Source organism: Escherichia sp. WS33, assembly GCF_046486385.1.
Taxonomy (GTDB): Bacteria; Pseudomonadota; Gammaproteobacteria; order Enterobacterales; family Enterobacteriaceae; genus ECMA0423.
On sequence record NZ_JBJQLJ010000007.1, the window covers coordinates 114,095 to 169,999 of the forward strand.

Here is a 55,905-nt window from a genome sequence, read left to right on the forward strand (position 1 = left end):
GAAACGAATTGTTTTTCGGTGACGCGTCGCACCGCCTGAATTTGGTCGCGAATACGTGCAGCTTCTTCAAACTCCAGATTCTGGCTGGCAGTTTCCATACGACTAATGAGTTGCGTAAGCACCTGATCATCTTTGCCAGACAAAAACAGGCGCACATACTCGACCTGCTGAGCGTATTCTTCTTCACTCACCAGTCCTTCAACGCACGGTCCCAGACAGCGCCCTATCTGGTATTGCAGACACGGACGCGAGCGATTGCGATAAACACTATTTTCGCACTGGCGAATGGGGAAAATCTTTTGCAGTAGCGCCAGTGTTTCACGTACGGCATAGCCATTCGGGAACGGGCCGAAATATTCACCTTTGGCATGCTTCGCACCACGATGCATCGCCAGACGCGGGTGGGTATCACCACTCAGGAAGATAAAAGGATATGATTTATCATCGCGTAGCAAAACGTTGTAACGCGGCTGATAGAGTTTGATGTAGTTGTGTTCCAGCAACAGCGCTTCGGTTTCTGTGTGAGTAACCGTTACATCAATTTGCTGGATCTGGGCGACCAGCGCTTCGGTTTTGCGCGAAGCGAGGTTGCTACGGAAATAGCTGGAAAGCCGTTTTTTCAGGTCTTTCGCTTTGCCGACATAGATAACCGTACCACCAGCATCGTACATGCGATAAACGCCTGGCTGGCTGGTTACGGTTTTTAAAAACGCTTTTGCGTCAAACTGATCACTCACTGACTTGATAATGTCTCCGCATTACACAGACCATGGCGAATTGCCAGGTGAGTCAGCTCAACATCGCCATGAATGTTTAGTTTACTGAACATACGATAGCGGTAGCTGTTCACCGTTTTCGGACTGAGATTGAGCTGTTCTGAGATCTCATTGACCTTCTGGCCCTTGGTGATCATCAGCATAATCTGCAATTCACGTTCAGACAAACTGGCAAATGGGCTTTCTGTTTTTTCTGGTTCGATCTGGCTTAACGCCATTTGTTGAGCGATGTCAGAAGCAATGTAACGCTGCCCTGAATAGACAGAACGAATCGCACTCACGACTTCCTGCGGAGCCGCGCCTTTGCTGAGGTAGCCCGCAGCACCGGCCTGCATGACTTTCGCTGGTAAAGGGTTTTCTGTATGGACGGTAAGCATGATGATTTTGACATCAGCTGTGGAACGCGCGATTTTACGCGTCGCCTCAAGACCGCCAATGCCCGGCATACTCATGTCCATTAGCACCACGTCAACGGCATTTGTCCGGCACCACTTAACGGCGTCTTCACCGCACGATGCCTCACCGACGACTTTTATACCCTTTATATCTTCCAGAATGCGTCGTATCCCTGCGCGCACCAGTTCGTGGTCATCAACAAGTAGAACGTTGATCAAAGGAATATCTCCAGAAATAGGGATAACGCTACTGATAGTTAGTCATTCGTATATTAGCGGTTTTTATTGCAACTTTGAAACGTTAAAAATGGTGGGTATTCGATTTTTCTCTCGTTTTTGTCAATTCGATTGTCCACAGTTATGGTCACGCCCGTCACCAACGGCTTACCGGATCGTTTCACAGTAAGCCCTGCGACGAAATGTGACAAAAATTACCTTTATTCAGCAAAAATGAAAATCAGCCCGCTGAATATGTAACATTAATTAACCCGAACAATACGGGCAAAAAACATTCATGATAAAAATATTTATTGGTCATTATATTAACGCATTTAATAGCACCGTTGACGATACGCTCAAAAAACAACCACTGCTATTTTTAGCAAAGCTTATGGTATACTCCGCCGCCTTAACATTTTTCACCGCAAATTTTCATTGCAACATGACGAGGAAAATAAATGAGTACGCCTGATTTTTCTACTGCCGAGAATAATCAAGAACTGGCAAATGAAGTCTCCTGCCTGAAAGCGATGCTGACGCTGATGCTGCAGGCGATGGGACAAGCTGACGCGGGCCGCGTGATGTTAAAGATGGAAAAACAGCTTGCGCTGATCGAAGACGAAACCCAGGCTGCAGTATTTTCCAAAACGGTTAAGCAAATTAAACAAGCCTACCGTCAGTAATATAAAACCGGCTGATAGCGTGCCTTTCAGCCGGTTTTTGCATCTGGCACGCAGGACAGAAAAGAGATCAAATTAAGCCAGTAGCGGCCGCGTAACAGGCAACCTGGGTCTTATTCGGTGCATTGATTTTTTTCTGCATGTTTTTCTGATGGAAATTGACCGTATTCTCAGAGATTGACAAAATCATCGCTATCTCTGCTGATGTCTTCCCTTCCGCCGTCCATTTCAAAATTTCTTTTTCGCGCTTGCTGAAATTCATCTCTGGCGTCATCACTATTTCATCATTTAAACGCATCAGAGCCATCAGACTTTCGCGCACCAGTAACTGCATTTTTAATTGCAGTTCATCACTAAGAATGGGTATTTCGCGCGCGCTGCTACGGGAAAAGGACAAAAAGCCCAGCGCCCGGTTTGGCAGCATTAAATACTGAGTGACACCGCGGCGTAAACCATGTGCGCGCGCGGCTTCCCATAACGGCTGTGCTTCGCTGAATAAGTCATCATTCCACATTAAATGGCCCTGACTAAAGTTTTCAGGGTTCAGCACCGGATCAATTGCGAGAAAGTTTTTTGCCTGATAATAACTAACCCACGCCTCAGGGTAATTGGTGTAGAAAGCCACTTTAGGTCGCGTGAATGGTACCGGGTGGCGAACACATAACGAATAGTAATCGTACTCTAGCTGCTGAGCCTGAAGCTCTATTTCATGGTAGACCTCTTCTGCGGCCTCCATCCTCTGAAAACGCAACAGCATCGTGCGACGCCAGCTGAAAAAATCCGTATCCTGCATAGTAAACCGCAACGCCCCTGAGAGTGAGTATCATTTATAATGATAATTCAAACTATCACATAAATAAGATTTATATATAATTTATATTATTCAGGCAATGAATTACTTTTGCAAGCCATCGCATTCTCTTATGTTATTAATGAGTTATGCTGATTTGTTAAGCTGTTTTATCACGCTTGAAATGGCGTCCCGCCCCGACAGGTGAATCGTCGGGGCTGATTTTTTCTTATTATTGCAGCAGAAACTTCTCGAGGAACTGGCGGGTGCGAGGCTGCTGGGGATCGGCAAATAACGCTTTTGCTGCCCCCTGCTCGACTATCCGCCCCTGGTCCATAAAAATCGCCCGGTCCGCAACATCCCGGGCAAAGCTCATTTCGTGCGTCACAATCACCATCGTGCGCTTTTCCTGCGCCAGCTGACGGATGGTGTTCAGGACTTCGCCCACCAGCTCTGGATCCAGCGCCGACGTTGGCTCGTCAAACAAAATCACCTCAGGACGCATTGCCAGCGCACGTGCAATCGCAACACGTTGCTGTTGACCGCCAGACAAACGACGTGGATAGCTGGTTTCTTTACCGGCCAGCCCAACTTTCGCCAACAGCTCGCGAGCGCGCGCCGTGGCCTCTTCTTTCGGTTCGCCTTTGACGATCACCGGCCCTTCAATAATGTTTTCCAGCACCGTACGATGCGGAAACAAATTAAAGTTCTGGAAGACAAACCCGACGTGCTGACGCAACTGGCGAATCAGCGATTTTTGCTGACTTAATGAACGTGCAGTATCAATAGTGATATCGCCAACGGTGATAGTTCCCGCTTCCGGTTGTTCCAGCAGATTTATGCTGCGTAGCAACGTGGTTTTGCCGGAACCACTCGGACCGATAATTGCCACCACTTCGCCAGGCTTTACCTCAAGGTCGATACCGTGCAGCACCGTCTGACCGTGAAATTTTTTCACCAGGTTCTTAACTTCAATGGCACTCATTTTGGTTCTCTCTCCTGGCGATTAAGTTGATTCTCAAAATGGTTCTGCAACGTCGATAATACTGTCGCCATGATCCAGTAGATGAGCGAAGCCGCCAGGTACATGGTGAACACCTCCAGCGTGCGCGAGGTAATCAACTGCGCCTGACGGAACAGCTCCGGCACCTGAATTGTCGCGGCCAGCGACGTATCTTTTACCAGGCTGATAAAGCTGTTCGACAGCGGCGGCAACGCCACCCGCGCCGCCTGTGGCAAAATCGCGCGACGCATAGTCTGCCATGGCGTCATACCAATACTGGCAGCTGCTTCCCACTGACCTTTATCAATAGAAGAAATGGCGGCGCGCAGCGTTTCGGCAGCATAGGCGGCAGTGTTGAGCGACAGACCAATCATTGCTGACGGAATGGGATCTAATTCGATACCAAACTGCGGCAGGCCGTAATAGATCATAAACAGTTGTGCGATGAGCGGTGTACCACGAAAAATAGAGATATAAAAACGCGCCAGCCAGCGCACGGGCCAGATTGGCGACAGGCGCATCAGCGCGAGAATAAACCCGAGCAGTAAGCCAAAAAACATGCCGCCGATACTGAGTTGCAGCGTATACCCAGCCCCTTTCAGCAGGAACGGCAAGGAATCAATAACCAGTTGTATACTTTCTTGCATGAGCGTTTCCGGAGCTAAACGTGGGGATGATAGGCGAACAGCGCAGGCGCGCCGCCGGTATGAATAAACAGAATCGGCCCTTCATCTTTGAAGCGTTTCTGACTGATACCGTCAATCAGCCCCGCCATCGCTTTTCCGGTATACACAGGATCAAGCAGAATGCCTTCCAGCCGCGCCAGCAATTTCACTGCTTCCATGCCTTCGTCGTTCGGCACACCGTAGCCAGGTGCAAAATAGTCATCCCAGAGTAAAATTTCCGCTGATGCGGTCAGCTCCAGTTCTTTCGCAATCGCCTGTTGGAGGTTAACCACTTTCGGCAATTGATCGGCAACGGAACGCGACACGGTCACGCCAATCAGTTCGCTTTCAGGCATCAGGTGTTCCAGCCCAACAGCCAGTCCGGCGTGAGTTCCGGCACTGCCCGACGCGACCACCACCGACGAAATATTAACCGCCCCTTCACACTGTTGCGCGATTTCCAGCGCACTCTCCACATAACCCAGCGCACCCAGAGCATTAGAACCGCCAACCGGAATGACATACGGGCGAAAGCCTTGTGCTTCGACTCGCGTCGCCAGCTCCTCCAGTTGGGCATTGGGATCGGTCAGTGCGTCGCACATTTCAATCTGGGTATTGAACAGCTCCAGCAACAAACGATTGCCGTTGGTTAAATAGTTTTCTGCGGTTGTGCCAATAGGATTTTCCAGCAGCGCCACGCAGTGCAGACCGAGTTTCGCAGCGACTGCGGCAGTCTGGCGCACATGGTTAGACTGGATCGCCCCGGCAGTAATCAGCGTATCGGCACCTTCGCGCAGAGCATCTGCCGCAAGAAATTCCAGCTTACGTAATTTATTACCGCCCATTGCCATGGGGGTGACGTCATCCCGTTTGATGAAAATTTCCCGTCCAAGATAATCAGAAAAGCGTGGCAGATATTCGAGCGGCGTTGGCGCGCCGATAAATTCCAGCCGTGGAAAACGGGTTAAATTATGCAGTGGCATAACAGCCTCCGATGTGTGTTGTTGTGATTTTCTTATTATGCACGCTGAAAACGCGTAAATAAAAAAGGCGCCAGTGAAAGCGCCCTTTTTTGTCATTATGCTGATTATTTGGTCACATCAGCACCAAACCATTTTTCAGAAAGGGCTTGCAGAGTGCCATCTTTTTGCATTTCCGCAATTGCATCATTCACCGCTTTCAGCAGGTCTTCATTTCCTTTACGCAGCGCTACGCCAGACTCCTGACGGGAGAATGCTTCACCGGTTACTGCCAGCGTATCGTTGGTTTTCTTCACCAGATCCAGCGCAGCCAGACGGTCAACGAGGATCGCATCAATACGGCCTACGCGCAGATCCTGATATTTGGTCGGGTCATCATCATAGGTACGCACATCGACGCCCTGAACATTTTGGCGCAGCCACTCTTCATAGTTAGTGCCCAGACCGACACCCACTTTTTTGCCTTTCAGATCATCAGCCGTTTTAATGCTGCCTTCGTTACCTTTTTTCACCAGCGCCTGAATACCGGAAATGGTGTACGGGGTAGAGAAATCGTATTTTTTCTTGCGCTCGTCAGAAATAGTGACCTGGTTAATCACCACATCAATGCGTTTAGAGTCCAGCGACGCCAGCATACCGTCCCATTTGGTCGGTTTTAGTGACGCCTCAACACCAAGATGTTTTGCCAGCTGTTGGGCGAATTCCACTTCAAAACCGGTTAATTTGCCGTCATCCCCCTGAAAACTGAACGGCGGATAAGTTCCTTCCAGCCCTACGAGCAGCGTACCGCGCTCTTTAACTTTATTAAGCAGACCTTCATCTGCAAAACTTTTAACGCTCATGCCCGCAACCAGCGCCACGGCCATCACACCCATCAATGCCTGACGTCCCAGATGTGCTAATTTCATATTCACCCCGAATGTTGTTATGTCTGTTTGCAGTGTAGAGCCATTGTTTGTAAACACAAAAACAACTCTGCTACATCTTATTCTTATTTAATATATATCAGAAGCAGGCAGGCTGGTGGATTTCTGCACAAGTCCGGTACACGTTTGACGCTGATAGTGTTGATACTTCCGTAACGCGATGCGGTAATTGTTGGTGCTGGTAGTGGGCAGCCACGGGGCGAGGATTTCATCAAGGAAACCGTCCTGCAGCTGATCGAGGGAAATATTTTGCTCGTGGAGATGATTACCCAAACGGCGCAGACGAACGACATATTCACGCACCGTACCTGGGCTCATTTCAGTTTGCTCAAAAAGAAACTGCTTAAAGCCGATAATATCGAAAAAATCACTCTGCGTTTTGCAGTGTAAATCACCGCAAAATCGGCACAATGCCGCCCATGATTTTTGTTCCACTTGCCAGCCATTTTCATCAAACAGCATGTCCAGGCGGGAAATCTCGATTTTATTCACTATTTTGCCGTCGCGAACGAGGGTAATGCGGTCGAGTAATTTACGGCAATGCGCGCAATGGGTCTGGCTGTGTTTAAAGTCTTTAAGATAGCGGCTTAATGGCCGTCTTTTCAGGTGCTGCACCATCATTAAGAACTCCTGGTAGTCAAAGTTAAAGTGCGGCATTTACTGACGTTATAACTTACCCAGTTTAGTGCGTAACCGTTTAATGGCCTGGCTGTGTAACTGACTGACCCGCGATTCCCCGACCTCCAGCACCGCGCCAATCTCTTTAAGATTCAGCTCTTCCTGATAATAGAGGGTTAATACCAGTTTTTCGCGCTCCGGCAACGTTTCGATAGCTTCCATCACCCGCTGGCGCAGATTACTGTCCAGCAGTTGTTGTAGCGGGTTTTCTCGCTGATGATCATCAGTAACCAGTTCAATGCTATCGCCGTGCTCTTCGCGCCACTCATCGTAGGAGAAGAGCTGGCTGTTATTGGTGTCGAGCAACATTTGGCGATAGTCGGCAATATCGATCCCTAAACGTTCCGCTACCTCAGTTTCCGTGGCGTTGCGGCCAAGTTCCTGCTCCAGTTGCCCTATTGCCTGTGCCACTTCACGCGCGTTGCGTCGCACGCTGCGCGGCACCCAGTCACGGCTGCGAAGTTCATCCAGCATAGCGCCACGGATACGCTGCACTGCGTAAGTTGTAAATGCCGTTCCTTGTAGGGCGTCATAGCGTTCGACGGCATTAAGTAACCCAATGCCGCCCGCCTGTAGCAGATCGTCAAGTTCCACGCTCGCGGGCAGTCGAACCTGCAGGCGCAATGCTTCGTGACGCACCAGCGGGACATAACGCTGCCACAGCGAGTGTTTATCCATTACACCTTCAGCGGTATAGAGTGAATTCACGATAAACAGCCCTGCGTTATATGAGTTATCGGCATGATTATCCGTTTCTGCAGGGTTTTTAATCGGACGATTAGTGGGTGAAATGAGGGGTTATTTGGGGGTTACCGGTAAATTCCAGGCAGAAAAAACCCCGCCGGTGGCGGGGAAGCACGTTGCTGACAAATTACCATTCATGTTGCCGGATGCGGCGTAAACGCCTTATCCGGCCTACAAAAATGTGCGAATTCAATAAATTGCAATTCAACTTGTAGGCCTGATAAGCGCAACGCATCAGGCAATTTGGCGTTGCCGTCAGTCTCAGTTAATCAGGTTACAACGATTAACCCTGCAGCAGAGACAGAACCTGCTGCGGTACCTGGTTAGCTTTTGCCAACACAGAGTTACCGGCCTGCTGGATGATCTGCGCTTTCGACATATTGGACACTTCGGTCGCATAGTCGGCGTCCTGAATACGGGACTGCGCTTCAGACAGGTTAGTAGTGGTGTTGTTCAGGTTGGTGACTGCGGAATCCAGACGGTTCTGGATAGCACCCAGGGAGGAACGGAATTTGTCGATGGAGCTGATAGCAGCATCCAGGGCAGCCAAAGGATCTTTGGTTGCAGTGCCTGCACTGGTGGTTTCTGTCGTTAATTTGCCATCTTTGCTTACATAAGCATCCGCACCAGCAACAGCTTCAAATTTACCAGTACCAGTACCTGATACCACTTTTACTGCGCCTGTATCTGCGTTGACAGAGTAAGTCGTATCGTAAGATGCAGTGGAAGTCAGTTCATTGTTGCCATCAACATATACAGCTTTAGCACCTGTAGCTACGACTGGAGTTGTACCAGAAGTCATACCATCGGCAGTACCTTTACCATTGGTAAAGGTAGCGGAACCGATCATGACACCAGATTTATAGTTGATCGTTGCGACAGTATCACCGTCGGTAGCGGTTGCTGCTGCCTGACTTGCAGATTGCAGTTGTGCCAGAATGACATCTTTAGAAACAGTGGCTGTATAAGTTACACCAGCAGCAGCGATGACACCAGCACCATCAGTAACGTTCGCAGCAGCTTTGAAATTATACGTAGTATTATCCAGAGTAACGGTAGCAGTACCGCCGTTCCCCAGAGATTTACCATCGCCAGCAAGAGTAAACAGCTCTTTAAGAGTTGCAGTAGCCGCACCACCGGAGTTGTTTGTTGTAAGGTTACCATCAGTAGTCAGGTAGGCTTGCTGTCCGCCAATTGTCAGATTACCAGTTGCGTCAACATTAAAGTTAACATCACCAGTAGCAGCCTTGTAAGTACCGGTTTTAGTCTGGCCAGCTGCCGGGAGAAGAGTATCTGCCAGAGTTCCAGCCGCAGCACTTGTTTTGTTTGCAGTATTGTTATAACTGAAGTTACCTGCATCTGCGTCGTATTTATAACTAACTGTTGAACTTGTACCACCAGCATAGGTTGCAATATCTACAGTATCGCCATCACTCAGCTTACTTAATGCCTGAGATGCAGTAAGTGCAGCGTTGCTAGTTGTAACTTTATAAGTACCATTACCGTTGTCAACGGCTTTCTGAGCAGTCAAGTCACTGATTGTGGCCGCTTTGTTTGCAATGGTACCAGAACCATTAACGTTGAAACCATTCAAACCCAGAGTATCAGAGTCAATTTTCTTCAGGTCGATAGAGATAGTCTGACCATCATTTGCGCCAACCTGAATTTTCAGGGAGCCATCTTTAGACAATACGTTCACGCCGTTGAACTGGGTCTGCCCGGATACGCGGTCAATTTCAGACAAACGGGATTTGATTTCGTCCTGAATAGAAGCCAGGTCAGAATCAGAGTTAGTACCGGTGGTCGCCTGTACAGTCAACTCACGCACACGTTGTAAGTTGTTGTTAATCTCAGACAGTGCGCCTTCAGTGGTCTGCGCCAGAGAGATACCATCGTTAGCGTTACGTGCAGCCTGAGTCAGGCCTTTAATGTTAGAGGTGAAACGGTTAGCAATCGCCTGACCCGCTGCGTCATCCTTCGCGCTGTTAATACGCAAGCCAGAAGACAGACGCTCGATAGAACTCGACAGCGCAGACTGGTTCTTGTTGATATTATTTTGAGTGATCAGCGAGAGGCTGTTGGTATTAATGACTTGTGCCATGATTCGTTATCCTATATTGCAAGTCGTTGATTACGTATTGGGTTTCCACCCGTCGGCTCAATCGCCGTCAACCCTGTTATCGTCTGTCGTAAAACAACCTTTAGAATTTTTTTCACAAACAGCCATTTTTTGTTAGTCGCCGAAATACTCTTTTCTCTGCCCCTTATTCCCGCTATTAAAAAAAACAATTAAACGTAAACTTTGCGCAATTCAGGCCGATAACCCCGGTATTCGTTTTACGTGTCGAAAGATAAAAGGAAATCGCATGGCAAGTATTTCATCGCTGGGAGTCGGGTCAGGTCTGGATTTAAGTTCAATCCTCGATAGCCTCACCGCCGCGCAAAAAGCGACGCTAACCCCTATATCAAATCAGCAATCGTCGTTTACCGCTAAACTTAGCGCCTACGGTACGCTGAAAAGCGCGCTGACGACTTTCCAGACCGCCAATACTGCATTGTCTAAAGCCGATCTTTTTTCCGCCACCAGCACCACCAGCAGCACCACCGCGTTCAGTGCCACCACTGCGGGAAACGCTATCGCCGGAAAATACACCATCAGCGTCACCCATCTGGCGCAGGCGCAAACCCTGACCACGCGCACCACCAGAGACGAGACGAAAACGGCGATCGCCACCAGCGACAGTAAACTCACCATTCAACAAGGCGGCGACAAAGATCCGATTACCATTGATATCAGCGCGGCTAACTCGTCGTTAAGCGGGATCCGTGATGCCATCAACAACGCAAAAGCGGGCGTAAGTGCGAGCATCATTAACGTGGGTAACGGTGAATATCGTCTGTCAGTCACATCAAATGACACCGGCCTTGACAATGCGATGACACTCTCGGTCAGCGGTGATGATGCGCTACAAAGTTTTATGGGCTATGACGCCAGTGCCAGCAGCAACGGCATGGAAGTCTCGGTCGCCGCCCAGAATGCGCAGCTGACGGTCAACAACGTCGCCATTGAGAACAGCAGCAACACCATCAGCGACGCGCTGGAAAACATCACCCTGAACCTGAACGATGTCACCACGGGCAACCAGACGCTAACCATCACTCAGGACACCTCCAAAGCGCAAACGGCGATTAAAGACTGGGTGAATGCCTATAACTCGCTAATAGATACCTTCAGCAGCCTGACCAAATACACCGCCGTAGATGCGGGAGCTGATAGCCAGAGTTCTAGCAATGGCGCACTGCTCGGCGACTCCACGTTGCGGACGATTCAGACGCAGTTGAAATCGATGCTGAGTAATACCGTTAGTTCTTCCAACTATAAAACGTTGGCGCAGATTGGTATCACGACCGATCCCAGCGATGGCAAACTGGAACTGGATGCCGACAAACTCACCGCTGCACTGAAAAAAGATGCCAGCGGCGTAGGTGCATTGATTGTTGGCGATGGTAAAAAAACCGGCATCACGACCACCATCGGCAGCAACCTGACCAGTTGGCTTTCGACAACGGGCATTATTAAAGCCGCTACCGATGGCGTTAGTAAGACCCTGAATAAATTAACTAAAGACTACAACGCCGCCAGCGATCGCATTGATGCGCAGGTCGCGCGCTACAAAGAACAATTTACCCAACTGGACGTTTTAATGACCTCGTTAAATAGCACCAGCAGCTACTTAACGCAGCAGTTCGAAAACAACAGTAATTCCAAGTAATCATTATTTATCGGGAGACAGGTCATGTACGCGGCAAAAGGCACCCAGGCCTATGCACAAATTGGCGTCGAAAGCGCCGTAATGAGCGCCAGCCAGCAACAGCTGGTCACCATGCTATTTGATGGAGTGCTGAGCGCACTGGTTAGAGCGCGCCTGTTTATGCAGGACAACAATCAGCAAGGCAAAGGCGTCTCTTTGTCAAAAGCGATCAACATCATTGAGAACGGGCTGCGGGTGAGTCTTGATGAAGAGAGCAAAGACGAACTAACCCAAAACTTGATTGCTCTTTATAGCTATATGGTCAGGCGCTTGCTGCAAGCCAATTTACGCAACGATGTCTCCGCAGTCGAAGAAGTGGAAGCATTAATGCGCAATATTGCCGATGCCTGGAAAGAGTCTTTACTCTCCCCTTCTTTGATTCAGGACCCAGTCTGATGAACAATGCACCGCATTTGTATTTCGCCTGGCAACAACTCGTCGAAAAAAGCCAGCTCATGTTACGCCTGGCAACAGAAGAACAATGGGATGAACTCATCGCCAGCGAAATGGCGTATGTGAATGCGGTGCAGGAGATTGCACATCTGACTGAAGAGATTGATCCGTCCACCACGATGCAGGAGCAACTCCGCCCGATGCTGCGCCTGATTCTCGATAACGAAAGCAAGGTGAAGCAGTTATTACAGATTCGGATGGATGAACTGGCGAAACTGGTCGGTCAGTCATCGGTACAAAAATCGGTGTTAAGTGCCTATGGCGATCAGGGCGGCTTTGTGCTGGCTCCGCAGGATAACCTCTTTTGAATCTTAACGAGCTGATGGCTCGCGAATAATCCGATTACGGCTACGCTTCTAATGTTCCCCTTGAATGGAGTCGAAGAATGCGTAATCCCACGCTGTTACAATGTTTTCACTGGTATTACCCGGAAGGCGGTAAGCTCTGGCCTGAACTGGCCGAGCGCGCCGACGGTTTTAATGATATTGGTATCAATATGGTCTGGTTACCGCCAGCCTATAAAGGCGCATCGGGCGGGTACTCGGTCGGCTACGACTCCTATGATTTATTTGATTTAGGCGAGTTTGATCAGAAAGGCAGCATCCCTACTAAATATGGCGATAAAGCACAACTGCTGGCCGCCATTGACGCCCTGAAACGTAATGACATTGCGGTGCTGCTGGACGTGGTAGTCAATCACAAAATGGGCGCGGATGAAAAAGAAGCTATTCGCGTGCAGCGCGTTAATGCTGACGACCGTACGCAAATTGATGAAGAAATCATTGAATGCGAAGGCTGGACGCGTTACACCTTCCCCGCCCGTGCCGGGCAATACTCACAGTTTATCTGGGATTTCAAATGTTTTAGCGGTATCGACCATATCGAAAACCCTGATGAAGATGGCATTTTTAAAATTGTTAACGACTACACCGGCGAAGGCTGGAACGATCAGGTTGATGATGAACTCGGTAATTTCGATTACCTGATGGGCGAGAATATCGATTTTCGCAATCATGCCGTGACGGAAGAGATTAAATACTGGGCACGCTGGGTGATGGAACAAACACAATGCGACGGTTTTCGTCTTGATGCGGTCAAACATATTCCGGCGTGGTTTTATAAAGAGTGGATCGAACACGTACAAGAAGTTGCGCCAAAGCCGCTGTTTATTGTGGCGGAGTACTGGTCGCATGAAGTTGATAAGCTGCAAACGTATATTGATCAGGTGGAAGGCAAAACCATGCTGTTCGATGCGCCGCTGCAGATGAAATTCCATGAAGCATCGCGCATGGGACGCGACTACGACATGACGCAGATTTTCACTGGGACGCTGGTGGAAGCCGATCCTTTTCACGCCGTAACCCTCGTTGCCAATCACGACACCCAACCGTTGCAAGCCCTCGAAGCGCCGGTCGAACCATGGTTTAAACCGCTGGCGTATGCCTTAATTTTGTTGCGGGAAAATGGCGTTCCTTCGGTGTTCTATCCTGACCTCTACGGTGCGCATTACGAAGATGTCGGCGGTGACGGGCAAACCTATCCGATAGATATGCCAATAATCGAACAACTTGATGAGTTAATTCTCGCCCGTCAGCGTTTCGCCCACGGTGTACAGACGTTATTTTTCGACCATCCGAACTGCATTGCCTTTAGCCGCAGTGGCACCGACGAATATCCCGGCTGCGTGGTGGTCATGTCGAACGGAGATGATGGCGAAAAAACCATTCATTTAGGAGAGAATTACGGCAATAAAACCTGGCGTGATTTTCTGGGGAACCGGCAAGAAAGTGTAGTAACCGACGAAAACGGCGAAGCGACCTTCTTTTGCAACGGCGGCAGCGTCAGCGTGTGGGTTATCGAAGAGGTGATTTAAATTCATCCCCGGCGGCAAGCCGGGGAGATTTCATTACGGCAATGGCGTCGGTAACGGCGCTTTATCCAGCGCAGCGGCACACTCTGCCGTCGGGCGATCCACACGCTCCATCGTCATTCCATCGTACTCAATGGTGTTACCTTCACGCTCAACCTCGTACAGCTCACGTTTTACGGTAACGTTAGTGAGATCATCAGACATCAATGTCAACTTACCCGGCACAGCAATCACCCGCTGCCACTGACGGCAATCCAGGGTATCGCCCTCTTTAGTGACAATCAGGCTGCCTATCGCTTCCGGACTGACCAGCGCACTTTGCGGCCCTTTGGTCTGCCAGTAGCCCGCCAGCCAGTCCGGCGCGGGGGTTTTAACGACATTGTTATAGTTTTCGACTTCGGCACAGCCCGCCAGCAACATGAGCGCGCCTGCAATTGCGAGTTTTTTCATCATTCGTCCTGCATGAGAAGAAAAGAGGATTGTGGCATTAAAGCCCTGATGTCGCCAGCCTTTCCAGGTTCAGAGAGAAATTTGATCTAACTATTATTTTTGTGAATTATTACCCCGAAAATAAATTTTCTTGATGTATGATTCGCGACTCTTGTTTCAAACCTTCTGAGTTCAGAGGCTACATACATGTCATGGCAGCAATTCAAACACGCCTGGTTGATTAAATTCTGGGCACCCATCCCTGCGGTCATCGCGGCGGGTATTCTCTCCACTTACTACTTTGGCATCACTGGCACCTTTTGGGCTGTCACGGGTGAATTTACCCGTTGGGGCGGTCAGCTCCTGCAGCTGTTCGGCGTCCATGCTGAAGAGTGGGGTTATTTTAAAATTATCCATCTGGAAGGATCGCCATTAACCCGCATCGACGGCATGATGATCCTCGGTATGTTTGGCGGCTGTTTTGCCGCAGCGCTGTGGGCCAACAATGTCAAACTGCGCATGCCGCGCAGCCGTATCCGCATTATGCAGGCCATCATTGGCGGTATTATCGCTGGTTTTGGCGCACGTCTGGCAATGGGCTGTAATCTGGCGGCGTTCTTTACCGGCATTCCACAGTTCTCGCTGCACGCCTGGTTCTTTGCCATCGCCACTGCCATTGGTTCATGGTTTGGCGCGCGCTTTACCCTGCTGCCCATCTTCCGTATTCCCGTGAAAATGCAGAAAGTTTCTGCTGCCTCACCGTTGACGCAAAAACCGGATCAGGCGCGGCGTCGTTTTCGTCTCGGGATGCTGGTCTTTTTCGGCATGCTGGGCTGGGCGCTGCTGACGGCGATGAACCAACCAAAACTGGGGCTGGCAATGCTGTTTGGCGTCGGCTTTGGTTTACTGATTGAACGTGCACAAATCTGCTTTACTTCGGCGTTCCGCGATATGTGGATCACCGGACGTACCCACATGGCGAAAGCAATCATTATCGGTATGGCGGTGAGTGCCATCGGGATCTTCAGTTACGTCCAGTTAGGCGTTGAACCCAAAATCATGTGGGCGGGGCCGAACGCGGTAATCGGTGGTTTACTGTTTGGTTTTGGCATCGTGCTGGCAGGCGGTTGCGAAACCGGCTGGATGTACCGCGCGGTAGAAGGCCAGGTGCACTACTGGTGGGTCGGTCTGGGCAACGTGATCGGCTCAACGATTCTGGCGTATTACTGGGATGATTTCGCTCCGGCGCTGGCCACCGACTGGGACAAAATCAACCTCCTGAAAACCTTTGGCCCGATGGGTGGCCTGCTGGTGACATATTTGCTGCTGTTTGCTGCGCTGATGTTGATTATCGGCTGGGAAAAACGCTTCTTCCGCCGTGCGGCACCGCAGACAGCTAAGGAGATCGCATGAAAAATATCGTTCCTGATTACCGCCTTGATATGGTGGGTGAACCCTGCCCTTATCCGGCAGTCGCAACCCTTGAGGCGATGCCGCAATTAAAAAAAGGTGAGATCCTGGAAGTGGTGAGCGACTGTCCGCAGTCGATCAATAATATTCCACTGGATGCGCGTAATCACGGCTATACGGTGCTGGATATTCAGCAAGACGGGCCGACCATTCGTTATTTAATTCAGAAATAATCCCTCCTTCCCGCTGTGTCCCACAGCGGGAACATCGTTACCTCTGTATCACATAGATTTTACCCGCCCCCTCTCCTATTCTTTTCAGTATGATCTCAGGAGGTTGCTATGTGTGGACGCTTTGCCCAATCCCAAACGCGTGAAGATTACCTTGCGCTTCTCGCGGAAGATATTGAACGCGATATTCCCTACGATCCCGAACCCATTGGCAGATACAACGTCGCGCCGGGAACCAAAGTTCTTCTGCTCAGTGAACGTGATGAACACCTTCATCTGGATCCGGTTTTCTGGGGATATGCTCCCGGATGGTGGGATAAATCGCCGCTGATTAACGCCCGCGTAGAAACTGCGGCAACCAGTCGTATGTTTAAACCGCTCTGGCAACATGGTCGGGCAATCTGTTTTGCCGATGGCTGGTTTGAGTGGAAAAAAGAAGGCGACAAAAAACAGCCTTATTTTATCTATCGCGCTGATGGACAACCTGTTTTTATGGCCGCGATAGGTAGCACACCGTTTGAGCGTGGTGACGAAGCCGAAGGATTTTTAATTGTCACTGCAGCAGCAGACCAGGGTCTGGTAGATATTCATGACCGCCGCCCGCTGGTACTGTCGCCAGAAGCTGCGCGGGAATGGATGCGGCAAGACATTGGTGGTAAAGAAGCCTCAGAAATCGCTGCCAGTGGCTGTGTGCCAGCAAACCAGTTCACCTGGCACCCGGTATCGCGCGCGGTAGGTAATGTCAAAAACCAGGGCGCGGAGTTAATTCAACCTGTTTGTTGACATCCTCCACGCCCTGAAGGACGTGGATCCCTGCTACGTTCAGGCTGTCGCCTGAATCATTTCGGTGGGTTCCTGCTTCAACGAGCGGCCTGACTGCACCATCTCTCCACAGGCAAGAACGGCGTGCCCCGCCGCTAAAATGTTACGAGCGCCGTTTACATCGGCGTTCGCTGTATATCCACATACCTGGCATCTGAATTGACTTTGTGACAGGCGATTTTCTTTCGCTGTATGACCACAGCACGCGCAACGCTGGCTTGTGTACGCTGGCGGAACAGCAAGCACCTGACCGCCACGCCAGAGCTGCTTGTACTCAAGCTGACGGCGCATTTCATACCAGCCCTGATCCAGTATCGAACGGTTTAAACCTGATTTTGCCCGGACATTGCGCCCCGGCTGGCTGACAGTGACATTTTTCACAACACCCGTGACCTGACGGTTATTCCGGTAGCGCATCCAGCCAAGTTTCGGCAGAAAAATACGGCTGTTTTCCTGATCGAGCTTAACGCCCTGCGGGTAGCGGAATGCATCATTCTGTCCCCGCGTTTTGAATCGGGGAAAAGCAGCCCGCTTCTGGAAGAAGTTTTTGTAAGCCCGCTCAAGGTCTTTCAGTGACTGTTGCAATGGCTGTGAGGGCGAATCTTTAAGCCATTGCGTTTCAGTGGCGTTTTTCCACTCAACCAACCAGGAAGCCATTTTCCCGTAAGGGATGTATTTATTACCGGCCTCATGATTCTCATTCTGAAGCGCCAGAGCACGATTGAAAACGAAACGACATGCGCCTGCGAAGCGCCTCATTTCACGCTCCTGTTGACCACCGGGTCTTAACTGGAATTTAAATGCTTGTAGTCGTTTCACAGGCCAAATGATACTTTGGTCTGTGAAAAAAGAAACCGATATCCGGCGTGGAAGGCACTGTGTTTTCCTGATGCATGTTCACCTGGTCTTTGTCACCAAATACCGACGTCAGATTTTTGACCATGACGCGACAGAAAAACTACGCACTTACTTTTCAAATGTATGTGCTGATTTTGAAGCTGAACTGGTTGAAATGGATGGCGAACCAGATCACGTCCATTTGTTAATTAACTATCCTCCCAAACTGGCGATATCCAGTCTGGTAAACAGCCTCAAAGGCGTATCGGGTAGATTACTGCGACGAGATCGACCAGATATTGCAGTCAGGTATTACTACAAAGGCGTTTTGTGGAGTCCCGGCTATTTTGCCAGTAGCTGCGGAGGTGCGCCAATATCCGTCATCCGCCAATACATTGAACAACAGCAAACACCTGGTTAGGTGAAAAACCGAGCCTTATATCCCCGCCCTGAAGGACGGGGTTTTACGGCGCACTGGATAAGCCTGGAGATTATCTACACCTGCATGGACATCATTGTACTATGCCCCGTACATGCCCCATCACATCCTCAACATCAAAGTATTAGAGCCTTGCAAACCATTATGCGTCTCAGTTTGTCTCATCTATCTTACGCAAAAAAATAGAACTAATATCAAGCGGCGCTATATTGCGTATTAAATAAAATCACCTCAATTACATTAACAAATCTAAACAAATATCATGCAAATAATCTCCATGGTTATTTTTAGGCTATTTAAATTAAAAAAAATAAATTATGAGTCAATCATAAATAACAACCTTTAATATAATTTGATTACCAAATTTATATTCGTTCACAAAATAGTCATGCATTGTGTGCAATAGAAACAGTTCAGATAAAAGGAGGGATCTACTTCACAATTTAAATGAGAAACTAAAACTTAAATCTTGAAATAATCTCATTGATTAGATGAGTATTTGTAGTGCAGTGACATCATTTTTAAATAATAGTACAAATAAAAGGGCTCACGATGAAAAAATTAACAGTGGCAATTTCTGCTGTAGCTGCATCTTAACGTATAAACTAGATTTAATAACAACGATATCCGTACCTATCCGGATATCTAATGTCATAAGCATCCCTTTAATTATCCCCTCAACCTCTTGTAACTTTCCCACTCTTGAACTCCACATAGTCCAAACGCCGGATGCAAAAAAATCACACGTGCATTTCTGAAATTGTGATGGAGGAAGATAGTATCAATTATATGTGCTTATAAACGTCCCCGATTAGCGCAGAAGTCACCGGATTGTTCAGGCTCCAATAGGTTGAGTATGCCGTATTTATTTTCCAAAATAAAAATCGATGCTGTTGCTCCTTCATAAAATACTTTTACTCTCTGGACGCTTTTCTTAGCTCTCTTGGTGTTATCTTAAAACGATTATGGAACCTTTCAGTAAAACGAGAAGGACACTTGTAACCATTTTCCCTGGCAATCTCGCTGATGGGTTTTACTGTCGTTTGTATAGCAGACAACGCATTATTTAACCTCACGTCGTCCAATATACTTTGAAAACTTACTCCCTCGCTTGCCAGACGGCGATGCAATGTGGAAACAGAAATGTAGAGATATCTCGCTACTTTGTTTGCTGTCCATTTTGTTCCAGGTTCGGATAGCATTAGGTTATAACAACGACTTATTAATGATTGTTTACTATCTGATAAAAGCAAATAATTAACATGATGTGCTCCTAATGAAAGTAGAACGCCCATTGCTAAGTGTTCCTGAATTTGCGTTGAGAAGCCTCGGGAAATAGATGTTTTTAGTTGCTCCCAACAATATATTAACTCGGGATTCTGAGGTAAGCAGAAACCTGTCGTGTTACGAATTTGATCAGTTATCGCATAAAGCTTTTGGAACCTTTCAATTAGATCAATGGGATAATAAAGCATTTCTGCAAGATAAAGACCTGCTTCTGGGTAATTCGCAATATAAAATTCATATCCACAGGGAAATAAAATTATCTGATTATTATCAACAGTTAGACTATGCGTTTCCCAATTGATAACTTTTTTTCCCTGACGGATACGACATAAAGCTGGCATAAGAGGCTTAACCCTGTGAATCTCATGATGTTTATGCATCCGTATTTCTTCAATCTTTAGGTTAGTCCTATCTTTTGCCAGCATACTCTTACCCTACTTTACCTCATAAACTGGTGTTATCTCAGCGGTTGCAATTTTATTGGCATTAAGCATATAACCAACTAACGCTCCGCTGGAATTAGAATCTACAGGAATCTTATCAGTTTTTAGAGCCCATACTTTAAACTGGTAATGATGGGGTTTATCTCCTTTGGGAGGACATGCTCCACCAAATCCTGCATAGCCAAAATCATTTCGGCCTTGGACAGCACCAGTCGGAAGTTTTGTACCATCACGTCTTCCTGCATCAGCGGGCAAATATGTTACCGTTGCTGGAATATTAGCAACAGTCCAGTGCCACCATCCACTGCCTGTAGGCGCATCTGGATCATACACAGTTACGGCAAAGCTTTTGGTGCCTTCTGGAGCACCAGACCAGGTTAATGAGGGCGATGTATTACCCCCCTCACACCCAAATCCAGAAAATACATGAGACGTTGTAAGTTGCTCTCCTGTTTTTATTTCATTACTAGTGACCTGAAATGCTGCGGCCTGCGCAGAAAATGTTATGAATGCCAATACACTTGAAACGATAAGCTTTTTCATAAAAACCTCTTTGTTGTGACCTATCGTTATTTTATTTGATGTGCCTTGCTCTCATTATGCATAAAGGCGCAATGATCGTGCAAATGCAATCATAATTATAAAGTTGCCCTCAGCATTAGCCATAATATGCACAAATTACATTCCTGTTGTCTCAAGGATAATTATTTTTTAATGCGGTGCACTTCGTGACAACAAGTTAATGACTAACACACCGGCACAAATTAACATCATGCCTATGATGGCTGGCAGGTCCAGTCGTTGGCCAAAAAATCCCCAGGAAAGCAAACCAATCAGAACGATACCGACTCCTGACCAGATAGCATAAGCAATCCCTGTAGGTATATAAGCCAGCGTCTGAGCTAATAACCAGAATGATGCACAATAACAAATAATTGTGCCAACAGAGGGCCATAACCGTGTAAACCCCTCTGAAAACTTCATTAAGGTTGTACCAATGACCTCTGCAAGTATTGCGCCACCAAGATAAATATAAGGGTTCATAGCATATTCTTTCCTGTTCATACTGGAGAGAATTGTACTACAGTTTGAACACAACTCACCGTTTTCATCCTGGTGTATGTGTATCCAGGGGGCTCTGGCGTGGCAAGAGATAAAGGCAGGAACAATAATGATCAGAAGGAACCCAGGGCTAACGAAAGAGTTCACTCTTCCTATGAGCAAAGCGAAGACAAAACATGTTATCGCGTTTACAGATCGTGGATGGCAGAAAACTTTCAGAATCAGGTTTCCATTTTAAACCAGAAATTGAGTGTGTTTGCCCCATCCATGCCCCACGCGGTGAGATCGGATGTAATCAACAACAGGTTACACAACTTACACCTGCATGCTCATCACTTCCTGATACGCCGCCACCAGCTTATTACGCACCTGAATCCCCATTTGCATTGAAACTGAGGCTTTTTGCATATCGGTCATCACATCGTTTAACGCCACGCCGGGTTCGCCGAGGGTGAATTTTTCTGCCTGCGTGCGGGCGGCGGTTTGTGTATCGCTTATGCGATCGAGCGCGGCATGCAGCTGCCCGGCAAAACTAATGGTCGGTTGCGGTAGTGATTCCTGCGCACGCGCACTCATCGCCGTAGCCTGTAACTGGCTGATAACCCCTTCAATCCCCTGTATCGCTGACATTTTCATCTCCCGGATAATTTCTGGTAGCAAAGCCTACCAGTAAGTCAATAAGACAAAGGCGCTAAATAGCAACAAAAAAACGGGTTTATTGGCGGATAGAAAAAAAAGAAAGCACAAATAATGGGAGCGTCAATTTTTCGAGTTTGCTGACCCGGGAGTGAGTCTTGTTCCACTTTGCCAATAACGCCGTCCATAATCAGCCACGAGGTGCGCGATGAATGCGACTGCAGCCCAGACAAAATCTCTTGAGTGGCTTAATCGCCTGCGTGCGAATCCGAAAATTCCATTGATTGTTGCCGGTTCCGCGGCAGTGGCGGTCATGGTCGCACTGATCCTGTGGGCGAAAGCCCCCGACTACCGCACATTATTCAGCAATCTGTCCGATCAGGATGGTGGCGCAATCGTCAGCCAACTGACGCAAATGAATATTCCTTACCGCTTTAGCGAAGCCAGCGGCGCGATTGAAGTTCCGGCAGATAAAGTTCACGAACTGCGTCTGCGCCTGGCGCAACAAGGTTTGCCCAAAGGCGGCGCGGTCGGTTTCGAACTGCTCGATCAGGAAAAGTTTGGCATTAGCCAGTTCAGCGAACAGGTGAATTATCAGCGGGCGCTGGAAGGCGAGCTTTCTCGTACCATCGAAACTATCGGCCCGGTAAAAGGGGCGCGTGTCCATTTGGCATTGCCGAAACCCTCTTTATTTGTCCGTGAGCAAAAATCCCCTTCTGCATCGGTGACGGTAAATCTGTTACCCGGCCGCGCACTCGATGAAGGGCAAATTAGCGCCATTGTGCATCTGGTTTCCAGCGCAGTTGCTGGTCTGCCGCCGGGGAACGTCACGTTGGTGGATCAGGGCGGACATCTGTTAACCCAATCCAACACCAGCGGGCGCGATCTTAATGATGCTCAGTTGAAATATGCCAGTGATGTCGAAGGCCGAATTCAGCGGCGTATTGAAGCGATCCTGTCGCCTATTGTCGGCAACGGCAATATTCACGCCCAGGTTACGGCGCAACTGGACTTCGCCAGTAAGGAGCAAACCGAAGAGCAGTATCGCCCTAACGGTGATAAATCTCAGGCGGCGCTCCGCTCACGCCAGCTTAATGAGAGCGAGCAAAGCGGTTCCGGTTATCCAGGCGGCGTACCGGGTGCGTTGTCGAATCAACCAGCACCCGCAAATAACGCACCGATCAGCACGCCTCCGGCAAATCAAAATAATCGCCAGCAGCAGGCAAGCACCACCAGCAATAGTGGGCCGCGTAGCACACAGCGTAATGAAACCAGTAACTACGAGGTCGATCGCACCATTCGTCATACCAAAATGAACGTGGGCGATGTGCAACGTCTGTCAGTCGCGGTAGTGGTGAATTACAAAACCTTGCCAGATGGCAAACCGTTGCCTCTCAGCAACGAACAGATGAAGCAAATTGAAGATCTGACTCGCGAGGCGATGGGCTTTTCTGAAAAACGCGGTGACTCGCTCAATGTCGTTAACTCGCCGTTCAATAGCAGCGACGAAAGCGGTGGAGAACTGCCGTTCTGGCAACAACAGGTATTTATCGATCAGTTGCTGAGCGCCGGACGCTGGTTGCTGGTACTGCTGGTGGCGTGGCTACTGTGGCGTAAAGCGGTACGTCCACAGCTAACTCGTCGCGCTGAGGCGATGAAAGCTGTGCAGCAACAGGCGCAGGCCCGCGAGGAAGTGGAAGATGCGGTGGAAGTCCGCCTGAGCAAAGATGAACAACTCCAACAACGACGCGCGAACCAGCGTCTGGGGGCAGAGGTCATGAGCCAGCGTATCCGTGAAATGTCTGATAACGATCCGCGCGTGGTGGCGCTGGTCATTCGCCAGTGGATAAATAACGATCATGAGTAACCTGACAGGCACCGATAAAAGCGTCATCCTGCTGATGACCATTGGCGAAGACCGGGCGGCAGAGGTGTTCAAGCACCTCTCCCAGCGCGAAGTGCAAACCCTGAGTGCAGCAATGGCGAACGTCACGCAGATCTCCAACAAGCAGCTAACCGATGTGCTGGCGGAGTTTGAGCAAGAAGCTGAACAGTTTGCCGCACTGAATATCAACGCCAACGATTATCTGCGTTCGGTGCTGGTTAAAGCCCTCGGTGAAGAACGTGCCGCCAGCCTGCTGGAAGATATTCTCGAAACCCGCGATACCGCCAGCGGTATTGAAACGCTCAACTTTATGGAGCCGCAGAGTGCGGCCGATCTGATTCGTGACGAACATCCGCAGATTATCGCCACCATTCTGGTGCATCTGAAGCGTGCGCAAGCCGCCGATATTCTGGCGTTGTTCGATGAACGTCTGCGCCACGACGTGATGTTGCGTATCGCCACCTTTGGCGGCGTGCAGCCAGCCGCGCTGGCGGAACTGACCGAAGTACTGAATGGCTTGCTCGACGGTCAGAATCTCAAGCGCAGCAAAATGGGCGGCGTGAGAACGGCAGCCGAAATTATCAACCTGATGAAAACGCAGCAGGAAGAAGCCGTTATTACCGCCGTGCGTGAATTCGACGGCGAGCTGGCACAAAAAATTATCGACGAGATGTTCCTATTCGAAAATCTGGTGGATGTCGACGATCGCAGCATCCAGCGTCTGTTGCAGGAAGTGGATTCCGAATCGCTGTTGATCGCGCTGAAAGGGGCCGAGCAACCACTGCGCGAGAAGTTCCTGCGCAATATGTCGCAGCGTGCCGCCGATATTCTGCGCGACGATCTCGCCAACCGCGGTCCGGTGCGTCTGTCGCAGGTGGAAAACGAACAGAAAGCGATTCTGCTGATTGTGCGCCGCCTTGCCGAAACTGGCGAGATGGTGATTGGTAGCGGCGAGGATACCTATGTCTGATAATTTGCCGTGGAAAACCTGGACGCCAGACGATCTCGCGCCACCACAGGCAGAGTTTGTGCCAATGGCCGAGCCAGAAGAAACCATCATTGAAGAGACTGAACCCAGCCTTGAGCAGCAACTGGCACAACTGCAAATGCAGGCCCATGAGCAAGGTTATCAGGCGGGGATTACTGAAGGCCGTCAGCAAGGTCACGAACAGGGCTATCAGGAAGGTCTGGCCCAGGGGCTGGAACAAGGGCTGGCACAGGCAAAATCCCAGCAAGCGCCAATTCATGCCCGGATGCAGCAACTGGTCAGCGAATTTCAAACTACCCTTGATGCACTTGATAGTGTGATTGCTTCGCGCCTGATGCAGATGGCGCTGGAGGCGGCGCGCCAGGTCATCGGTCAAACGCCAACGGTGGACAACTCGGCGCTGATCAAACAGATCCAACAGTTATTGCAGCAAGAACCGTTATTCAGTGGCAAACCGCAACTGCGCGTGCACCCGGATGATCTGCAACGTGTTGATGATATGCTGGGCGCAACCTTAAGTTTGCATGGCTGGCGCTTACGGGGCGATCCCACGCTCCATCCAGGCGGCTGCAAAGTCTCCGCCGATGAAGGCGATCTCGATGCCAGTGTCGCCACTCGCTGGCAAGAGCTCTGCCGTCTGGCAGCGCCAGGAGTGGTGTAATGACCACGCGCCTGACTCACTGGCTAACCACGCTGGATAACTTCGAAGCCAAAATGGCGCAGTTGCCTGCGGTACGTCGCTACGGGCGATTAACTCGCGCTACCGGGCTGGTGCTGGAGGCTACCGGATTACAATTGCCGCTCGGCGCAACCTGTGTGATTGAGCGCCAGAACGGGTCGGAAACGCATGAAGTAGAAAGCGAAGTGGTTGGATTTAACGGTCAACGGCTGTTTTTAATGCCGCTGGAAGAAGTGGAAGGTGTCCTGCCCGGCGCGCGCGTTTATGCCAAACACATTTCGGCTGAAGGGCTGCAAAGCGGCAAGCAGTTGCCACTCGGTCCGGCGTTATTAGGTCGCGTTCTGGATGGCAGCGGTAAACCGCTTGATGGCCTTCCCTCCCCCGATACGACCGAAACAGGTGCGCTGATCACCCCGCCTTTTAACCCTTTGCAACGTACACCGATTGAACATGTGCTGGACACGGGCGTGCGCCCAATCAATGCCCTGCTTACCGTTGGGCGCGGGCAGCGTATGGGGCTATTTGCTGGTTCTGGTGTCGGTAAAAGTGTGCTGCTGGGGATGATGGCACGTTACACCCGCGCCGATGTCATTGTCGTGGGTTTGATTGGTGAACGTGGGCGCGAAGTAAAAGATTTTATTGAGAATATCCTCGGTGCCGAAGGGCGTGCACGCTCCGTGGTGATTGCCGCTCCAGCGGATGTTTCTCCGCTCCTGCGAATGCAAGGTGCCGCCTATGCCACGCGCATTGCCGAAGATTTTCGCGATCGTGGTCAGCATGTGTTGCTGATTATGGACTCCCTCACCCGCTACGCGATGGCCCAGCGTGAGATTGCGCTGGCAATTGGTGAACCGCCTGCCACCAAAGGTTATCCACCGTCGGTATTCGCCAAATTACCGGCGCTGGTCGAGCGTGCCGGTAACGGTATCAGCGGCGGCGGCTCAATTACGGCGTTTTATACCGTGCTCACCGAAGGCGATGACCAGCAGGACCCGATTGCCGACTCCGCACGGGCGATCCTCGACGGTCACATTGTACTTTCTCGTCGTCTGGCGGAAGCCGGACACTATCCGGCGATTGATATTGAAGCGTCGATCAGCCGTGCAATGACGGCGTTGATCAGCGAGCAACATTACGCGCGAGTGCGCACCTTCAAACAGCTGTTGTCGAGTTTTCAGCGTAACCGCGATCTGGTTAGCGTCGGCGCGTATGCCAAAGGCAGCGATCCAATGCTCGATAAAGCCATCGCTCTGTGGCCGCAGCTGGAGGGCTATTTGCAACAAGGCATTTTTGAACGCGCGGACTGGGAAGAGTCTCTCCAGGGGCTGGAGCGCATATTCCCGACAGTGTGAAAACGCAGGAGATAACGGCAGATGGCAGAACATGGCGCGCTGGCGACCCTGAAAGATCTGGCAGAAAAAGAGGTAGAAGATGCCGCGCGCCTGCTGGGTGAAATGCGTCGCGGATGCCAGCAGGCAGAGGAACAACTCAAAATGCTGATCGATTATCAGAATGAATATCGCAATAACCTCAACAGCGATATGAGTGCCGGGATGACCAGTAACCGCTGGATCAACTATCAGCAGTTTATCCAGGCGCTGGAAAAAGCCATTACTCAGCATCGCCAGCAACTTAATCAGTGGACGCAGAAAGTTGACATTGCCCTGAACAGCTGGCGAGAAAAGAAACAACGTTTGCAAGCCTGGCAGACACTGCAGGAACGGCAATCCACGGCGGCACTGCTTGCAGAAAACCGTCTCGATCAGAAAAAGATGGATGAGTTCGCCCAACGTGCCACCATGAGGAAACCCGAATGATTCGCTTAGCGCCCGTGATTACCGCTGACGTTGACACCGCCATATTGCCCGGCGGTAAAGCCAGCGATGCTGCACAAGATTTTCTCGCATTGTTGAGTGGAGCAATAGCAGGTGAAACAACAACCGACAAAGCGGCCCCTCAGTTGCTGGTGGCAACAGATAAACCCACAACAAAAGGTGAGCCGCTGGTTAGCGATATTCTTTCCGATGTGCAACAAGCGGATTTACTGATCCCTGAGGATGAAATACCGCCTGTCATCAACGACGAACAATCCACATCAACACCGTTAACCACCGCTCAGACGATGACGTTGGCTGCGGTGGCTGACAAAAATACGACAAAAGACGAAAAAGCAGATGAGCTTAATGAAGACGTCACCGCAAGCCTGAGCGCCCTTTTTGCGATGTTGCCGGGTTTTGACAATACGCCCAAAGTGGCTGATGCGCCGTCAACCGTGTTACCGACAGAGAAACCAACTCTCTACACAAAACTGACTACGGCGCAATTCACAACCGCACCGCCTGATGACGCCCCTGACGCGCAAGCTCAGCCAGTAACACCGCTGGTAGCAGAGGCCCAGAGTAAAGCGGAAGTCATCAGCACACCTTCGCCGGTGACCGCTGCCGTCAGCCCGCTCATCACTCCGCACCAGACACAGCCGCTGCCCACCGTCGCAGCACCTGTTTTGAGTGCGCCGCTGGGTTCTCACGAATGGCAACAATCATTAAGCCAGCATATTTCGCTGTTTACCCGCCAGGGGCAACAAAGCGCAGAGTTGCGTCTGCACCCGCAGGATTTAGGTGAAGTACAAATCTCCCTCAAAGTGGATGATAGCCAGGCGCAAATCCAGATGGTGTCACCGCATCAGCACGTACGCGCCGCGCTGGAAGCTGCGCTACCGGTACTGCGTACGCAGCTGGCAGAAAGTGGCATTCAGTTAGGGCAAAGCAACATCAGTGGCGAAAGCTTTAGTGGTCAGCAACAGGCCGCTTCACAGCAACAGCAAAGCCAGAGCACAGCAAATCATGAACCTCTGGCGGGTGAAGACGACGATGCGCTTCCGGTTCCCGTCTCTTTACAAGGGCGCGTAACAGGCAACAGTGGCGTTGATATTTTCGCCTAACGTCAGAGGTAGCACCGTAATCCGCGTCTTTTCCCCGCTTTGTTGCGTTCAAGACGCAGGATAATTAGCCGATAAGCAGTAGCGACACAGGAAGACCGCAACACATGACTGATTACGCGATAAGCAAGAAAAGCAAGCGATCGCTTTGGATCCCGATTCTGGTATTCATTACCCTCGCGGCCTGTGCCAGCGCAGGTTACAGCTACTGGCATTCGCATCAGGTTGCCGCTGACGACAAAGCGCAGCAACGCGTCGTGCCCTCCCCGGTCTTCTATGCGCTGGATACCTTTACGGTCAATTTGGGTGATGCGGATCGCGTGCTTTATATCGGCATAACTCTGCGGCTAAAAGATGAAGCTACCCGCTCGCGGCTAAGTGAGTATTTGCCGGAAGTCCGTAGCCGCTTGCTGTTACTGTTTTCGCGTCAGGATGCTGCCGTACTGGCGACAGAAGAAGGCAAGAAAAGCCTGATTGCTGAGATTAAAGCCACACTTTCCACCCCGCTTGTTGCCGGGCAACCGAAACAGGATGTCACCGACGTGCTGTATACCGCTTTCATTCTGCGATAACGACATGGGCGATAGTATTCTTTCTCAAGCTGAAATTGATGCGCTGTTGAATGGTGACAGCGAAGTCAAAGACGAACCGATGGCCAGTGTTAGCGGCGATAGTGACATTCGTCCGTACGATCCGAATACCCAACGACGGGTTGTACGCGAACGTTTGCAGGCGCTGGAAATCATTAATGAGCGTTTTGCCCGCCATTTCCGTATGGGGCTGTTCAACCTATTGCGCCGTAGTCCGGACATTACCGTCGGGGCCATCCGCATTCAGCCGTACCATGAGTTTGCCCGCAACCTGCCGGTGCCGACCAACCTGAACCTAATCCACCTGAAACCGCTACGCGGCACAGGGCTGGTGGTGTTCTCGCCGAGTCTGGTGTTTATCGCCGTGGATAACCTGTTTGGCGGCGATGGACGCTTCCCAACTAAAGTGGAAGGTCGCGAGTTTACCCATACTGAACAGCGCGTCATCAACCGTATGTTGAAGCTGGCGCTGGAAGGCTATAGCGACGCCTGGAAGGCAATTAATCCGCTGGATGTCGAGTACGTGCGTTCGGAAATGCAGGTGAAATTTACCAATATCACCACCTCGCCGAACGACATCGTGGTTAACACACCGTTCCATGTGGAGATTGGCAACCTGACCGGCGAATTTAATATCTGCCTGCCATTCAGCATGATCGAGCCGCTACGGGAATTGTTGGTTAACCCGCCGCTGGAAAACTCACGAAATGAAGATCAGAACTGGCGCGATAACCTGGTGCGTCAGGTGCAGCACTCACAGCTGGAGCTGGTCGCTAACTTTGCCGATATATCGCTGCGTCTGTCGCAGATTTTAAAACTGAAACCCGGCGACGTCCTGCCGATAGAAAAACCCGATCGCATCATCGCCCATGTTGACGGCGTTCCGGTGCTGACCAGCCAGTACGGCACCCTCAACGGCCAGTATGCGTTACGGATTGAACATTTGATTAACCCGATTTTGAATTCTCTGAACGAGGAACAGCCCAAATGAGTGACTTGAATAATCCGGCCGATGATAACAACGGCGCAATGGACGATCTGTGGGCTGAAGCGTTGAGCGAACAAAAATCAACCAGCAGTAAAAGCGCTGCAGACGCGGTATTCCAGCAATTTGGCGGCGGTGATGTCAGCGGAACGTTGCAGGATATCGACCTGATTATGGATATTCCGGTTAAGCTGACCGTCGAACTGGGCCGCACTCGGATGACCATCAAAGAGCTGTTGCGCCTGACACAAGGGTCAGTCGTAGCGCTGGACGGCCTGGCAGGCGAACCGCTGGATATTCTGATCAACGGTTATTTAATCGCCCAGGGCGAAGTGGTGGTCGTTGCCGATAAATATGGCGTGCGGATCACCGATATCATTACTCCGTCTGAGCGAATGCGCCGCCTGAGCCGTTAGCGATGAATAACCACGCTACTGTGCAACCGTCCGCGCCGGTTTCTGCTGCGCCGCTGCTGCAGGTGAGCGGCGCACTGATCGCCATTATTGCCCTGATCCTCGCTGCTGCCTGGCTGGTAAAACGGCTGGGATTTGCCCCCAAACGAACTGGCGTTAACGGTCTGAAAATTAGCGCCAGTGCTTCGCTGGGCGCGCGTGAACGGGTCGTGGTAGTCGATGTGGAAGATGCACGGTTGGTGCTCGGCGTTACCGCAGGGCAAATCAATCTGCTGCATAAACTTCCCCCTTCTGCGCCAACGGAAGAGATACCGCAGGCCGATTTTCAGTCGGTCATGAAAAACTTGCTTAAGCGTAGCGGGAGATCCTGATGCGTCGTTTGTTGTCTGTCGCACCTGTCCTTCTCTGGCTGGTTACGCCCCTCGCCTTCGCGCAACTGCCGGGTATCACCAGCCAGCCGCTGCCTGGCGGTGGACAAAGTTGGTCCCTCCCGGTGCAGACGCTGGTGTTCATTACCTCGTTGACGTTTATTCCAGCGATTTTACTGATGATGACCAGTTTCACCCGTATCATCATTGTTTTTGGATTATTGCGAAACGCGCTGGGCACGCCCTCCGCCCCCCCGAACCAGGTATTGCTGGGGCTGGCACTGTTTTTGACCTTTTTTATAATGTCGCCGGTGATCGACAAAATTTATGTCGATGCATACCAGCCGTTCAGCGAAGAGAAAATCTCAATGCAGGAGGCGCTGGAAAAAGGGGCGCAGCCGCTGCGTGAGTTTATGCTGCGTCAGACCCGCGAGGCAGATTTAGGGTTGTTTGCCAGACTGGCGAATACCGGCCCGTTGCAGGGACCTGAAGCCGTCCCAATGCGCATTTTGCTCCCGGCCTACGTGACCAGCGAGCTGAAAACCGCATTTCAGATAGGCTTCACGATTTTCATTCCTTTTTTGATTATCGACCTCGTGATTGCCAGCGTACTGATGGCATTGGGGATGATGATGGTGCCCCCGGCCACCATTGCTCTGCCCTTTAAACTGATGCTGTTTGTACTGGTGGATGGCTGGCAATTGCTGGTCGGTTCGCTGGCGCAGAGCTTTTACAGCTAGAGAGGCAAAATGACACCTGAATCGGTCATGATGATGGGGACTGAAGCGATGAAAGTTGCGCTGGCGCTGGCTGCCCCGCTGTTGCTGGTGGCGTTGGTCACGGGCCTTATCATCAGTATTTTGCAGGCCGCCACGCAGATTAATGAAATGACGCTGTCGTTTATTCCGAAAATCATCGCCGTATTTATCGCCATTATTATTGCCGGACCGTGGATGCTCAATCTGTTGCTGGATTACGTCCGTACCTTGTTCACTAACCTGCCGTATATCATCGGGTAGCCCGTATAATGTTGCAGGTGACAAGCGATCAATGGCTTTCTTGGTTGAGCCTGTACTTCTGGCCGTTACTGCGCGTGCTGGCGCTCATTTCTACCGCGCCAATTCTGAGCGAACGTAGCGTGCCGAAACGGGTCAAACTGGGTCTGGCAATGATGATCACGTTCGCCATTGCCCCATCCTTACCTGCCAACGATGTTCCTGTTTTTTCGTTCTTTGCTCTGTGGCTGGCCGTGCAGCAGATCCTGATCGGCATTGCGCTTGGTTTTACCATGCAGTTTGCTTTTGCCGCTGTGCGAACCGCTGGCGAAATTATCGGTCTGCAAATGGGACTGTCATTTGCGACGTTTGTCGATCCGGGCAGCCATCTCAATATGCCCGTTTTAGCGCGCATCATGGATATGCTGGCGTTACTGCTGTTCCTGACATTTAACGGTCATTTATGGCTGATTTCACTGCTGGTGGATACCTTTCACACCCTGCCTATTGGTGGCGAGCCGCTAAATAGCAATGCGTTTCTGGCACTCACCAAAGCAGGGAGTTTGATTTTCCTCAATGGACTGATGCTGGCGTTACCGCTCATTACTCTGCTGCTGACACTGAATCTGGCATTAGGTTTACTGAATCGTATGGCCCCGCAATTATCCATTTTTGTTATTGGATTTCCATTAACTCTGACTGTCGGTATCTCATTAATGGCGGCATTAATGCCGTTAATTGCTCCTTTTTGCGAACATTTATTCAGTGAAATTTTTAATTTGCTGGCAGATATTATCAGCGAATTACCTGTAATATGATTCCCTAATGTTTATCTTGTTATCCTAAGGATTATCTGAAAAATAATACCCACGAACATCTTCCAGGATACTCCTGTGGCGAAATATTTGTTTTAACCTCACTCACATATCGCAACATTTACTTTACTTTAAGACAATTCCAGGCAAATTATACAACACTTTACGGGATAGTAAGTCCGCCTGAAAAATCGCGAGAGTGGCGCATTAGGTGACCCATGTTGTTCCGTTTAGTCATGATGAAATATTCAGGTAAGGGGAATTATCGTTACGCATTGAGTGAGGGTATGCCATGTCAACGATTATTATGGATTTATGTAGTTACACCCGACTAGGTTTAACCGGGTATCTGTTGAGCAGAGGGGTTAAAAAAAGAGAAATCAACGACATTGAAACCGTTGATGACCTTGCCATAGCTTGTGATTCACAGCGCCCTTCAGTGGTGTTTATTAATGAGGACTGTTTCATCCACGATGCTTCTAACAGTCAGCGTATCAAGCTCATCATTAATCAACATCCCAATACGTTATTTATCGTTTTTATGGCAATTGCCAATGTTCATTTTGATGAATATCTATTGGTCAGAAAAAATTTATTGATCAGTTCTAAATCGATTAAACCGGAATCTCTCGACGATATCCTTGGCGATATTCTGAAAAAAGAGACAACGATAACCTCGTTTTTAAATATGCCGACGTTATCATTGAGCCGAACCGAATCGAGTATGTTGCGAATGTGGATGGCAGGTCAGGGAACCATTCAAATCTCCGACCAAATGAATATCAAAGCCAAGACCGTTTCATCGCATAAAGGTAATATTAAACGTAAGATCAAAACGCATAATAAACAGGTTATCTACCATGTCGTCCGACTGACGGATAATGTGACTAATGGTATTTTTGTCAACATGCGCTAACACATTCTGACTGGTGGTTTCCCACCAGTCAGGCTGAATTAGATTACTCTGCTTTCTCCACAAAGATACCGTCCTGATGCCCTGCTTCATTAAAGAACCAGATGCCGAGCGGGTAGTCTTCCAGCGAAACCAGGTACATTGTACCTTCACTAAACTCCTCAACTGCCAGTACCACACCAGGACGACGCGGACCGCCATCCGTTTTGACTGTTACCCGATCATTCACCTTCATCGTTTTCCTCCTGTGGCTTTGTGCCAGTGTAGAACAATTTCGTTTTTCTGGCAGCGCCAGGCGCGCGCGAGTGCTGATTTTCTCGACGGTCTATACTTAAGAGATGCCAGCGGACTTAACGACTGGCGGCAACAACAGAGTAACGGTTGCGAGGAAAGATGATGAAAACCGCAAAAGAGTACAGCGATACCGCAAAACGTGAGGTCAGTGTCGATGTCGATGCCCTGCTGGCGGCGATCAATGAAATTAGCGAAAGCGAAGTTCATCGCAGCCAGCACGATCCTGAACACGTTAGTGTCGATGGACGTGAATATCATACATGGCGTGAATTGGCGGATGCCTTCGAACTGGATATTCATGACTTCAGCGTCTCTGAAGTGAATCGTTGAATGCACAATAAAAAAATCCCGACCCTGAGGGGGTCGGGATTAAACTTGCTTAAGCAAGAAGCACTTAAAAAATTCGTTACACCAGGAAATCTGATGTGTTCATCACCTTATCCGCAATTTTTTTCGCTGACAAGAAAATATTCGTGATATGAATGATTAACGCTACTTATGAATAGAAATGTGACGCGCGTCACCCCTTGGTGGCTCTGACGTCAACGGGATCGCTCCCGAAAAAATCATCTTTGATTATTTGTGCTGTTTTGAGAAACATCCTGGTAAGGGGAGTACTGCGCGACCATGCTTTCAATTCAACAACCACTGCTGGTTTTTAGCGATCTTGATGGCACCCTGCTGGACAGTCATAGTTATGACTGGCAACCAGCTGCCCCCTGGCTCAGCCGTTTACGCGAAGCGAATGTTCCCGTCATTCTCTGTAGCAGTAAGACATCAGCGGAAATGCTGTACTTGCAAAAAACGTTGGGGCTACAAGGTTTACCGCTGATTGCCGAAAATGGCGCAGTGATCCAGCTAGCTGAGCAATGGCAGGATATAGATGGTTTTCCACGCATCATCTCAGGTATTACCCATGGCGAAATCAGCCAGGTATTAAATACGCTGCGTGAGAAAGAGCATTTTAAATTCACAACTTTTGATGATGTCGACGATGCAACCATCGCCGAATGGACGGGATTAAGCCGTAGCCAGGCGGCGCTGACGCAGCTAAATGAGGCGTCGGTAACGCTAATCTGGCGCGACAGTGACGAGCGTATGGCACAATTTACCGCTCGTCTGAATGAACTGGGCTTGCAGTTTATGCAGGGTGCGCGCTTCTGGCACGTCCTGGATGCCTCTGCCGGAAAAGATCAGGCTGCCAACTGGATTATCGCGACTTATCAACAATTGTCAGGCAAACGCCCAACCACACTTGGCCTGGGCGATGGGCCAAACGATGCGCCCTTACTGAAGGTAATGGATTACGCGGTGATTGTGAAAGGGCTAAACCGTGAAGGGGTGCATCTGCATGATGAGGATCCGGCCCGCGTCTGGCGAACGCAGCGTGAAGGACCGGAAGGCTGGCGTGAAGGCCTGGACCATTTTCTCTCTGCCCGTTAAGCGTTGTCGCTCGCGAACACCCGATTGCGCCCTGCCTGTTTAGCGAGATAAAGCCGACGGTCAGCCAGTGACTGGAGTTGTTCAAAATCATAATTACCTGTTTCCTCGCTGCTGCTTACCCCCAGCGAGGCACTAATGCGTATCGTCGTACTCTTGGCGATCAACATCTCTTTTTCATTTAACTTCAGGCGAATACGTTCTGCAACTTCCGCGGCCTGCGCCAGATTCGCCCCTGGCAGAATCACACAAAATTCCTCGCCACCGACCCGCCCGGCAACATCCAGAGCACGCAAGGAACTGCTAATTAACCCGGCAGCATGAGAAAGCACACGGTCGCCCGCCTGATGACCAAAGCGGTCATTAATCGCTTTAAAATGGTCAAGGTCGACCTGAATGACAGAAAAAGGATGTTGGTGTGTCTGACACAATTTAGCGAGCTGACGGGCTTTTTCGAACAGGGCGCCACGGTTATATAAATGGGTTAAGGTGTCGTGCCACGCCTGCCACTGCAACGAGCTTTGCAGAACATACATGTTGCTGACCATCCGGCGAATCACATACCAGGAGATGAGTAACATGGAGGTAAAGAGCGCCCACAGCAGGGTTAATGCAATGCTGATGCTGCCGAAATCGCCGCGCACCCCTTCGCTTAGCGTATGGACGCGCACCAGCACACCGTCAAAGTGATCCAGCCGTTCCCAGCTAACATAGCGACTGTTCATACGAATGCCGCCCCGCGTGTCATGTTCCATTGCCTGCGCCAGCAAGGCCAGTTCACGAGGATCAAAAATATTCCCTGTTGAATGGTCAGGATTGGAAGAGGTCAATAATCTCAGCTTACTGTCATAGAGCTGATACTCACCGTCGAGGTTTTTATCGATGGCGTTTTGTAGAAATTGTTGCATGGTACGTACAGGAATATTCATCCCCAGCACGCCATACCAGTAGTTATTACTGTCTACCGGAACACTGACGGTAACCTGAGGTTCAGTATTGCTGGCGTGTTCTGACTGCGAGGTGAACCAACGTACCGCGCGTTGACGATTTTCTCGTTGAGAATGACCGATAAACCAGGGTTGGGTGACATAGCCGTAATAACGCGTTGGTACATTGCGCGTAAACAAGGTCGGCTGCGTCGAAACGTAAAATCCGGCACGCGAGACATACATAGCTTGTTCGACCATCGACGAGGAATTGTGCGCCAGTCGTAGCAAGTAACCAACCTCCAACGCAGCAGTAACTTCATTGTCGAGGCTTTCATTTTCGCGAGACAGGAGATTTCCCTCGCTGACTAATGCATCCGAAACGCCATTGACTGGCAGGGTGCGTCGTCGGTTGAGTTCGATTTGCCAGGCGTGATCGTCGCGATGCTGTTCGAACTCCGTTACGGCATTACGCAAAGAGGTAAAATCCAGTGGCGCTACGAGAGCTTCGCGCATGCCATTACGCAAAAAGATCAGTTTGTCGACGTTATACTGCAGATGCTTATCGAGCGCGTTAGCTACGTTTTCCAGATGATTACGCTGACTGGAGATATAGGCATCTTCCAGAACCACCACTTCACGCCAGGTGAGCAAGGTGGAAAAAAGCAGCACTACGATAAAGCAGAGATTAACGACATGACCAGGCCCCAGGCGGCGCGCAAGTTTTTTCAACCAGCTCTGGTTTTCCATTTTTGTCTCGTGCTGCACCCTGACGACTCCCAACCTGCTTTTTTATGATTCTGGCATAACCTGGCGATAGCGTACCGCAAAACAGCGATAATTTTATAATGGTGGCATGATAAGACGCGACTATCATTCATTGCAGGCATTAGCACATCAGGCCGGATGTGATCCGGCCTGATGTTAATGATACTCTTTCAAACTTCTTCCGCAGGACGACTCCCCTCCCCCGGAACAAGCTCGGTTTCATGAAAAGCTTCCCGCTTGACCCCATAACCGTCATACCAACGACACTCAACCATACCGCTGGAATAGCCGGTGACAATCATCCGCGGGCCGCCCTCTTTAACCGTTACTTCCTCACTAATCATAAAGCTCATACTCGCCTCCTTTTTTCGAGTGAAACTTGTTCACCTTAGTTGAAGATGGCGAATTTTGCATAATAGCCAGTGCGAGTATTAATGTGCCTGACCGCGCATTTTCGCTACCGCTTTCACTCCAAGTACCACAATGCCGCCGATGATAAAACCAAGTATCAGATTTAAAACAGTCGGGAATATCATCGCCACCACTGCACTTTGCTGCCCGGCGAAATGTTCAATGGCGTGATGCAGCGGCGCAATACCATGAACCACAATCCCGCCACCGACGAGGAACATCGCCAACGTGCCGACAATCGATAACGCTTTCATCAGCCAGGGCGCGATAATCAATAACCCTTTACCCAATGCCTGCATCAGCGCGCTGGATTTTTCCGCCAGCCAATACCCCAGGTCATCAATCTTAACAATAACCCCTACCAGCCCGTAGACGCCCACGGTCACTACCAGTGCGATGCCTGAAAGCACCAGCACCTGATTAAGCAACGGCGCTTCTGCCACAATCCCCAGCGTGATGGCGACGATTTCCGCAGACAAAATAAAATCAGTACGAATCGCCCCTTTTATTTTGTCCTTTTCAAACTTCAGCGGATCCTGCGCCGCCAGCTTCTCCAGACGCTGCTGACTCTGCGCCGGATCTTCTTTGTGTTTACGCGCCTCCAGCATATGCAGCACTTTCTCTACCCCTTCAAAGCAGAGAAACGCGCCGCCAATCATCAACAAAGGCGTAATCGCCCACGGGATAAATGCACTGATGATCAGCGCCAGCGGCACCAGAATCACTTTATTGATCAGCGATCCTTTCGCCACTCCCCAGACCACGGGAAGTTCCCGGTTGGCACGCACACCTGAAACTTGTTGTGCATTGAGTGATAAATCATCCCCTAGTACACCGGCGGTTTTCTTCGCCGCCAGTTTGCCCATCACGGAGATATCGTCCAGCAGTGTGGCGATATCATCGAGCAACGTCAGTAAACTACTCCCGGCCAAAAGCATTCCCTCTCATTTTTATTGTTGAAGGGAGTAAGTATGAAGCAAAAACGGCAGCTCTGATACTTGCTTCATAGGTCAACATTTTTTTAACAATCAAGTGCAATTATATCTCTCGCCAGCAGAATGATTTTCACGTTTACTATGAACCACCTTTTTATTTTCACCGTGTGGGATTATGCGTTTTCGCCAGTTGTTACCGCTTTTTGGCGCGCTGTTTGCGTTGTATATCATTTGGGGCTCAACCTATTTTGTCATTCGGATTGGCGTGGAAAGCTGGCCTCCGTTAATGATGGCGGGCGTTCGATTCCTGGCAGCCGGTATTTTATTGATGGCATTTTTGCTACTGCGCGGACACAAACTCCCCCCGCTACGTCCGCTGATCAATGCCGCGCTGATTGGCCTGTTATTGCTGGCTGTCGGTAATGGCATGGTGACAGTTGCCGAACATCAAAATGTTCCATCCGGCATCGCCGCCGTAGTGGTTGCAACCGTGCCCCTCTTTACCCTGTGCTTCAGCCGCCTGTTTGGCATTAAAACGCGCAAACTGGAATGGATGGGTATCGCCATTGGGCTTGCCGGAATCATCATGCTCAATAGCGGGGGTAATTTAAGCGGCAATCCGTGGGGCGCGATTCTGATTTTAATCGGCTCGATTAGCTGGGCGTTTGGCTCGGTTTACGGTTCGCGCATTACCTTGCCAGTAGGAATGATGGCGGGTGCGATTGAGATGCTGGCGGCAGGCGTGGTGTTAATGATTGCGTCGATGATTGCGGGTGAAAAACTGACGGCGATCCCTTCCCTTTCAGGCTTCCTTGCGGTCGGCTATCTGGCGCTGTTTGGTTCGATTATCGCCATTAACGCTTATATGTATTTAATCCGCAACGTCAGTCCGGCTCTCGCCACCAGCTACGCCTACGTTAACCCGGTGGTCGCGGTCTTGCTGGGTACGGGAGTGGGCGGAGAGACGCTGTCTAAGATTGAATGGCTGGCGCTCGGCGTGATTGTCTTCGCGGTGGTACTAGTCACGTTAGGAAAATATCTTTTCCCGGCAAAACCCGTTATTGCGCCAGTTATTCAGGACGCATCAAGCGAGTAAATGAATCCCCTGCGTGTCGATCTGCGCGCTGGCACCTTCGCCGCAGATCCACTCTTCCAGACGCTCGGTAAGTGCCGCATCCGTCAATTTTTCGCGCCCGCGTAACGCACACTCCCAGACAATCAGTACGCGCCAGCCAAGCTCCTGCAAGCGACTGATATCGCGGCGATCGCGCTCAACATTTTTACCTATCTTCTCCAGCCAGAACTCGGTTCGAGTCGCGGGCACTTTAAACAGATAGCAGTGATGATGGTGCCAGAAGCAGCCGTGGGTAAATATCACGCAGCGATATTCATCAAGAACAAAATCCGGGCGTCCGGGCAAACTGGCGTCCTGAACGCGAAACGCCAGTCCCTGCCCGGTTAACAAACTGGCGAGGCGCTTCTCAATCGCCGTATCGCGCGTGGCAATTGCGCGCATATTTTTGCTGCGTGTAGCCTTATCGTGAACGTCGGCCATGTTTTGCTTCTTGCTGACGCAACGCCACTGCCTGTTTGATTTTTGGTTCAAGCAGTTTTGCCACCGCGGCAAAGACCGGCACGACCACCGAGTTACCGAACTGGCGATAGGCCTGAGTGTCCGAAACCGGAATGCGAAATTTCGCTTCTCCTGGTGCTTCAAAGCCCATTAAGCGCGCACATTCACGAGGCGTTAACCGACGTGGGCGGTGTTGCTGGTTCTGCGGATCGTCAAAGTCTTTCTCACCCGTGGCTATATCCCAGCCGCGATCAATTAAAATTTCCGCGCCATCTTTGTAATAACGAGCAGAAAGCGTACGCGTGACGCTTTGCGGATTGTTCGGATAAACCATTCCATAACCGAAGCCGTTACCGCGCGCCTGATGTTTTTTCGCATAACGATAGAGGTACTTCCACAGCACCGGCGTCAGGATATATTTCGCCTCAACCATCGGGTCCAGTAACTGCGCCAGTGTCACTCGCTGTGAAGGGAAACATTCGCTGATCTCACGCAGGGTAAAATCGGCTTTCAGATTCAGGTCGCGACGAAAACCCACCAGCACGATGCGTTCACGGTGCTGCGGAAGGAAATGTTTACCGTCAATGATTTTCGGATCGTCCGGGCCATTATCTTCTGCATCTGCCACGTCATAGCCCAGTTCATCCAACGTCTGCATGATGATACGGAACGTTTTCCCCTGGTCGTGGCTTTTCAGGTTTTTGACGTTTTCGAGCACAAAAATCGCCGGGCGACGCGCGTCGATAATACGCACCACATCGAAGAACAGCGTGCCCTGGGTATCACAGGCAAAACCGTGCGCTCGTCCGAGTGAGTTCTTTTTCGATACGCCAGCCAGAGAAAACGGCTGACAAGGAAAACCGGCCAGTAAAACATCGTGCTCAGGAATATGTTGACGGATATGTTCCGCCGCCGCGTCATCACCTATACCCTCTTTGTGGCTGAGAGTGATGTCGCGAATATCTTCATTAAAGTGATGCACCGCCGGGTCGCAATAATAGTTGGCTTTATAAGTGCGTACAGCATGTTTGTTCCATTCGCTGGTAAACACGCACTGCCCACCAATCGATTCAAAACCGCGACGAATACCACCAATCCCGGCAAATAGATCGATAAAGCGAAACGCATAATGCGGATGATGTGCCGGTGGAATGGGTAACAACGTTTGCAGATGTGCGAACTCTTTCTCACTTAAACGGTGCCATGCTGAGTCATTCGCCAGCGCACGTTTTAAAATTGCCGCGCTCCAGTGATTCTCACCCACACCATTAAGATGCGCCACCAGCGTTTTGACATCATAAATTTGCAGCAGTTGCTCCACCATTGCCTGTGCGGCATTCCCGGTGCTGTATGAATCGGTTACTGATATATTTTCCTGCATAGATTTAACCGGCCATCTGAGATGGCCGACAGGTTAACATAATTACCATCATTTAGGGCCACGAGCTCAGCCAACCGGTGAAAACGTATCAATCACCTTGTGATCGATACCTTCATTCTCCCCCGCCAGCTCAGCACTGAGCTTCGCCATAAACTCGACTAAAAATTGCGCGTTGTACTGCGCCAGTTGTTTGCCTTTTGTGGTTTGCATGGTGTGCGGTAGCTTCAGCAACTTAGTCTGAAAATGATCCAGCGCGTAACGTTTATCATCAAGTGGGCGATGCTGCGCGAACGGATCTTCGCCATCAAACAATGCCACGCCCAACGCCCCCGAAACGGCAAACACACGCGCCAGGCCAATCGCCCCCAGAGCTTCCAGCCGATCCGCATCCTGAACGATTTTAGCTTCCGCCGTTAAAGGGGCGATTTGCGCGCTAAAACTGTGTGCGGCAATGGCATGGCAAACAGCCTCGATTTTTTCCGCCGGAAATTGCGCGAATTCTTCACGCAGCAGGCGACGCGTCTCTTCTGCTGCCAGTATTGAAGAACGCTGCCGTTGCGGATGATTTTTCGCCAGGCTCACGATATCGTGAAAATAACATGCGGTTAAAATCACCAGCATATCGACATCGTCATCTGCCGCCAGCTTCTGTGCCGTAGCCCAGACGCGGCGAAAATGACACACGTCATGGGCCGCGTCCTGGTGCTGATGATGGTTTTTCAACCAGTTTTCGAACTGTGCCTGCCAGTGTTGTAAGTCCATACGCGCTCCGTTGCCAAAGAGTCGCCACCTTAGCAGTTTTTATTCATAGCGTCTGCTACGTGCGGGACGAGGTCGGGTGTACCAGGCAATGCTGCCTAACAATGCCCCGACCAGAGCCATAAATAAAAATCCGACCAGTGCCCCTAACCACTTTCCCGCGGTAGAGCCTAAATCGCTTTCAAATCCCGACACGGGGGCATCGGGGATCCGGCTCATCACCCAGATGTAACGCGCCATTGCCCAGACGAAATAGCCACACCATGTATAGAAAGCCCACAAAGCCGGTTTGCCGCCAGGGCTGCGAGAGAGTCTCTCTTCCATCTTTGTCGAACCGTATTCCATTTTGAGATAACCCGGAAAATTCAGACTTAGTACTATTATGTGATAAAAGTCACATTTTTCCACATTGGATGAGCCAGTCAAGACTCAATCATTTTTTGAACAAATAGATAAATTTTGCGCAACGGCAGTGAATACAGGAAAAATCGTTTTGAGCGATTTTATTTATCTTTGATATCGGCTTTATTAATTCATTTAATCAATATATTAGCACTGATTACAATTATACCTTTTTATTATTCTGTGTCATGATGCTTCCGTTATTAGCCTTTTATCGTCTTGTTTATATTTTTTGGGCCGGCATGATGCCGGCTTTTTTTTATGCCTTCATTAATGTGCGCCTGATCACACCAGCCGTTTGGCGCAACAATCATTGATACCCCCTATGTTTCCGCTCAACTCATAACATATTGATATACATTTATAATTTCATGAATATTTATATTTAGAATTCATAATTCTGAATTATATTAAATAGATTAGAAACATTTTGAAATCTTTTAAATACATTTGTTACATGTAATCCTTAAAATAAAATGAACTTCATAGAATAGTATCCAAATGTGCTTTTTTTTGGATAACGGCACTTATTGATATATTCATGAAGATTATAATCACAAGGGAATACATAATGAAAAGAAAAGTTCTGGCAATGCTGGTCCCGGCGTTATTAGTTGCTGGCGCAGCAAATGCGGCTGAAATTTACAATAAAGATGGCAATAAAGTTGATTTCTACGGCAAGATGGTTGGCGAACGCATCTGGTCAAATACTGATGATAATAACAGCGAAAACGAAGATACCTCCTATGCTCGTTTCGGTGTTAAAGGTGAAACCCAAATCACCAGCGAACTGACTGGTTTTGGTCAGTTTGAATACAACCTCGACGCCAGCAAGCCCGAAGGCTCTAATCAGGAAAAAACCCGTTTAACCTTCGCAGGTTTGAAATATAACGAGTTAGGATCTTTCGACTATGGTCGTAACTACGGTGTTGCTTATGATGCCGCAGCTTATACCGATATGTTAGTTGAATGGGGTGGTGATTCCTGGGCTTCCGCTGACAACTTCATGAACGGTCGTACCAACGGTGTTGCAACCTACCGTAACTCTGATTTCTTTGGTCTGGTTGATGGTCTGAATTTTGCTGTGCAATATCAAGGTAAGAACAGCAATCGTGGCGTTACTAAACAAAACGGTGATGGCTATGCGTTGTCTGTAGACTACAACATCGAAGGTTTTGGTTTTGTAGGTGCATATAGCAAATCTGATCGTACTAATGAACAAGCTGGTGACGGCTACGGTGATAACGCTGAAGTGTGGTCATTAGCAGCCAAGTATGATGCAAATAATATCTATGCAGCAATGATGTACGGTGAAACCCGCAACATGACCGTTTTGGCTAATGATCATTTTGCAAATAAAACCCAAAACTTTGAAGCTGTTGTACAGTATCAGTTCGACTTCGGTTTACGTCCGTCTTTAGGCTACGTATATTCCAAAGGCAAAGATCTTTATGCTCGTGATGGACATAAAGGTGTTGATGCTGACCGCGTAAATTATATCGAAGTTGGTACCTGGTACTACTTCAATAAGAACATGAACGTCTACACAGCATACAAATTTAACCTGCTGGATAAAGACGATGCAGCGATTACCGATGCCGCAACTGATGACCAGTTTGCAGTTGGTATCGTCTACCAGTTCTAATCAGCCAACGCGCCGCGGCGTGTTACTGTAAAACATAACACTAGCCTGAGTTCGTCCCTCATCGAACTCAGGCTTTTTTATTGGCATTTCATCTCCATCTGCGGCACACGCAATTGCCAAAGCATATCGATACAGCACCTTACCCTGCCCCTCCTGCCACAATAACATCTACCAGCGACTCTTCCAGCCAACACCCCAAATGCACATTCTGATGAATTACCCCGTAACAAACACGCTTCCCAAATAGAAATCTTTGCAAAAATAGTGCATGAAATAAGCTTTTTCTCTACCAATCCGCGATATAAATATTCATCAGCACCACAATATTCCACATCACTAAATCTCTCCCCACCGCCCCGCATCTCTGATAATGGTCTAAAATCATTGAGGCCACTTGCGACGACGTTGCTCAATAAGGAAAATTTGGCGTGAATAATATTCAACACCAGTGCAGCATCATCATTACATACTTACACCCGCCGACTACCGCTTTCGATATATTGACTCAATTTTCCAGCCTGGTTAAAAATAGCGACCAGCTCAGTCGCAAATATAGTGACTACCCTAACTAAGCAACAATAAGGAATACACTATGACTGTTCAAACAAGTAAAAATCCGCAGGTCGATATTGCTGAAGATAATGCGTTCTTCCCTTCAGAATATTCGCTTAGCCAATATACCAGTCCCGTCTCTGATCTTGATGGCGTGGACTATCCAAAACCGTATCGCGGTAAGCATAAAATTCTGGTGATCGCCGCGGACGAACGTTATTTGCCAACCGATAACGGAAAACTGTTCTCGACCGGTAACCATCCGATTGAAACGTTGCTGCCGTTGTATCATCTCCATGCTGCAGGTTTCGAATTCGAAGTGGCGACCATTTCCGGTCTGATGACCAAGTTTGAATACTGGGCTATGCCGCACAAAGATGAAAAAGTAATGCCATTCTTTGAGCAGCATAAATCGTTGTTCCGCAATCCGAAGAAACTCGCGGATGTTGTCGCCAGCCTCAACGCTGATAGCGAATATGCAGCAATCTTTGTTCCTGGTGGTCATGGCGCACTTATTGGTTTACCTGAAAGCCAGGACGTAGCTGCCGCTTTACAGTGGGCAATCAAAAATGACCGTTTTGTTATCTCCCTTTGCCACGGCCCGGCGGCTTTTCTGGCGCTTCGCCACGGCGATAACCCACTGAATGGTTATTCCATTTGCGCATTCCCAGACGCCGCAGACAAACAAACGCCAGATATTGGCTATATGCCAGGTCATCTCACCTGGTACTTCGGCGAAGAGCTGAAGAAAATGGGCATGAACATCATTAATGACGACATCACCGGGCGAGTACATAAGGACCGTAAACTTCTCACCGGCGACAGTCCTTTCGCAGCGAATGCGTTGGGTAAACTGGCGGCGCAGGAAATGCTGGCAGCTTACGCGGGTTAATCCCTGTTACGTTTGAATGTAAGCGCATAATTAATCGCAGCCGCGTTAGTACTCACGACGTGGCTGCGTTTTTTCACGGTTAATTTATGGCGTACTGAAGCCCTATGTTAATTTCTTTGCGGTAACGTAATTCGGAACACATTATGCTTATTGAGATAGTGATATGAAGCACTTCCCCCATGCAATTCGGCAATCGCTTTGACTAAAGAAAGACCAAGTCCCTGACCTACGGAATGACGCGAATTATCTCCCCGCCAAAATCTACGGAAGAGTTTTTCAGGCTCATGTATTTTCGTTCCAGGACTGGCGATATCAATATTAAGATAGCCGTTGGTATCAAGAAAACTGGTTATATGAATACGCGATTTTTCTGGTGAATATCTAATGGCATTAACAATAAGATTCGATAACATTCGTTGCAGTAAAATTTTATCCGCAAAGATTTGCTGATTGCACTCGACCTTAAAGCAAATCTCTTTCTCGTCTGAAAGATATTCAAGATAATCCAACAAATTTTCGACTTCCTTATTGAGAGAAAGCGAGTCCAGTTTCACCAAAACATTGTTTTTATCTGCCCGGGCAAGAAACAGTATGTTCTCTGTTAACCGCGAAATATTTTCCAACTCTTCAATGTTACCGGCAATTGTTTTTTGATATTCAGCGATACTTCTGGTTTGACTGAGCGTAACCTGATTCTGACCCAGTAATGCATTAATGGGCGTTCTAAGTTCATGAGCGAGATCGTCAGCAAATTGACTTAGGCGTTCAAAATCTTTGACTAAGGCTTGATGCATTTTATTCAACGCCTGCCCAAGAGGTTTTAGTTCTCTCGGTAATGCGCTAACCTCAACAGGCTCTCGGCTATAGTTATAATTCAGCGCTTCCGTTACACCACTCAACTTTTTGATCTCTCGTAATCCCGTTCTGATTAACAGCGGACTTAATACTGAGCAAAGTACAATGGCGACAATGCAAATTATAATGCTATTAATTTTATACTGTTCAAGCATGTTATGTCTGGCTGAAGCCAATTTAGCCACAGTAACCGTTAATGATGGCGAAACTTCATCAATATTAATTCGTAAAGCATCAATCTCAGTATCATTAATAATGCTTCTGTAAATGCCAGCTGCGCTGATTGTCTCACTAGCAGGTATGTTATTTAACATGTCATCACTGACATTTGTCCGGTTAACAATTTTATTGATGCCATCACCATGAATGATCAAGATATCCTGACTAACATCCATCATCCGGTTAAAGTATACAGGTAACGTATCTGGATTTACCCCATCAATTAACAACTGCTTGATCTGTGCTGTCCGGTTAATGAGTGTTGTATCATCGCGCCATTTCAACTCACTTGCCAGGCCATTATAGAGAGTCCAGACAATTCCAGCGCCAGCAACAGACAGCAGCAATATAAAAAGCAAGGTTAAACGGACGGTTATAGACAATCTTTTCATTATTTTTTTACCGCTACGAATGAATAGCCCATCCCCCGGATTGTGGCGATTAGCTTTTCAGGAAAAGGATCATCAACTTTTGCGCGGAGCCTGCGAATGGCGACATCCACCGTATTGGTATCACTATCAAAGTTGATTCCCCAAATTTCACTCGCAATAACCGTTCTGGGTATAATTTCGCCAGCTCTGGAGGCCAGTAGCCAAAGTAACTGAAACTCCTTGCGCGTCAGTGTAATACTGATATTGTCCCTGCTCACACTTTGACTTACAGAGTCCATTCTTAAGCCACTGATTTCTAATGTTGAATTCAAAGCGTGATGTTGCCTTAATTGTGCCCGAACCCTTGCCAGCAACTCAGAAAATGAAAAAGGTTTTACCAGATAATCATTTGCTCCACTGTCCAGCCCTCTGACTCTGTCATCGACAGAATCCCTTGCAGTAAGGCAAATAACAGGGGTTTGCTTTGCTGTTCTTAACGTTTGTAAGATCTGCCAGCCATCCATACCCGGAAGCATAATATCCAGAATTATCAATGCATAATCATCCTTCAGCGCAAGATAAAGCCCATCTCTGCCATCAGAAACGGCATCAATGACATAACCCGCTTCGGAAAGCCCCTGCGTTACCCACTCCTGGGTCCTTTGATTATCTTCAATAAGTAAAATCTTCATGAAAATAATATGCCATAAATCATATGTTATAGAAACAGCCTGGTTCATTACAAAATTGTAATGCTGCTGTAAGGTTACCCTGGCAGCTTTTTCGCTATCCTCAAAACTCATTCACATGACAAGGATATAAACATGTTAAAGCGTTATTTAGTACTCTCGGTAGCAACGGCAGCATTTTCATTACCTTCTTTGGTTTATGCCGCACAACAAAACATTCTTAGCGTGCACATTTTGAACCAGCAAACCGGAAAACCCGCTGCTGACGTGACAGTCACTCTTGAAAAGAAGGCGGATAACGGCTGGTTACAACTTAATACCGCCAAAACAGATAAGGATGGACGAATTAAGGCACTGTGGCCCGAGCAAACTGCAACTACGGGCGATTACCGTGTCGTATTTAAAACCGGGGACTATTTCAAGAAACAAAATCTTGAAAGTTTCTTCCCTGAGATCCCCGTTGAATTTCATATTAATAAAGTGAACGAGCATTATCATGTGCCTTTATTACTTAGCCAATATGGGTATTCAACCTATCGTGGCAGTTAATGCATAAATATGTAAAAGCAGATCTCTGCTACTGTTAGGGAGGACACTCCCTGACAGATTAACAGTAAACGGCTCTTGCTGGCTAACGACAAAAAAGTGTGATGGCTTATGAAAAAGAATCAATTTTTAAAAGAATCAGATGTTACGGCCGAGTCGGTATTCTTTATGAAGCGTCGGCAGGTGTTAAAAGCACTGGGCATCAGTGCAGCTGCACTTTCTTTGCCTCACGCTGCGCATGCCGATCTGCTTAGCTGGTTTAAAGGGAACGATCGCCCGCCCGCCCCCGCCGGAAAACCGCTGGAGTTCAGCAAGCCTGCCGCCTGGCAAAATAACCTGCCACTGACGCCAGTAGATAAAGTCTCCGGTTATAACAACTTCTATGAATTCGGGCTGGATAAAGCCGATCCCGCCGCTAATGCTGGTAGCCTGAAAACCGATCCATGGACACTGAAAATCAGCGGCGAAGTGGCAAAACCATTGACCCTCGATCACGATGATTTAACCCGTCGCTTCCCGCTGGAAGAGCGTATTTATCGTATGCGCTGCGTGGAGGCATGGTCGATGGTGGTGCCGTGGATTGGTTTTCCGCTGCACAAATTGCTGGCGCTTGCCGAACCCACCAGCAATGCGAAGTATGTCGCTTTCGAAACAATTTATGCACCGGAACAAATGCCAGGCCAGCAGGACCGCTTTATCGGCGGCGGGCTGAAATATCCTTATGTCGAAGGATTGCGTCTCGACGAAGCAATGCATCCGCTCACACTGATGACCGTGGGTGTTTATGGCAAGGCGTTACCGCCACAAAATGGCGCGCCGGTACGACTGATTGTGCCGTGGAAATATGGCTTTAAAGGGATTAAATCGATAGTCAGTATTAAGCTGACCCGCGAGCGTCCGCCAACCACCTGGAATCTGGCAGCGCCTGACGAATACGGTTTTTACGCCAACGTTAATCCGCATGTTGATCACCCGCGCTGGTCACAGGCTACCGAACGATTTATTGGTTCAGGCGGCATCCTCGATGTTCAGCGCCAGCCAACGCTACTGTTTAATGGTTACGCCGACCAGGTGGCATCGCTGTATCGTGGCCTGGATTTGCGGGAGAATTTCTGAATGCGTCTGACAGCAAAACAGGTGACATGGCTGAAAGTTAGCCTGCATCTTGCCGGATTGTTGCCGTTTCTCTGGCTGGTCTGGGCGATCAATCACGGTGGACTGGGTGCCGATCCGGTGAAAGATATTCAGCATTTTACCGGTCGCACTGCACTGAAATTTTTGCTGGCGACCTTGTTAATCACACCTCTGGCACGCTACGCAAAACAGCCGTTATTGATACGCACTCGCCGCCTGTTAGGCTTATGGTGCTTTGCCTGGGCGACACTGCATTTAACCAGTTACGCATTGCTGGAGCTGGGCGTGAATAATCTGGCGTTATTAGGCAAGGAGTTAATTACCCGGCCTTATTTAACGTTAGGAATTATCAGCTGGGTTATTTTGCTTGCTTTAGCGTTTACTTCAACCCAGGCGATGCAGCGAAAACTCGGCAAGCACTGGCAACAGTTGCATAATTTCGTCTATCTTGTCGCGATCCTGGCCCCAATACATTATCTGTGGTCAGTGAAGATTATTTCACCGCAGCCGCTCATCTACGCTGGGCTGGCTGTACTGCTTTTAGCCTTACGGTATAAGAAGTTGCGTTCCCTTTTTAACCGGTTACGCAAGCAGGTTCACAACAAATTATCTGTATAACTTCATATTGCCGACAAAGTACGCGTTATCCCTGCCGGATGCGGCGCGAGCGCCCTATCCGGCCTACGCAGATCACATCAGATTATGTTTCGTTTGTCATCAACCTCAAATTATCAATATAATTCATTTTATTTCAATAAGATAGATAAGTACACCTGAGAAAACTATGCTCTCATCTCCTAAGAGTTGTTGCATTTTGCCATATGTTACAATATAACATTACACATCATATACAATGACTCTGGAGGAAACTGTTTTGGCGATTCGTCTTCACAAACTGGCTGTTGCTTTAGGTGTCTTTATTGTTAGCGCTCCTGCCTTTTCGCATGGTCATCACTCACACGGCAAACCCTTAACAGAGGTCGAACAAAAAGCTGCTAATGGTGTTTTTGATGATGCCAATGTACAAAACCGAACGCTCAGTGACTGGGATGGAGTCTGGCAATCCGTTTATCCTTTACTGCAAAGTGGCAAACTTGACCCCGTCTTTCAGAAGAAAGCGGATGCAGATAAAACTAAAACATTTGCTGAAATTAAAGATTATTATCACAAAGGTTATGCAACAGATATCGAGATGATTGGCATTGAGGACGGCATTGTTGAATTCCATAGAAATAATGAAACAACATCCTGTAAATATGATTACGATGGATACAAAATACTCACCTATAAATCAGGCAAGAAAGGCGTTCGTTACTTATTCGAATGTAAAGATCCTGAAAGCAAAGCCCCTAAATATATACAATTTAGCGATCATATAATTGCACCACGAAAATCATCTCATTTTCACATTTTTATGGGTAATGATTCACAGCAATCTTTATTAAATGAAATGGAAAACTGGCCAACGTATTATCCATATCAGTTGAGTAGCGAAGAAGTGGTCGAGGAAATGATGTCTCATTGAGTATTCTCATGATAACGCCTCGATGCCGCTTTAGTAAGTCATCATAACTGCCACTGGTCCATCCACAAACGCCACTGAACGCAAGCTAGCTACAGACACGCTCATCACTATGACGTGTCTGTATATTAATAAGCTAACCCGCATTGAGTTAACCAATAACGGATTCCATACACAATACGGCCAACAGAGAAAGATACCTGTGCTCACGCCATTGCTTATATTGGCTGGTTACAATGTGCACTATCAATTTTTTAAATAACAAATTCTTAAAACCACATCTGTATAAGGAATTTTTAAGGTTCGTGGGATAGCTTGACTGTAAAAATTACAGGAGCTACAAAAATGAACCGATTCTCAAAAACTCAAATTTATTTACATTGGATAACGCTGCTTTTCGTTGCAATAACCTATGCCGCGATGGAACTCCGTGGCTGGTTTCCTAAAGGTAGTAGTACTTATCTGCTGATGCGAGAAACACATTACAATGCGGGTATATTCGTTTGGGTGTTAATGTTTTCACGCCTGATTATAAAACACCGTTATAGTGATCCTTCTATTGTGCCACCGCCACCTGCCTGGCAAATGAAAGCGGCTTCGCTAATGCACATCATGCTTTATATAACCTTCCTTGCACTTCCTCTGCTGGGGATTGCTTTGATGGCTTACAGTGGAAAATCGTGGAGTTTCCTTGGTTTCAATGTGTCTCCCTTTGTTACCCCAAACAGCGAAATTAAAGCACTGATAAAAAATATTCACGAAACCTGGGCAAATATAGGTTACTTTTTAATCGCAGCTCACGCTGGCGCAGCACTCTTTCATCACTACATTCAGAAAGATAATACTCTGTTACGAATGATGCCTCGCCGCAAATAAGTCGATCCCCTGACAAGGAAATGTGAACCATGGACATCAACGCGTCATAAATGTTTACGCAAGTGCACAATGCACCCTTTCCACTATCAACAAGGAGGAGCAGAAACTGTGTAAATCGTACAATGGTAAGACTTATCAAAAATACAGGTTAATTTTGGTATTTAAACCTTTTTTACTTGTTAGTATGATACAAAGGCTTTCAAAAAAGCTGGGAAATTCAACAACTCTTGGAAATTATGGACTTTGTCCCGCGGCTTTAATCTGACGGCCGCGTTCCTTTTTTGACTCAATTATTGAACCCTTCTCTACGCAACTTCAGTTCCCACCACCAACTTTGCGGCAGTTTCATAGGATGAATGTCTAAAAGAATAATGGTGAGCGATAAGAAAACGACTGAATAACTGCACATTTTCGCTCGAAAGCTTCCTGTCAGATCCATAGCGAATCAAGTGCTGAATGTCACAGTATCGAACAGAAAACAGTGACGATCTAACCCTTCAAGAATATTCTACGATTGTTCTGTTTAGGAAAAGCAAGGCGGGAAGTCGGGAGATAAGTCATTGATAAAGTGGCGGAGAGAGGGGGATTTGAACCCCCGGTAGAGTTGCCCCTACTCCGGTTTTCGAGACCGGTCCGTTCAGCCGCTCCGGCATCTCTCCGTTCAGATGGTTGCCATGATGCCAGGAAATTTGGCATTTTAACAGTCCCTGTCCGTGCAATTTTGTTCAAGTGACGAGTTTGCGAGCAAAACGATGATTAAGTGGCCCTGGAAAGTACAAGAATCAGCACATCAAACTGCCCTTCCCTGGCAGGAAGCACTATCGATCCCCCTTTTAACGTGTCTGACGGAACAGGAACAAAGCAAATTAGTCACTCTTGCCGAACGTTTTTTACAGCAAAAGCGGCTTGTTCCTTTACAGGGCTTTGAACTGGATTCATTAAGAAGCTGCCGGATAGCACTTCTATTTTGCCTACCCGTTCTGGAGTTAGGACTGGAATGGCTGGATGGTTTTCATGAAGTCTTAATTTATCCTGCGCCATTTGTGGTCGATGATGAATGGGAAGACGATATCGGTCTGGTGCATAACCAACGTATTGTTCAGTCAGGTCAGAGCTGGCAGCAAGGGCCTATCGTTTTGAACTGGTTGGATATACAAGATTCTTTTGATGCTTCTGGTTTTAACCTGATTATTCATGAAGTCGCTCATAAGCTGGACACCCGTAACGGCGATCGCGCCAGCGGAGTTCCCTTTATTCCGTTGCGTGAGGTTGCTGGCTGGGAACACGATCTTCATGCTGCAATGAACAACATTCAGGAAGAAATCGAATTGGTTGGCGAGAATGCGGCGAGCATTGATGCTTATGCAGCCAGCGATCCTGCTGAATGTTTTGCCGTACTTTCTGAATATTTCTTTAGCGCCCCAGAACTTTTTGCTCCTCGTTTCCCTTCATTGTGGCAACGTTTCTGCCAATTTTATCAACAAGATCCTTTGCAGAGACTGCATCACGCTAATGATACAGACTCGTTTTCGGCGACGAATGTTCATTAATTAACAACTTTGCAGATTAATTAACCAATTGAAATGACTTATGAAATTTAGTGTTGACAGACAAGGTACCGCTAAGTAATATTCGCCCCGTTCACACGATTCCTCTGTAGTTCAGTCGGTAGAACGGCGGACTGTTAATCCGTATGTCACTGGTTCGAGTCCAGTCAGAGGAGCCAAATTCTAAAAATTCGCTTTTTTAGCGCAATGTCACTGACCTTAGTTGAACATTGTTTTTTAACGGATAGCGGGTTTTTAACATCTTAAGCGCCCTCGACCTTTATGGTTGAGGGCGTTTTGCTATGAACGCCATCACCATTTTCCCCTCGATTATAAAACTTGAGTTATTCAGTAGTCTCCCCTCTTGCAACTCACACCCAAAACTGCCTAACGAAAAGTTATTAATTTTCAATCATATTGCTATCAGTATTTACATTTTTTCGCTGTGCTAGAAAGGGCGCATTTATGTTAGCTCGTTCAGGGAAGGTAAGCATGGCTACGAAGAAGAGAAGTGGAGAAGAAATAAATGACCGACAAATATTATGCGGGATGGGAATTAAACTACGCCGCTTAACTGCGGGTATCTGTCTGATAACTCAACTTGCGTTCCCTATGGCTGCGGCAGCACAAGGTGTGGTAAACGCCGCAACCCAACAACCAGTTCCTGCACAAATTGCCATTGCAAATGCCAATACGGTGCCCTACACCCTTGGAGCGTTGGAATCGGCCCAAAGCGTTGCCGAACGTTTCGGTATTTCGGTGGCTGAGTTACGCAAACTCAACCAGTTTCGTACGTTTGCTCGAGGTTTTGATAATGTCCGCCAGGGTGATGAACTGGATGTCCCGGCACAAGTTAGTGAAAAAAAATTAACCCCGCCGCCGGGTAATAGCAGTGACAACCTCGAGCAACAGATAGCCAGTACTTCACAGCAAATCGGGTCTCTGCTCGCCGAAGATATGAACAGCGAGCAAGCGGCAAATATGGCGCGTGGATGGGCCTCTTCTCAGGCTTCAGGCGCAATGACAGACTGGTTAAGCCGCTTCGGTACCGCAAGAATCACGCTGGGCGTGGATGAAGATTTTAGCCTGAAGAACTCCCAGTTCGATTTTCTCCATCCGTGGTATAAAACGCCTGATAATCTCTTTTTCAGTCAGCATACTCTCCATCGTACTGACGAGCGTACGCAGATTAACAACGGCTTAGGTTGGCGTCATTTCACTCCCACATGGATGTCGGGCATCAACTTCTTTTTCGACCACGATCTTAGCCGTTACCACTCCCGCGCCGGCATTGGCGCGGAGTACTGGCGCGACTATCTAAAATTAAGCAGTAACGGCTATTTGCGACTGACCAACTGGCGCAGCGCACCTGAACTGGACAACGATTATGAAGCACGCCCGGCCAATGGCTGGGATGTACGCGCAGAAAGCTGGCTACCCGCCTGGCCGCACCTTGGCGGTAAACTGGTCTATGAACAGTATTATGGCGATGAAGTGGCCCTGTTCGATAAAGACGATCGGCAAAGTAATCCTCATGCCATAACCGCTGGACTTAACTATACCCCCTTCCCGCTGATGACCTTCAGCGCGGAGCAACGCCAGGGTAAACAGGGCGAAAATGACACCCGTTTTGCCGTCGATTTTACCTGGCAACCTGGCAGCGCAATGCAGAAACAGCTTGACCCGAATGAAGTCGCTGCACGGCGTAGCCTTGCAGGCAGCCGTTATGATCTGGTGGATCGCAACAACAATATCGTTCTGGAATATCGCAAAAAAGAACTGGTTCGCCTGACCCTGACAGACCCCGTGACAGGGAAGTCAGGAGAAGTGAAATCACTGGTTTCGTCGCTACAAACCAAATATGCCCTGAAAGGCTATAACGTCGAAGCCACCGCACTGGAAGCTGCCGGTGGCAAAGTGGTCACAACGGGTAAAGATATTCTGGTTACCCTGCCGGCTTACCGGTTCACCAGTACGCCAGAAACCGATAACACCTGGCCGATTGAAGTCACCGCCGAAGATGTCAAAGGCAATTTGTCGAATCGTGAACAGAGCATGGTGGTCGTTCAGGCACCTACGCTAAGCCAGAAAGATTCCTCGGTATCGTTAAGTACCCAAACATTGAACGCGGATTCCCATTCAACCGCCACACTGACTTTTATTGCGCATGATGCAGCAGGTAATCCTGTTGTCGGGCTGGTGCTCTCGACGCGTCACGAAGGTGTTCAGGACATCACCCTTTCTGACTGGAAAGATAATGGTGACGGAAGCTATACCCAGATCCTGACCACAGGAGCGATGTCTGGCACGCTGACGCTGATGCCACAGCTGAATGGTGTGGATGCGGCTAAAGCCCCCGCCGTGGTGAATATCATTTCTGTTTCGTCATCCCGAACTCACTCGTCAATTAAGATTGATAAGGACCGTTATCTCTCCGGCAATCCTATCGAGGTGACGGTAGAACTGAGAGATGAAAATGACAAACCTGTTAAGGAACAAAAACAGCAACTGAATAACGCAGTCAGCATCGACAACGTGAAACCAGGAGTCACTACAGACTGGAAAGAAACCGCAGATGGCGTCTATAAGGCGACCTATACCGCCTATACCAAAGGCAGTGGACTTACTGCGAAGCTATTAATGCAAAACTGGAATGAAGATTTGCATACCGCTGGATTTATCATCGACGCCAACCCGCAGTCAGCGAAAATTGCGACATTATCTGCCAGCAATAATGGTGTGCTCGCCAATGAGAATGCAGCAAACACCGTCTCGGTCAATGTCGCTGATGAAGGAAGCAACCCAATCAATGATCATACCGTCACGTTTGCGGTATTAAGCGGATCGGCAACTTCCTTCAACAATCAAAACACCGCAAAAACGGATGTTAATGGTCTGGCGACTTTTGATCTGAAAAGTAGTAAGCAGGAAGACAACACGGTTGAAGTCACCCTTGAAAATGGCGTGAAACAAACGTTAATCGTCAGTTTTGTCGGCGACTCGAGTACCGCGC

63 protein-coding genes and 2 tRNA genes (2 of these 65 only partly in view) are annotated in these 55,905 nt (G+C 48.8%); 38 read left to right on the forward strand and 27 right to left on the reverse strand.

Going from position 1 to position 55,905, the window contains the following annotated elements:
• Positions 1 to 737, reverse strand: partial view of an excinuclease ABC subunit UvrC gene (uvrC, locus tag ACJHXA_RS08310; protein WP_001283421.1) — the 5' end (the start) only. 1,096 nt of this gene lie to the left of the window's left edge; 737 of the gene's 1,833 nt are visible here — the first part of the coding sequence; it begins with the start codon at positions 735 to 737; its stop codon lies off the left edge, out of view.
• Positions 734 to 1,390, reverse strand: coding sequence for a UvrY/SirA/GacA family response regulator transcription factor (gene uvrY, locus ACJHXA_RS08315; protein WP_000611335.1), 657 nt, complete (start codon positions 1,388 to 1,390; stop codon positions 734 to 736). Before uvrY ends, uvrC begins: the two co-directional genes overlap by 4 nt.
• 141 nt (positions 1,391 to 1,531) lie before the next feature.
• On the opposite strand from uvrY, the gene ACJHXA_RS08320 reads away from it, so the two are divergent.
• From ACJHXA_RS08320 to yecF, 3 genes are read left to right on the forward strand one after another with little or no spacing between them, the layout of a single operon-like run.
• Entirely contained in the window at positions 1,532 to 1,648 is a 117-nt protein-coding gene (locus tag ACJHXA_RS08320) for a hypothetical protein (protein ID WP_001302039.1), read from the forward strand.
• Between the two features lie 37 nt (positions 1,649 to 1,685).
• Positions 1,686 to 1,862, forward strand: coding sequence for a protein YecU (gene yecU / locus ACJHXA_RS08325; protein WP_000590344.1), 177 nt, complete (start codon positions 1,686 to 1,688; stop codon positions 1,860 to 1,862).
• Positions 1,849 to 2,073 carry a DUF2594 family protein YecF gene (gene yecF, locus ACJHXA_RS08330; RefSeq protein WP_000106474.1) on the forward strand — a complete coding sequence of 75 codons (225 nt, stop codon included), beginning with the start codon at positions 1,849 to 1,851 and terminating at the stop codon, positions 2,071 to 2,073. The genes yecU and yecF overlap by 14 nt, the downstream gene beginning before the upstream one ends.
• Before the next feature lie 67 nt (positions 2,074 to 2,140).
• Here the strand turns inward: yecF and sdiA are convergent, their stop codons facing one another.
• The 8 genes from sdiA to ACJHXA_RS08370 all read right to left on the reverse strand — a co-directional run bounded on the left by sdiA (position 2,141) and on the right by ACJHXA_RS08370 (position 9,957).
• The gene (gene sdiA / locus ACJHXA_RS08335) at positions 2,141 to 2,863 is read right to left on the reverse strand and encodes a transcriptional regulator SdiA (RefSeq protein ID WP_001154273.1); all 723 of its coding nucleotides are present in this window, start codon (positions 2,861 to 2,863) and stop codon (positions 2,141 to 2,143) included.
• 229 nt (positions 2,864 to 3,092) lie between these two features.
• Positions 3,093 to 3,845: an L-cystine ABC transporter ATP-binding protein TcyN gene (gene tcyN, locus ACJHXA_RS08340; protein WP_001272994.1), complete on the reverse strand. Its 753-nt coding sequence runs from the start codon at positions 3,843 to 3,845 to the stop codon at positions 3,093 to 3,095.
• Positions 3,842 to 4,510 carry a cystine ABC transporter permease gene (gene tcyL, locus ACJHXA_RS08345; protein ID WP_001158220.1) on the reverse strand — a complete coding sequence of 223 codons (669 nt, stop codon included), beginning with the start codon at positions 4,508 to 4,510 and terminating at the stop codon, positions 3,842 to 3,844. The genes tcyN and tcyL overlap by 4 nt, the downstream gene beginning before the upstream one ends.
• A gap of 14 nt (positions 4,511 to 4,524) precedes the next feature.
• Positions 4,525 to 5,511 carry a D-cysteine desulfhydrase gene (gene dcyD / locus ACJHXA_RS08350; protein ID WP_001724631.1) on the reverse strand — a complete coding sequence of 329 codons (987 nt, stop codon included), beginning with the start codon at positions 5,509 to 5,511 and terminating at the stop codon, positions 4,525 to 4,527.
• Between the two features lie 104 nt (positions 5,512 to 5,615).
• The gene (gene tcyJ / locus ACJHXA_RS08355; protein WP_001353139.1) at positions 5,616 to 6,416 is read right to left on the reverse strand and encodes a cystine ABC transporter substrate-binding protein; all 801 of its coding nucleotides are present in this window, start codon (positions 6,414 to 6,416) and stop codon (positions 5,616 to 5,618) included.
• 87 nt (positions 6,417 to 6,503) lie between these two features.
• Positions 6,504 to 7,055: a flagella biosynthesis regulatory protein FliZ gene (gene fliZ, locus ACJHXA_RS08360; protein ID WP_001724632.1), complete on the reverse strand. Its 552-nt coding sequence runs from the start codon at positions 7,053 to 7,055 to the stop codon at positions 6,504 to 6,506.
• A gap of 45 nt (positions 7,056 to 7,100) precedes the next feature.
• Positions 7,101 to 7,820, reverse strand: a complete 720-nt coding sequence (fliA, locus tag ACJHXA_RS08365; RefSeq protein WP_001087467.1) for an RNA polymerase sigma factor FliA — start codon at positions 7,818 to 7,820, stop codon at positions 7,101 to 7,103.
• 319 nt (positions 7,821 to 8,139) lie between these two features.
• On the reverse strand, positions 8,140 to 9,957 hold the full coding sequence (locus tag ACJHXA_RS08370) for a FliC/FljB family flagellin (RefSeq protein WP_001724634.1): 1,818 nt from the start codon (positions 9,955 to 9,957) through the stop codon (positions 8,140 to 8,142).
• A 265-nt stretch (positions 9,958 to 10,222) separates the two neighbouring features.
• On the opposite strand from ACJHXA_RS08370, the gene fliD reads away from it, so the two are divergent.
• The 4 genes from fliD to amyA all read left to right on the forward strand — a co-directional run bounded on the left by fliD (position 10,223) and on the right by amyA (position 13,994).
• Positions 10,223 to 11,629, forward strand: coding sequence for a flagellar filament capping protein FliD (gene fliD / locus ACJHXA_RS08375; protein ID WP_001724635.1), 1,407 nt, complete (start codon positions 10,223 to 10,225; stop codon positions 11,627 to 11,629).
• A 24-nt stretch (positions 11,630 to 11,653) separates the two neighbouring features.
• Entirely contained in the window at positions 11,654 to 12,064 is a 411-nt protein-coding gene (gene fliS, locus ACJHXA_RS08380; protein WP_000270663.1) for a flagellar export chaperone FliS, read from the forward strand.
• Positions 12,064 to 12,429, forward strand: coding sequence for a flagella biosynthesis regulatory protein FliT (fliT, locus tag ACJHXA_RS08385; RefSeq protein ID WP_001755085.1), 366 nt, complete (start codon positions 12,064 to 12,066; stop codon positions 12,427 to 12,429). Before fliS ends, fliT begins: the two co-directional genes overlap by 1 nt.
• Positions 12,430 to 12,506: 77 nt before the next feature.
• A complete protein-coding gene (gene amyA, locus ACJHXA_RS08390; RefSeq protein WP_001245699.1) occupies positions 12,507 to 13,994 on the forward strand; it encodes an alpha-amylase in 1,488 nt (495 codons plus the stop codon).
• Between the two features lie 33 nt (positions 13,995 to 14,027).
• On the opposite strand, the gene yedD is transcribed toward amyA, so the two are convergent.
• Positions 14,028 to 14,441 (reverse strand): lipoprotein YedD, encoded by a 414-nt coding sequence (gene yedD / locus ACJHXA_RS08395; RefSeq protein ID WP_001354738.1) that lies wholly within the window; start codon positions 14,439 to 14,441, stop codon positions 14,028 to 14,030.
• Positions 14,442 to 14,627: 186 nt separating this feature from the next.
• Between yedD and yedE the strand changes: the two genes are divergently transcribed.
• The 3 genes from yedE (at position 14,628) to ACJHXA_RS08410 (ending at position 16,843) form a co-directional block, all read left to right on the forward strand.
• Entirely contained in the window at positions 14,628 to 15,833 is a 1,206-nt protein-coding gene (gene yedE, locus ACJHXA_RS08400) for a selenium metabolism membrane protein YedE/FdhT (protein ID WP_000118897.1), read from the forward strand.
• Positions 15,830 to 16,063 (forward strand): sulfurtransferase-like selenium metabolism protein YedF, encoded by a 234-nt coding sequence (gene yedF / locus ACJHXA_RS08405; protein WP_000790504.1) that lies wholly within the window; start codon positions 15,830 to 15,832, stop codon positions 16,061 to 16,063. Before yedE ends, yedF begins: the two co-directional genes overlap by 4 nt.
• A gap of 108 nt (positions 16,064 to 16,171) precedes the next feature.
• Positions 16,172 to 16,843, forward strand: coding sequence for an SOS response-associated peptidase (locus tag ACJHXA_RS08410; protein ID WP_001724637.1), 672 nt, complete (start codon positions 16,172 to 16,174; stop codon positions 16,841 to 16,843).
• Between the two features lie 39 nt (positions 16,844 to 16,882).
• On the opposite strand, the gene ACJHXA_RS08415 is transcribed toward ACJHXA_RS08410, so the two are convergent.
• Positions 16,883 to 17,701 (reverse strand): RNA-guided endonuclease InsQ/TnpB family protein, encoded by an 819-nt coding sequence (locus tag ACJHXA_RS08415; RefSeq protein ID WP_175085552.1) that lies wholly within the window; start codon positions 17,699 to 17,701, stop codon positions 16,883 to 16,885.
• Positions 17,702 to 17,708: 7 nt separating this feature from the next.
• Between ACJHXA_RS08415 and tnpA the strand changes: the two genes are divergently transcribed.
• Positions 17,709 to 18,140, forward strand: a complete 432-nt coding sequence (tnpA, locus tag ACJHXA_RS08420) for an IS200/IS605 family transposase (RefSeq protein WP_024170849.1) — start codon at positions 17,709 to 17,711, stop codon at positions 18,138 to 18,140.
• A 932-nt stretch (positions 18,141 to 19,072) separates the two neighbouring features.
• On the opposite strand, the gene ACJHXA_RS08425 is transcribed toward tnpA, so the two are convergent.
• The 4 genes from ACJHXA_RS08425 to fliE form a co-directional block, all read right to left on the reverse strand.
• Positions 19,073 to 19,870, reverse strand: a complete 798-nt coding sequence (locus ACJHXA_RS08425) for a helix-turn-helix transcriptional regulator (protein WP_001725250.1) — start codon at positions 19,868 to 19,870, stop codon at positions 19,073 to 19,075.
• Positions 19,871 to 19,879: 9 nt separating this feature from the next.
• Positions 19,880 to 20,431 (reverse strand): Raf kinase inhibitor-like protein YbcL, encoded by a 552-nt coding sequence (gene ybcL / locus ACJHXA_RS08430; RefSeq protein ID WP_001353134.1) that lies wholly within the window; start codon positions 20,429 to 20,431, stop codon positions 19,880 to 19,882.
• Between the two features lie 168 nt (positions 20,432 to 20,599).
• A complete protein-coding gene (gene emrE / locus ACJHXA_RS08435) occupies positions 20,600 to 20,932 on the reverse strand; it encodes a multidrug efflux SMR transporter EmrE (RefSeq protein ID WP_001725248.1) in 333 nt (110 codons plus the stop codon).
• Between the two features lie 333 nt (positions 20,933 to 21,265).
• Positions 21,266 to 21,580, reverse strand: a complete 315-nt coding sequence (fliE, locus tag ACJHXA_RS08440) for a flagellar hook-basal body complex protein FliE (protein WP_001274299.1) — start codon at positions 21,578 to 21,580, stop codon at positions 21,266 to 21,268.
• Between the two features lie 214 nt (positions 21,581 to 21,794).
• Between fliE and fliF the strand changes: the two genes are divergently transcribed.
• From fliF to rcsA, 14 genes are all read left to right on the forward strand, one after another.
• Positions 21,795 to 23,453: a flagellar basal-body MS-ring/collar protein FliF gene (fliF, locus tag ACJHXA_RS08445; RefSeq protein WP_001725246.1), complete on the forward strand. Its 1,659-nt coding sequence runs from the start codon at positions 21,795 to 21,797 to the stop codon at positions 23,451 to 23,453.
• Positions 23,446 to 24,441: a flagellar motor switch protein FliG gene (fliG, locus tag ACJHXA_RS08450; RefSeq protein WP_000067950.1), complete on the forward strand. Its 996-nt coding sequence runs from the start codon at positions 23,446 to 23,448 to the stop codon at positions 24,439 to 24,441. The genes fliF and fliG overlap by 8 nt, the downstream gene beginning before the upstream one ends.
• Entirely contained in the window at positions 24,434 to 25,120 is a 687-nt protein-coding gene (fliH, locus tag ACJHXA_RS08455) for a flagellar assembly protein FliH (RefSeq protein WP_001755088.1), read from the forward strand. The genes fliG and fliH overlap by 8 nt, the downstream gene beginning before the upstream one ends.
• Complete coding sequence (fliI, locus tag ACJHXA_RS08460) at positions 25,120 to 26,490, forward strand: flagellar protein export ATPase FliI (RefSeq protein ID WP_001725243.1); 1,371 nt, start codon at positions 25,120 to 25,122, stop codon at positions 26,488 to 26,490. Before fliH ends, fliI begins: the two co-directional genes overlap by 1 nt.
• A 21-nt stretch (positions 26,491 to 26,511) precedes the next feature.
• On the forward strand, positions 26,512 to 26,955 hold the full coding sequence (gene fliJ / locus ACJHXA_RS08465; RefSeq protein ID WP_001725242.1) for a flagellar export protein FliJ: 444 nt from the start codon (positions 26,512 to 26,514) through the stop codon (positions 26,953 to 26,955).
• Positions 26,952 to 28,079, forward strand: a complete 1,128-nt coding sequence (locus ACJHXA_RS08470) for a flagellar hook-length control protein FliK (protein WP_001755089.1) — start codon at positions 26,952 to 26,954, stop codon at positions 28,077 to 28,079. Before fliJ ends, ACJHXA_RS08470 begins: the two co-directional genes overlap by 4 nt.
• Before the next feature lie 104 nt (positions 28,080 to 28,183).
• Positions 28,184 to 28,648, forward strand: coding sequence for a flagellar basal body-associated protein FliL (gene fliL, locus ACJHXA_RS08475; protein WP_000133109.1), 465 nt, complete (start codon positions 28,184 to 28,186; stop codon positions 28,646 to 28,648).
• 4 nt (positions 28,649 to 28,652) lie between these two features.
• Complete coding sequence (gene fliM / locus ACJHXA_RS08480; RefSeq protein WP_001755090.1) at positions 28,653 to 29,657, forward strand: flagellar motor switch protein FliM; 1,005 nt, start codon at positions 28,653 to 28,655, stop codon at positions 29,655 to 29,657.
• Complete coding sequence (gene fliN, locus ACJHXA_RS08485) at positions 29,654 to 30,067, forward strand: flagellar motor switch protein FliN (RefSeq protein WP_001281692.1); 414 nt, start codon at positions 29,654 to 29,656, stop codon at positions 30,065 to 30,067. Before fliM ends, fliN begins: the two co-directional genes overlap by 4 nt.
• A gap of 2 nt (positions 30,068 to 30,069) precedes the next feature.
• Positions 30,070 to 30,435 (forward strand): flagellar biosynthetic protein FliO, encoded by a 366-nt coding sequence (gene fliO, locus ACJHXA_RS08490; protein ID WP_001755091.1) that lies wholly within the window; start codon positions 30,070 to 30,072, stop codon positions 30,433 to 30,435.
• A complete protein-coding gene (gene fliP / locus ACJHXA_RS08495; protein ID WP_001253450.1) occupies positions 30,435 to 31,172 on the forward strand; it encodes a flagellar type III secretion system pore protein FliP in 738 nt (245 codons plus the stop codon). The genes fliO and fliP overlap by 1 nt, the downstream gene beginning before the upstream one ends.
• 9 nt (positions 31,173 to 31,181) lie before the next feature.
• The gene (fliQ, locus tag ACJHXA_RS08500) at positions 31,182 to 31,451 is read left to right on the forward strand and encodes a flagellar biosynthesis protein FliQ (RefSeq protein WP_000187358.1); all 270 of its coding nucleotides are present in this window, start codon (positions 31,182 to 31,184) and stop codon (positions 31,449 to 31,451) included.
• A gap of 8 nt (positions 31,452 to 31,459) precedes the next feature.
• Positions 31,460 to 32,245, forward strand: coding sequence for a flagellar biosynthetic protein FliR (gene fliR / locus ACJHXA_RS08505; RefSeq protein ID WP_000942317.1), 786 nt, complete (start codon positions 31,460 to 31,462; stop codon positions 32,243 to 32,245).
• 289 nt (positions 32,246 to 32,534) lie between these two features.
• Positions 32,535 to 33,158 carry a transcriptional regulator RcsA gene (rcsA, locus tag ACJHXA_RS08510; protein WP_000104001.1) on the forward strand — a complete coding sequence of 208 codons (624 nt, stop codon included), beginning with the start codon at positions 32,535 to 32,537 and terminating at the stop codon, positions 33,156 to 33,158.
• Between the two features lie 43 nt (positions 33,159 to 33,201).
• Here the strand turns inward: rcsA and dsrB are convergent, their stop codons facing one another.
• Complete coding sequence (dsrB, locus tag ACJHXA_RS08515) at positions 33,202 to 33,390, reverse strand: protein DsrB (RefSeq protein ID WP_000867217.1); 189 nt, start codon at positions 33,388 to 33,390, stop codon at positions 33,202 to 33,204.
• 161 nt (positions 33,391 to 33,551) lie between these two features.
• Between dsrB and yodD the strand changes: the two genes are divergently transcribed.
• Together yodD and ACJHXA_RS08525 are read left to right on the forward strand one after the other, a co-directional pair.
• Positions 33,552 to 33,779 carry a peroxide/acid resistance protein YodD gene (yodD, locus tag ACJHXA_RS08520; RefSeq protein WP_001353131.1) on the forward strand — a complete coding sequence of 76 codons (228 nt, stop codon included), beginning with the start codon at positions 33,552 to 33,554 and terminating at the stop codon, positions 33,777 to 33,779.
• A gap of 297 nt (positions 33,780 to 34,076) precedes the next feature.
• Positions 34,077 to 34,892, forward strand: a complete 816-nt coding sequence (locus ACJHXA_RS08525; RefSeq protein ID WP_001725233.1) for a mannosyl-3-phosphoglycerate phosphatase-related protein — start codon at positions 34,077 to 34,079, stop codon at positions 34,890 to 34,892.
• Here ACJHXA_RS08525 and dgcQ read toward each other — a convergent pair.
• The 3 genes from dgcQ to ACJHXA_RS08540 all read right to left on the reverse strand — a co-directional run bounded on the left by dgcQ (position 34,889) and on the right by ACJHXA_RS08540 (position 37,932).
• Positions 34,889 to 36,583: a cellulose biosynthesis regulator diguanylate cyclase DgcQ gene (gene dgcQ, locus ACJHXA_RS08530; RefSeq protein ID WP_077248857.1), complete on the reverse strand. Its 1,695-nt coding sequence runs from the start codon at positions 36,581 to 36,583 to the stop codon at positions 34,889 to 34,891. The two genes, ACJHXA_RS08525 and dgcQ, sit on opposite strands and share 4 nt — an antisense overlap.
• 170 nt (positions 36,584 to 36,753) lie before the next feature.
• On the reverse strand, positions 36,754 to 36,936 hold the full coding sequence (locus tag ACJHXA_RS08535; RefSeq protein WP_000009244.1) for a YodC family protein: 183 nt from the start codon (positions 36,934 to 36,936) through the stop codon (positions 36,754 to 36,756).
• A gap of 78 nt (positions 36,937 to 37,014) precedes the next feature.
• Positions 37,015 to 37,932, reverse strand: a complete 918-nt coding sequence (locus tag ACJHXA_RS08540; RefSeq protein ID WP_024170845.1) for a DUF808 domain-containing protein — start codon at positions 37,930 to 37,932, stop codon at positions 37,015 to 37,017.
• Between the two features lie 172 nt (positions 37,933 to 38,104).
• On the opposite strand from ACJHXA_RS08540, the gene yedA reads away from it, so the two are divergent.
• Complete coding sequence (gene yedA / locus ACJHXA_RS08545; RefSeq protein WP_001725230.1) at positions 38,105 to 39,025, forward strand: drug/metabolite exporter YedA; 921 nt, start codon at positions 38,105 to 38,107, stop codon at positions 39,023 to 39,025.
• Here the strand turns inward: yedA and vsr are convergent.
• The 4 genes from vsr to drpB form a co-directional block, all read right to left on the reverse strand.
• The gene (gene vsr, locus ACJHXA_RS08550; protein ID WP_001725229.1) at positions 39,014 to 39,484 is read right to left on the reverse strand and encodes a VSPR family DNA mismatch endonuclease; all 471 of its coding nucleotides are present in this window, start codon (positions 39,482 to 39,484) and stop codon (positions 39,014 to 39,016) included. The genes yedA and vsr overlap by 12 nt on opposite strands.
• Complete coding sequence (dcm, locus tag ACJHXA_RS08555; RefSeq protein ID WP_001725228.1) at positions 39,465 to 40,883, reverse strand: DNA-cytosine methyltransferase; 1,419 nt, start codon at positions 40,881 to 40,883, stop codon at positions 39,465 to 39,467. Before dcm ends, vsr begins: the two co-directional genes overlap by 20 nt.
• 66 nt (positions 40,884 to 40,949) lie before the next feature.
• On the reverse strand, positions 40,950 to 41,645 hold the full coding sequence (locus ACJHXA_RS08560; protein ID WP_001725227.1) for a phosphohydrolase: 696 nt from the start codon (positions 41,643 to 41,645) through the stop codon (positions 40,950 to 40,952).
• Between the two features lie 39 nt (positions 41,646 to 41,684).
• A complete protein-coding gene (gene drpB / locus ACJHXA_RS08565) occupies positions 41,685 to 41,966 on the reverse strand; it encodes a cell division protein DrpB (protein ID WP_001372217.1) in 282 nt (93 codons plus the stop codon).
• Positions 41,967 to 42,615: 649 nt separating this feature from the next.
• Here drpB and ACJHXA_RS08570 point away from each other — a divergent pair.
• Together ACJHXA_RS08570 and hchA are read left to right on the forward strand one after the other, a co-directional pair.
• Positions 42,616 to 43,689, forward strand: a complete 1,074-nt coding sequence (locus ACJHXA_RS08570) for a porin (protein WP_000824361.1) — start codon at positions 42,616 to 42,618, stop codon at positions 43,687 to 43,689.
• Positions 43,690 to 44,281: 592 nt separating this feature from the next.
• Positions 44,282 to 45,133 (forward strand): glyoxalase III HchA, encoded by an 852-nt coding sequence (gene hchA, locus ACJHXA_RS08575; RefSeq protein WP_000218204.1) that lies wholly within the window; start codon positions 44,282 to 44,284, stop codon positions 45,131 to 45,133.
• Between the two features lie 107 nt (positions 45,134 to 45,240).
• Here the strand turns inward: hchA and hprS are convergent, their stop codons facing one another.
• Positions 45,241 to 46,599: a two-component system sensor histidine kinase HprS gene (gene hprS, locus ACJHXA_RS08580; protein ID WP_000826755.1), complete on the reverse strand. Its 1,359-nt coding sequence runs from the start codon at positions 46,597 to 46,599 to the stop codon at positions 45,241 to 45,243.
• On the reverse strand, positions 46,599 to 47,270 hold the full coding sequence (gene hprR / locus ACJHXA_RS08585; RefSeq protein ID WP_001339045.1) for a response regulator transcription factor HprR: 672 nt from the start codon (positions 47,268 to 47,270) through the stop codon (positions 46,599 to 46,601). Before hprR ends, hprS begins: the two co-directional genes overlap by 1 nt.
• Before the next feature lie 132 nt (positions 47,271 to 47,402).
• Between hprR and hiuH the strand changes: the two genes are divergently transcribed.
• The 5 genes from hiuH (at position 47,403) to ACJHXA_RS08610 (ending at position 51,345) form a co-directional block, all read left to right on the forward strand.
• On the forward strand, positions 47,403 to 47,816 hold the full coding sequence (gene hiuH / locus ACJHXA_RS08590) for a hydroxyisourate hydrolase (protein ID WP_000920127.1): 414 nt from the start codon (positions 47,403 to 47,405) through the stop codon (positions 47,814 to 47,816).
• A gap of 108 nt (positions 47,817 to 47,924) precedes the next feature.
• A complete protein-coding gene (gene msrP / locus ACJHXA_RS08595) occupies positions 47,925 to 48,929 on the forward strand; it encodes a protein-methionine-sulfoxide reductase catalytic subunit MsrP (RefSeq protein WP_000740100.1) in 1,005 nt (334 codons plus the stop codon).
• Positions 48,930 to 49,565, forward strand: coding sequence for a protein-methionine-sulfoxide reductase heme-binding subunit MsrQ (gene msrQ / locus ACJHXA_RS08600; protein ID WP_001240105.1), 636 nt, complete (start codon positions 48,930 to 48,932; stop codon positions 49,563 to 49,565). It abuts the gene before it with no gap.
• 256 nt (positions 49,566 to 49,821) lie between these two features.
• Positions 49,822 to 50,472: a metal-binding protein ZinT gene (gene zinT, locus ACJHXA_RS08605; protein ID WP_001007759.1), complete on the forward strand. Its 651-nt coding sequence runs from the start codon at positions 49,822 to 49,824 to the stop codon at positions 50,470 to 50,472.
• A gap of 342 nt (positions 50,473 to 50,814) precedes the next feature.
• Positions 50,815 to 51,345 carry a cytochrome b gene (locus tag ACJHXA_RS08610; protein WP_001079074.1) on the forward strand — a complete coding sequence of 177 codons (531 nt, stop codon included), beginning with the start codon at positions 50,815 to 50,817 and terminating at the stop codon, positions 51,343 to 51,345.
• 569 nt (positions 51,346 to 51,914) lie between these two features.
• On the opposite strand, the gene ACJHXA_RS08615 is transcribed toward ACJHXA_RS08610, so the two are convergent.
• Positions 51,915 to 52,004: transfer RNA gene (locus tag ACJHXA_RS08615), tRNA-Ser, on the reverse strand.
• A gap of 93 nt (positions 52,005 to 52,097) precedes the next feature.
• Here ACJHXA_RS08615 and mtfA point away from each other — a divergent pair.
• From mtfA to yeeJ, 3 genes are all read left to right on the forward strand, one after another.
• Positions 52,098 to 52,895 (forward strand): DgsA anti-repressor MtfA, encoded by a 798-nt coding sequence (mtfA, locus tag ACJHXA_RS08620; RefSeq protein ID WP_001302302.1) that lies wholly within the window; start codon positions 52,098 to 52,100, stop codon positions 52,893 to 52,895.
• A gap of 100 nt (positions 52,896 to 52,995) precedes the next feature.
• Positions 52,996 to 53,071: transfer RNA gene (locus ACJHXA_RS08625), tRNA-Asn, on the forward strand.
• Positions 53,072 to 53,384: 313 nt separating this feature from the next.
• Positions 53,385 to 55,905: the beginning of an inverse autotransporter adhesin YeeJ gene (gene yeeJ, locus ACJHXA_RS08630; RefSeq protein ID WP_186230171.1), read on the forward strand. Its footprint extends 4,556 nt past the window's final position; the window shows 2,521 of its 7,077 coding nt (coding positions 1–2,521); it begins with the start codon at positions 53,385 to 53,387; its stop codon lies off the right edge, out of view.

Coding starts and splice junctions, on each gene's coding strand:
- ACJHXA_RS08320 (WP_001302039.1), top strand. CDS start 1,532: ATGGTCACGCCCGTCACCAACGGCTTACCGGATCGTTTCACAGTAAGC.
- yecU (WP_000590344.1), top strand. CDS start 1,686: ATGATAAAAATATTTATTGGTCATTATATTAACGCATTTAATAGCACC.
- yecF (WP_000106474.1), top strand. CDS start 1,849: ATGAGTACGCCTGATTTTTCTACTGCCGAGAATAATCAAGAACTGGCA.
- sdiA (WP_001154273.1), bottom strand. CDS start 2,863: ATGCAGGATACGGATTTTTTCAGCTGGCGTCGCACGATGCTGTTGCGT.
- tcyN (WP_001272994.1), bottom strand. CDS start 3,845: ATGAGTGCCATTGAAGTTAAGAACCTGGTGAAAAAATTTCACGGTCAG.
- tcyL (WP_001158220.1), bottom strand. CDS start 4,510: ATGCAAGAAAGTATACAACTGGTTATTGATTCCTTGCCGTTCCTGCTG.
- dcyD (WP_001724631.1), bottom strand. CDS start 5,511: ATGCCACTGCATAATTTAACCCGTTTTCCACGGCTGGAATTTATCGGC.
- tcyJ (WP_001353139.1), bottom strand. CDS start 6,416: ATGAAATTAGCACATCTGGGACGTCAGGCATTGATGGGTGTGATGGCC.
- fliZ (WP_001724632.1), bottom strand. CDS start 7,055: ATGATGGTGCAGCACCTGAAAAGACGGCCATTAAGCCGCTATCTTAAA.
- ACJHXA_RS08370 (WP_001724634.1), bottom strand. CDS start 9,957: ATGGCACAAGTCATTAATACCAACAGCCTCTCGCTGATCACTCAAAAT.
- fliD (WP_001724635.1), top strand. CDS start 10,223: ATGGCAAGTATTTCATCGCTGGGAGTCGGGTCAGGTCTGGATTTAAGT.
- fliS (WP_000270663.1), top strand. CDS start 11,654: ATGTACGCGGCAAAAGGCACCCAGGCCTATGCACAAATTGGCGTCGAA.
- fliT (WP_001755085.1), top strand. CDS start 12,064: ATGAACAATGCACCGCATTTGTATTTCGCCTGGCAACAACTCGTCGAA.
- amyA (WP_001245699.1), top strand. CDS start 12,507: ATGCGTAATCCCACGCTGTTACAATGTTTTCACTGGTATTACCCGGAA.
- yedD (WP_001354738.1), bottom strand. CDS start 14,441: ATGAAAAAACTCGCAATTGCAGGCGCGCTCATGTTGCTGGCGGGCTGT.
- yedE (WP_000118897.1), top strand. CDS start 14,628: ATGTCATGGCAGCAATTCAAACACGCCTGGTTGATTAAATTCTGGGCA.
- yedF (WP_000790504.1), top strand. CDS start 15,830: ATGAAAAATATCGTTCCTGATTACCGCCTTGATATGGTGGGTGAACCC.
- ACJHXA_RS08410 (WP_001724637.1), top strand. CDS start 16,172: ATGTGTGGACGCTTTGCCCAATCCCAAACGCGTGAAGATTACCTTGCG.
- tnpA (WP_024170849.1), top strand. CDS start 17,709: ATGATACTTTGGTCTGTGAAAAAAGAAACCGATATCCGGCGTGGAAGG.
- ACJHXA_RS08425 (WP_001725250.1), bottom strand. CDS start 19,870: ATGCTGGCAAAAGATAGGACTAACCTAAAGATTGAAGAAATACGGATG.
- ybcL (WP_001353134.1), bottom strand. CDS start 20,431: ATGAAAAAGCTTATCGTTTCAAGTGTATTGGCATTCATAACATTTTCT.
- emrE (WP_001725248.1), bottom strand. CDS start 20,932: ATGAACCCTTATATTTATCTTGGTGGCGCAATACTTGCAGAGGTCATT.
- fliE (WP_001274299.1), bottom strand. CDS start 21,580: ATGTCAGCGATACAGGGGATTGAAGGGGTTATCAGCCAGTTACAGGCT.
- fliF (WP_001725246.1), top strand. CDS start 21,795: ATGAATGCGACTGCAGCCCAGACAAAATCTCTTGAGTGGCTTAATCGC.
- fliG (WP_000067950.1), top strand. CDS start 23,446: ATGAGTAACCTGACAGGCACCGATAAAAGCGTCATCCTGCTGATGACC.
- fliH (WP_001755088.1), top strand. CDS start 24,434: ATGTCTGATAATTTGCCGTGGAAAACCTGGACGCCAGACGATCTCGCG.
- fliI (WP_001725243.1), top strand. CDS start 25,120: ATGACCACGCGCCTGACTCACTGGCTAACCACGCTGGATAACTTCGAA.
- fliJ (WP_001725242.1), top strand. CDS start 26,512: ATGGCAGAACATGGCGCGCTGGCGACCCTGAAAGATCTGGCAGAAAAA.
- ACJHXA_RS08470 (WP_001755089.1), top strand. CDS start 26,952: ATGATTCGCTTAGCGCCCGTGATTACCGCTGACGTTGACACCGCCATA.
- fliL (WP_000133109.1), top strand. CDS start 28,184: ATGACTGATTACGCGATAAGCAAGAAAAGCAAGCGATCGCTTTGGATC.
- fliM (WP_001755090.1), top strand. CDS start 28,653: ATGGGCGATAGTATTCTTTCTCAAGCTGAAATTGATGCGCTGTTGAAT.
- fliN (WP_001281692.1), top strand. CDS start 29,654: ATGAGTGACTTGAATAATCCGGCCGATGATAACAACGGCGCAATGGAC.
- fliO (WP_001755091.1), top strand. CDS start 30,070: ATGAATAACCACGCTACTGTGCAACCGTCCGCGCCGGTTTCTGCTGCG.
- fliP (WP_001253450.1), top strand. CDS start 30,435: ATGCGTCGTTTGTTGTCTGTCGCACCTGTCCTTCTCTGGCTGGTTACG.
- fliQ (WP_000187358.1), top strand. CDS start 31,182: ATGACACCTGAATCGGTCATGATGATGGGGACTGAAGCGATGAAAGTT.
- fliR (WP_000942317.1), top strand. CDS start 31,460: ATGTTGCAGGTGACAAGCGATCAATGGCTTTCTTGGTTGAGCCTGTAC.
- rcsA (WP_000104001.1), top strand. CDS start 32,535: ATGTCAACGATTATTATGGATTTATGTAGTTACACCCGACTAGGTTTA.
- dsrB (WP_000867217.1), bottom strand. CDS start 33,390: ATGAAGGTGAATGATCGGGTAACAGTCAAAACGGATGGCGGTCCGCGT.
- yodD (WP_001353131.1), top strand. CDS start 33,552: ATGAAAACCGCAAAAGAGTACAGCGATACCGCAAAACGTGAGGTCAGT.
- ACJHXA_RS08525 (WP_001725233.1), top strand. CDS start 34,077: ATGCTTTCAATTCAACAACCACTGCTGGTTTTTAGCGATCTTGATGGC.
- ACJHXA_RS08535 (WP_000009244.1), bottom strand. CDS start 36,936: ATGAGCTTTATGATTAGTGAGGAAGTAACGGTTAAAGAGGGCGGCCCG.
- ACJHXA_RS08540 (WP_024170845.1), bottom strand. CDS start 37,932: ATGCTTTTGGCCGGGAGTAGTTTACTGACGTTGCTCGATGATATCGCC.
- yedA (WP_001725230.1), top strand. CDS start 38,105: ATGCGTTTTCGCCAGTTGTTACCGCTTTTTGGCGCGCTGTTTGCGTTG.
- vsr (WP_001725229.1), bottom strand. CDS start 39,484: ATGGCCGACGTTCACGATAAGGCTACACGCAGCAAAAATATGCGCGCA.
- dcm (WP_001725228.1), bottom strand. CDS start 40,883: ATGCAGGAAAATATATCAGTAACCGATTCATACAGCACCGGGAATGCC.
- ACJHXA_RS08560 (WP_001725227.1), bottom strand. CDS start 41,645: ATGGACTTACAACACTGGCAGGCACAGTTCGAAAACTGGTTGAAAAAC.
- drpB (WP_001372217.1), bottom strand. CDS start 41,966: ATGGAAGAGAGACTCTCTCGCAGCCCTGGCGGCAAACCGGCTTTGTGG.
- ACJHXA_RS08570 (WP_000824361.1), top strand. CDS start 42,616: ATGAAAAGAAAAGTTCTGGCAATGCTGGTCCCGGCGTTATTAGTTGCT.
- hchA (WP_000218204.1), top strand. CDS start 44,282: ATGACTGTTCAAACAAGTAAAAATCCGCAGGTCGATATTGCTGAAGAT.
- hprS (WP_000826755.1), bottom strand. CDS start 46,599: ATGAAAAGATTGTCTATAACCGTCCGTTTAACCTTGCTTTTTATATTG.
- hprR (WP_001339045.1), bottom strand. CDS start 47,270: ATGAAGATTTTACTTATTGAAGATAATCAAAGGACCCAGGAGTGGGTA.
- hiuH (WP_000920127.1), top strand. CDS start 47,403: ATGTTAAAGCGTTATTTAGTACTCTCGGTAGCAACGGCAGCATTTTCA.
- msrP (WP_000740100.1), top strand. CDS start 47,925: ATGAAAAAGAATCAATTTTTAAAAGAATCAGATGTTACGGCCGAGTCG.
- msrQ (WP_001240105.1), top strand. CDS start 48,930: ATGCGTCTGACAGCAAAACAGGTGACATGGCTGAAAGTTAGCCTGCAT.
- ACJHXA_RS08610 (WP_001079074.1), top strand. CDS start 50,815: ATGAACCGATTCTCAAAAACTCAAATTTATTTACATTGGATAACGCTG.
- mtfA (WP_001302302.1), top strand. CDS start 52,098: ATGATTAAGTGGCCCTGGAAAGTACAAGAATCAGCACATCAAACTGCC.